Source organism: Cyclobacterium lianum (assembly GCF_900143075.1).
Lineage (GTDB): Bacteria > Bacteroidota > Bacteroidia > Cytophagales > Cyclobacteriaceae > Cyclobacterium > Cyclobacterium lianum.
In genome coordinates this window covers 1-57,671 of sequence record NZ_FRCY01000014.1, presented here as the reverse complement: position 1 = coordinate 57,671, position 57,671 = coordinate 1, and the positions used below count along the sequence as shown (strand labels likewise).

At 46.3% G+C, this 57,671-nt stretch carries 42 protein-coding genes (1 of these 42 running past the window's edge); 27 read left to right on the top strand and 15 right to left on the bottom strand.

What is annotated here, in order from left to right; all coding sequences use genetic code 11:
* A protein-coding gene (locus tag BUB19_RS18520; protein ID WP_073096601.1) for a TonB-dependent receptor crosses the window boundary here: on the top strand, positions 1-956 show its end. Its footprint begins 1,798 nt before the window's first position; the window shows 956 of its 2,754 coding nt (coding positions 1,799-2,754); the start codon falls outside the window, past its left edge; the stop codon is at positions 954-956.
* Between the two features lie 72 nt (positions 957-1,028).
* On the opposite strand, the gene BUB19_RS18515 is transcribed toward BUB19_RS18520, so the two are convergent.
* On the bottom strand, positions 1,029-2,219 hold the full coding sequence (locus BUB19_RS18515) for a hypothetical protein (protein WP_143156096.1): 1,191 nt from the start codon (positions 2,217-2,219) through the stop codon (positions 1,029-1,031).
* Positions 2,220-2,354: 135 nt separating this feature from the next.
* Here BUB19_RS18515 and BUB19_RS18510 point away from each other — a divergent pair, with 135 nt between their 5' ends.
* From BUB19_RS18510 to BUB19_RS18465, 10 genes are all read left to right on the top strand, one after another.
* The gene (locus tag BUB19_RS18510) at positions 2,355-2,924 is read left to right on the top strand and encodes a uracil-DNA glycosylase family protein (protein ID WP_073096595.1); all 570 of its coding nucleotides are present in this window, start codon (positions 2,355-2,357) and stop codon (positions 2,922-2,924) included.
* Between the two features lie 167 nt (positions 2,925-3,091).
* Positions 3,092-5,875, top strand: a complete 2,784-nt coding sequence (locus BUB19_RS18505; RefSeq protein WP_178371533.1) for a PQQ-dependent sugar dehydrogenase — start codon at positions 3,092-3,094, stop codon at positions 5,873-5,875.
* Positions 5,876-5,933: 58 nt separating this feature from the next.
* Positions 5,934-6,623, top strand: a complete 690-nt coding sequence (locus BUB19_RS18500; RefSeq protein WP_218588577.1) for a 3-keto-disaccharide hydrolase — start codon at positions 5,934-5,936, stop codon at positions 6,621-6,623.
* 1 nt (position 6,624) lies between these two features.
* Entirely contained in the window at positions 6,625-7,482 is an 858-nt protein-coding gene (locus BUB19_RS18495) for a formylglycine-generating enzyme family protein (protein ID WP_245802902.1), read from the top strand.
* Between the two features lie 65 nt (positions 7,483-7,547).
* A complete protein-coding gene (locus BUB19_RS18490) occupies positions 7,548-8,918 on the top strand; it encodes a Gfo/Idh/MocA family protein (RefSeq protein WP_073096587.1) in 1,371 nt (456 codons plus the stop codon).
* Between the two features lie 175 nt (positions 8,919-9,093).
* Positions 9,094-10,881 (top strand): hypothetical protein, encoded by a 1,788-nt coding sequence (locus BUB19_RS18485; protein ID WP_073096584.1) that lies wholly within the window; start codon positions 9,094-9,096, stop codon positions 10,879-10,881.
* Positions 10,882-10,951: 70 nt separating this feature from the next.
* On the top strand, positions 10,952-12,067 hold the full coding sequence (locus BUB19_RS18480; protein ID WP_073096581.1) for a hypothetical protein: 1,116 nt from the start codon (positions 10,952-10,954) through the stop codon (positions 12,065-12,067).
* A 113-nt stretch (positions 12,068-12,180) separates the two neighbouring features.
* Complete coding sequence (locus tag BUB19_RS18475) at positions 12,181-12,660, top strand: hemerythrin domain-containing protein (protein WP_073096578.1); 480 nt, start codon at positions 12,181-12,183, stop codon at positions 12,658-12,660.
* Between the two features lie 9 nt (positions 12,661-12,669).
* On the top strand, positions 12,670-13,110 hold the full coding sequence (locus tag BUB19_RS18470) for an RrF2 family transcriptional regulator (RefSeq protein WP_073096575.1): 441 nt from the start codon (positions 12,670-12,672) through the stop codon (positions 13,108-13,110).
* 30 nt (positions 13,111-13,140) lie between these two features.
* Positions 13,141-13,536: a group III truncated hemoglobin gene (locus BUB19_RS18465; protein ID WP_073096573.1), complete on the top strand. Its 396-nt coding sequence runs from the start codon at positions 13,141-13,143 to the stop codon at positions 13,534-13,536.
* A gap of 7 nt (positions 13,537-13,543) precedes the next feature.
* On the opposite strand, the gene BUB19_RS18460 is transcribed toward BUB19_RS18465, so the two are convergent.
* The 3 genes from BUB19_RS18460 to nirK are packed head-to-tail and all read right to left on the bottom strand — an operon-like array spanning position 13,544 to position 16,422.
* On the bottom strand, positions 13,544-14,140 hold the full coding sequence (locus tag BUB19_RS18460; RefSeq protein ID WP_073096570.1) for an SCO family protein: 597 nt from the start codon (positions 14,138-14,140) through the stop codon (positions 13,544-13,546).
* Between the two features lie 15 nt (positions 14,141-14,155).
* Positions 14,156-14,944, bottom strand: a complete 789-nt coding sequence (locus BUB19_RS18455) for a formylglycine-generating enzyme family protein (RefSeq protein ID WP_073096568.1) — start codon at positions 14,942-14,944, stop codon at positions 14,156-14,158.
* Entirely contained in the window at positions 14,941-16,422 is a 1,482-nt protein-coding gene (gene nirK, locus BUB19_RS18450; protein ID WP_073096789.1) for a copper-containing nitrite reductase, read from the bottom strand. The genes BUB19_RS18455 and nirK overlap by 4 nt, the downstream gene beginning before the upstream one ends.
* 241 nt (positions 16,423-16,663) lie before the next feature.
* Between nirK and BUB19_RS18445 the strand changes: the two genes are divergently transcribed.
* Positions 16,664-17,296: a hypothetical protein gene (locus BUB19_RS18445; RefSeq protein WP_143156095.1), complete on the top strand. Its 633-nt coding sequence runs from the start codon at positions 16,664-16,666 to the stop codon at positions 17,294-17,296.
* 5 nt (positions 17,297-17,301) lie between these two features.
* Here the strand turns inward: BUB19_RS18445 and ccsA are convergent, their stop codons facing one another.
* The 8 genes from ccsA to BUB19_RS18400 all read right to left on the bottom strand — a co-directional run bounded on the left by ccsA (position 17,302) and on the right by BUB19_RS18400 (position 28,745).
* Positions 17,302-20,427: a cytochrome c biogenesis protein CcsA gene (gene ccsA, locus BUB19_RS18440; RefSeq protein ID WP_073096563.1), complete on the bottom strand. Its 3,126-nt coding sequence runs from the start codon at positions 20,425-20,427 to the stop codon at positions 17,302-17,304.
* A 4-nt stretch (positions 20,428-20,431) separates the two neighbouring features.
* Entirely contained in the window at positions 20,432-21,751 is a 1,320-nt protein-coding gene (locus tag BUB19_RS18435; protein ID WP_073096561.1) for a hypothetical protein, read from the bottom strand.
* 89 nt (positions 21,752-21,840) lie between these two features.
* Complete coding sequence (gene nrfA, locus BUB19_RS18430; RefSeq protein WP_073096559.1) at positions 21,841-23,334, bottom strand: ammonia-forming cytochrome c nitrite reductase; 1,494 nt, start codon at positions 23,332-23,334, stop codon at positions 21,841-21,843.
* 168 nt (positions 23,335-23,502) lie between these two features.
* Complete coding sequence (gene nrfH, locus BUB19_RS18425) at positions 23,503-24,141, bottom strand: cytochrome c nitrite reductase small subunit (RefSeq protein WP_073096557.1); 639 nt, start codon at positions 24,139-24,141, stop codon at positions 23,503-23,505.
* 913 nt (positions 24,142-25,054) lie between these two features.
* A complete protein-coding gene (chrA, locus tag BUB19_RS18415; protein ID WP_073096551.1) occupies positions 25,055-26,278 on the bottom strand; it encodes a chromate efflux transporter in 1,224 nt (407 codons plus the stop codon).
* Positions 26,279-26,286: 8 nt separating this feature from the next.
* Entirely contained in the window at positions 26,287-27,267 is a 981-nt protein-coding gene (locus BUB19_RS18410) for an isopenicillin N synthase family dioxygenase (protein ID WP_073096787.1), read from the bottom strand.
* Positions 27,268-27,462: 195 nt separating this feature from the next.
* Complete coding sequence (gene recO / locus BUB19_RS18405) at positions 27,463-28,149, bottom strand: DNA repair protein RecO (protein ID WP_073096548.1); 687 nt, start codon at positions 28,147-28,149, stop codon at positions 27,463-27,465.
* An 11-nt stretch (positions 28,150-28,160) separates the two neighbouring features.
* Positions 28,161-28,745, bottom strand: coding sequence for a thymidine kinase (locus BUB19_RS18400; RefSeq protein ID WP_073096545.1), 585 nt, complete (start codon positions 28,743-28,745; stop codon positions 28,161-28,163).
* A 224-nt stretch (positions 28,746-28,969) separates the two neighbouring features.
* On the opposite strand from BUB19_RS18400, the gene BUB19_RS18395 reads away from it, so the two are divergent.
* Together BUB19_RS18395 and BUB19_RS18390 are read left to right on the top strand one after the other, a co-directional pair.
* Positions 28,970-30,028 (top strand): hypothetical protein, encoded by a 1,059-nt coding sequence (locus BUB19_RS18395; RefSeq protein ID WP_073096542.1) that lies wholly within the window; start codon positions 28,970-28,972, stop codon positions 30,026-30,028.
* Positions 30,025-30,714: a hypothetical protein gene (locus BUB19_RS18390; protein WP_073096539.1), complete on the top strand. Its 690-nt coding sequence runs from the start codon at positions 30,025-30,027 to the stop codon at positions 30,712-30,714. The genes BUB19_RS18395 and BUB19_RS18390 overlap by 4 nt, the downstream gene beginning before the upstream one ends.
* Before the next feature lie 17 nt (positions 30,715-30,731).
* Here BUB19_RS18390 and BUB19_RS18385 read toward each other — a convergent pair whose 3' ends face one another.
* Together BUB19_RS18385 and BUB19_RS18380 are read right to left on the bottom strand one after the other, a co-directional pair.
* Complete coding sequence (locus BUB19_RS18385) at positions 30,732-32,591, bottom strand: sialidase/neuraminidase family protein (protein ID WP_073096537.1); 1,860 nt, start codon at positions 32,589-32,591, stop codon at positions 30,732-30,734.
* Positions 32,592-32,595: 4 nt separating this feature from the next.
* Positions 32,596-33,693 (bottom strand): acyltransferase family protein, encoded by a 1,098-nt coding sequence (locus tag BUB19_RS18380; RefSeq protein ID WP_073096534.1) that lies wholly within the window; start codon positions 33,691-33,693, stop codon positions 32,596-32,598.
* 78 nt (positions 33,694-33,771) lie between these two features.
* Between BUB19_RS18380 and BUB19_RS18375 the strand changes: the two genes are divergently transcribed.
* A complete protein-coding gene (locus BUB19_RS18375) occupies positions 33,772-36,402 on the top strand; it encodes a family 20 glycosylhydrolase (RefSeq protein ID WP_073096531.1) in 2,631 nt (876 codons plus the stop codon).
* A 139-nt stretch (positions 36,403-36,541) separates the two neighbouring features.
* Here the strand turns inward: BUB19_RS18375 and BUB19_RS18370 are convergent, their stop codons facing one another.
* Entirely contained in the window at positions 36,542-36,904 is a 363-nt protein-coding gene (locus BUB19_RS18370; RefSeq protein WP_073096528.1) for a hypothetical protein, read from the bottom strand.
* Positions 36,905-37,667: 763 nt separating this feature from the next.
* On the opposite strand from BUB19_RS18370, the gene BUB19_RS18365 reads away from it, so the two are divergent.
* The 12 genes from BUB19_RS18365 to BUB19_RS18305 all read left to right on the top strand — a co-directional run bounded on the left by BUB19_RS18365 (position 37,668) and on the right by BUB19_RS18305 (position 57,352).
* On the top strand, positions 37,668-38,195 hold the full coding sequence (locus BUB19_RS18365; RefSeq protein ID WP_073096526.1) for an RNA polymerase sigma factor: 528 nt from the start codon (positions 37,668-37,670) through the stop codon (positions 38,193-38,195).
* Between the two features lie 155 nt (positions 38,196-38,350).
* Positions 38,351-39,628, top strand: coding sequence for a cation:proton antiporter (locus tag BUB19_RS18360; RefSeq protein WP_073096523.1), 1,278 nt, complete (start codon positions 38,351-38,353; stop codon positions 39,626-39,628).
* Positions 39,629-39,775: 147 nt separating this feature from the next.
* Positions 39,776-40,777 (top strand): hypothetical protein, encoded by a 1,002-nt coding sequence (locus BUB19_RS18355; protein WP_073096520.1) that lies wholly within the window; start codon positions 39,776-39,778, stop codon positions 40,775-40,777.
* A gap of 35 nt (positions 40,778-40,812) precedes the next feature.
* The gene (locus BUB19_RS18350; protein WP_073096517.1) at positions 40,813-42,258 is read left to right on the top strand and encodes a glycoside hydrolase family protein; all 1,446 of its coding nucleotides are present in this window, start codon (positions 40,813-40,815) and stop codon (positions 42,256-42,258) included.
* 275 nt (positions 42,259-42,533) lie between these two features.
* Entirely contained in the window at positions 42,534-44,000 is a 1,467-nt protein-coding gene (locus BUB19_RS18345; RefSeq protein WP_218588576.1) for a hypothetical protein, read from the top strand.
* A gap of 117 nt (positions 44,001-44,117) precedes the next feature.
* Positions 44,118-46,409, top strand: a complete 2,292-nt coding sequence (locus tag BUB19_RS18340; RefSeq protein WP_073096514.1) for a neutral/alkaline non-lysosomal ceramidase N-terminal domain-containing protein — start codon at positions 44,118-44,120, stop codon at positions 46,407-46,409.
* A gap of 51 nt (positions 46,410-46,460) precedes the next feature.
* Positions 46,461-49,514: a PVC-type heme-binding CxxCH protein gene (locus tag BUB19_RS18335; RefSeq protein WP_084097465.1), complete on the top strand. Its 3,054-nt coding sequence runs from the start codon at positions 46,461-46,463 to the stop codon at positions 49,512-49,514.
* Positions 49,515-49,877: 363 nt separating this feature from the next.
* On the top strand, positions 49,878-51,050 hold the full coding sequence (locus BUB19_RS18330) for a hypothetical protein (protein WP_143156094.1): 1,173 nt from the start codon (positions 49,878-49,880) through the stop codon (positions 51,048-51,050).
* Positions 51,051-51,730: 680 nt separating this feature from the next.
* Complete coding sequence (locus tag BUB19_RS18325; RefSeq protein ID WP_073096781.1) at positions 51,731-52,729, top strand: hypothetical protein; 999 nt, start codon at positions 51,731-51,733, stop codon at positions 52,727-52,729.
* A 19-nt stretch (positions 52,730-52,748) separates the two neighbouring features.
* The gene (locus BUB19_RS18320; RefSeq protein WP_084097463.1) at positions 52,749-53,867 is read left to right on the top strand and encodes a DUF4221 family protein; all 1,119 of its coding nucleotides are present in this window, start codon (positions 52,749-52,751) and stop codon (positions 53,865-53,867) included.
* Between the two features lie 428 nt (positions 53,868-54,295).
* Positions 54,296-55,480: a hypothetical protein gene (locus BUB19_RS18315; RefSeq protein WP_245802900.1), complete on the top strand. Its 1,185-nt coding sequence runs from the start codon at positions 54,296-54,298 to the stop codon at positions 55,478-55,480.
* Between the two features lie 1,065 nt (positions 55,481-56,545).
* Positions 56,546-57,352 carry a DUF4221 family protein gene (locus tag BUB19_RS18305; RefSeq protein ID WP_073096499.1) on the top strand — a complete coding sequence of 269 codons (807 nt, stop codon included), beginning with the start codon at positions 56,546-56,548 and terminating at the stop codon, positions 57,350-57,352.
* The last annotated feature ends 319 nt before the right edge of the window (positions 57,353-57,671 follow it).

Here is a 57,671-nt window from a genome sequence, read left to right as displayed (position 1 = left end):
TGCCAAGATTAGTCGTCAATTATGATTTGGGCGAGTTTAGCAATATGCGGGTGGATTACAATACGGATACTGATGCTCCCTCCATCCGGCAGTTGCAGGATGTAATCAGCAATTCCAATCCCCTGCAGATTTCCAATGGCAACCCGGACCTGGTGCAGGAGTACAGCCACCGGCTGTTTACCCGGTTCCGGAAGATCAATCCGGAAACCAACCGCTCGCTCATGTTTTTTCTTTACGGCAATATCCGGAACAATTACATCGGAAACGAAACCTTCGTTGCCGCAAAAGACACACTGATCCAGAATGATGTGCTCCTGAATCAGGGCGGTCAATATACCCGTCCGGTGAACCTGGACAATTATTATGTATTCAGACTATATGGAAGTTATGGATTCCCGTTAAAATTCATGAAAAGTAACCTGAATATCAATTCCTCCTATACCGTACGCAACCGCCCGGGCATCATCAATGGTCAGGAAAATTTCAATACCAATACTACCTTTAGTCAGGGGATCAACCTGAGCAGCAATATCAATGAACGGGTTGATTTCAACCTATCCAGCAGGGGTGGTTTCAACACAGTCCGCAGCAGTTTGCAGGAAGACCTGGACAACAACTATTACACGCACCGTACCCGTGCGGACCTGTTTTGGAATTTTCTCGGAGGGATTTTTATGGGAACTAGCGTGAATCACCAGGTGTATTCCGGTTTGGGCGAAGGCTTTGACAGAAGTATCATGCTCGTAAACCTGGATTTGGGATACCGCATTCCCCCAAGCAATAAAACTGAAATCAAGCTAACGGTATTCGACCTGCTGAACCAAAACGTGAGCATAGACCGGAATGTAACCGATGTGTATATAGAAGACGAAAGAACCCAGGTCTTGCGCCAGTTTTTTATGCTCTCCATAACCTATAACCTGAGGAGATTTGGGGGTTATGATATGGCACTGTAATCGGAGGAGCATTTAGGTACGGGTCAATACCATTGAATGAGCATCCGGATAGCTGGGGCATGCACGACGGGCTTACTCTGTTTCCGTAATTTCTACTTTATAGATTTTTACAAAATCCTCTTCTTTATCAGCATTTAGTCTGGATAGCCACCAAAGCTCCCCTTCCCGTACCAAAAATTGTACGTAATCCAGGGATTGCGGCAGGGGAAGTTGTTGGATGTTTTCCCCATGATGATCCATCAGGAACAGGGCTGGCTCATATTTTCCGGCAATGCTCTCCATGAAGCTGCTGTTTTCTTCGCGGCTGCTGATTGCTTTATACCTCTCTCTATCAGCTACATCAAATCCCCGGCTGACCGTTGCCAGCAAATGGTCCCCAAACGCTTTAAGGGTATGCGTCCTGCCAGCAGATTGATCCACAGTAATGGATTTGGGGTCGGCTTCAGCCCTTTCAGTTCCCTGTCCTATGCGGTAATTCGGGTAAGCGATGGGATTACGCTCCAGGAGCTGGTGGGGAGGATGAATATCATATACATTCAGGTGCGGATCAGTCCCGGCAATAACCAGCAGTTTGTCATCCAAAACCGTAAACGTCGGGCTCATATCCAGAATTTCAAATGCTTTTCCAGAGCTTCTGAATGGGCTTTCTGCTTCCAGATGGATGATGCGCTCTGCTGTCCTCTTTTTAGGGTCAAATTTTACCAGAAGTTGGAATTGGTCATAATATTCGTCTTGCGTTTTGTTGTATTCACCCCAGGCTACAAGGCCTTTCTGGAAAAAAATCCCTTCATGTTCGATCAATTCCGCATCTGCTGCAGCACGACCGGAAAAAAAGGGCACCTCATCCTGGAAAGCCATATGGTAGGCCAACTCGCCCCGGGCATCAAATTCGAAAAAACCTTTCTGTGAAATCAGGAAAATACGATCGTCCTCCTTTATTTTAGCGGTACTCCACAAATACAGACCATAGCTGCCCTTTTCATCCCCTTGTTTGTCCAGGCTTAGCAAGTGATTACCGTCAAAATCGGTCAGCAGGATAATGCCTCTCTGCCTGTCGTAAAGTAACACCCGCTCCCTGGATGGATCCACATCCATCAGGTCCAGTAATCCGGGATAGTCAATACGAATGCTGTCGGTTATTACCAGAGAAAGGGATGTACCCTCCGTTTGCTCCTCCTGTTTGTTTTGCTGCTGCTGACAGGACAAAGCAAGAAGGAAAATCGAAAATGTAAATAGAACGCAAGGTAAGGGGAGGAGTTTCATAACTAAATTTTTGACTAACCTAATGGTTTAATTGGTAAATCGCAAATTGCCCTTGATGTACTATTGATTTTTTGTCTTGCTGAATAAAAACAGTATGGTTATTGCTTAGTCAGATATCTTTACATTTGCGTTAACATGAAACAGCTATTGGATACCATAAGGGATTGCAGGCTTTGCGAGGCGCATCTCCCCTTGGGTCCCAGACCGGTACTGGCGGCAAGCAGGAAGAGCAAAGTACTGGTAGTCGGACAGGCTCCGGGCACCAAAGTGCATGCCACCGGAATCCCATGGAATGATGCCAGTGGGCGGGAACTAAGGCGCTGGATGGGTGTGGATGCCGAACTTTTTTACGATCCTGAGGTTTTTGGAATCGTGCCCATGGGCTTTTGCTACCCGGGCAAAGGCCAAGGCGGAGACCTGCCTCCCAGACCGGAATGTGCGCCCACCTGGCACGGAGCCATCCTGGAGCAGATGCCTGATGTTCAATTGACCCTGTTGATTGGCCAGTATGCCCAGCGGTATTACCTGGGAAAGGAAGCAAAGAAAAATCTTACCGAAACAGTACGCCATTTTACCGATTACCTGCCGGGATTTTTTCCGCTGGTACATCCCTCCCCCCGAAATATCCGCTGGCAAAGGAAAAACCCCTGGTTTGAAGAGCAGGTGGTCCCGGAATTGAAACATAGACTGGCCATGATTATTTGAAAGACAGTAATCTGACCGGGCTGATTTCCGTATTTTTCTTAGCCCTTAAAGTTCAAATTAGCTAACTTTAATACAGTAATATTCTTAGATCCCATTAGCCAATGCACCCTGCACATCTACAGAAACTCCCAATAAACTGTTCTAAATGCACCTTTGGCATCTTTATAATGGTGTTGGTTTTGCAGGCCTGTTCGGAGCAGCCTATCAATGATGTAGGCAGCGGGGAAGCACCTGACCCCACAAGGTTCACCTACGAAACAATTGCAGATGGGCTGGATGAGCCGTTGCAGCTGGAATTTGATGTGCAGGGGAATGTTTATTTTATCGAGCGGACGGGAGCGGTCAAAATGATAGCGCCAGGCGGTGGGAATGTAAGCCTCTTGGGAAAGGTTGCCCTGGCAACGGAAAAAGCCCCGGGTCTTATCGGGATCCTGCTGAATAGGGATTTTCAAGAAAACCGGCAATTATTTCTCTATTACTCGGCATTGGAAGATAAGGGAGAGTACATGCGGTTAAGCCGTTTTACCCTGGATGGATCAGGACAGATGCTGTCTGATACGGAAGTAATCCTGTTGCAAGTTCCCTGGGAGCAGCCCGATGGCGAGCACTTTGGCGGAGGGATGTGCTGGGACCTGGATGGTAATCTCCTGCTGTCCGTCGGCGGGGACTCGGCGCCCACAGCTTATGCCCCGCTGCCCTTTTCCAACGAGGGTGGCAGAGGGCAGGATTCAGGCAGGACTGCCGGCAATTCCAATGATTTACGGGGGAGTATTCTCCGGATCAGTCCCCAGCCAGACGGCAGCTATACCATCCCTGCCGGAAACCTATTTCCGAAAGATCATCCCAAAGCCCGTCCTGAAATATACGTTATGGGTAACCGCAACCCATGGCGTTTATCTATAGATTCTCAGACGGGATTTCTCCACTGGGGGGAGGTAGGCCCTGATGCCGGAGAGGATTCCGATGAGTTTGGTCCCATGGGATATGACGAATTCAATGTGGCCAGGGAAGCAGGTAACTTTGGCTGGCCATTTTTTATTGGAAAAAACCGTCCCTACAACCGTTATGATTATGCCACCAAAGCTTTTGGTGATGCCTATAACCCGCAAATACCCGTCAATACTTCTCCCAACAATACAGGTCTGGACTCCCTCCCGCCAGCCCGGCCGGCCTTGCTTGCCTATCCCTACCGGGTGTCTGAGGAATGGCCCATATTAAGGAGTGCAGCAAGATCTGCCGTGGGTGGACCGGTATTCCGGCAGTCGGATTTCCGGGAGGGCACTCCGGGTCGCTTTCCTGCCTTTTTCGAAGGAAAGTGGCTGGTTACTGACTATGTGCGTAACTGGATCATGGTCCTGGAGATGGACGAGGACCGCCGCAAAGTAACGGACATCTGGCCGCTTATGCCTGCAAACAGGCTGCAGCACAAGCAACCACTAGACATGGATTTCGGACCGGACGGTGCTTTATACCTGGTAGAATATGGCCGCGCAGGCCAGGGTAGGCTGTCCAGAATAAAATACAATGCCGGAAACAGAAAGCCGATTGCCCATGCTTCTGCAAGCCGAACTGCAGGTGGAATGCCGCTGAAGGTCCGCTTGTCATCCGCCGGATCGGTAGATCATGATGGGGACGAGCTAAGCTATCACTGGGTCATCCAGCCCCTTGGAGGAGGAGAAACGATCAATTCCGATGAGGCTCAGCCTGAAATAACCCTCGAGCGTGCCGGGCGGTACGAGGTCAGTCTTACAGTGCGTGACTCCGGGGGAGAAATGGACCAGACCTCCTTTGAGATCCTGGCAGGAAACCACAGGCCGGAAGTAAGCATCAACATCAGACAGGGCAACAAGTCTTTCTTTTTTCCCAACCAGCGCATAGCGTATGAAGTAAAAGTCGAGGATCAGGAAGATGGAAGCACCGCAGAAGGTACCTTGCCTGAAAATGAGATTTCCTTTACCGCAGAGTATATACCTTCAGGCATTCAGAAGGAAGAGTTGAATCGCATGGAAGAGAGAGGCCTAACCCGTGGCGGAACCTCCATCCGGCACCTGAAGGCGATCGCGTTGCTGCAGCAATACAACTGCATGACCTGCCACCAGATCGACAGCAAACTGGTAGGACCCTCCTACCGGGAGGTATCTCGAAAATATGCCGGGCGACGACATGCAGAAGACACGCTGTTTAGCAGCATTGTCCGAGGCGTTTCGGGAAAATGGGGCGAATCTGTAATGCCCCCGCATCCCATGTTGGGCGCAGCAGAAACCAATCAGATCATTGATTATATCCTCAGCCAGGGCCAGGATAAAGGCGTAAATCAGGAGCTGCCGCTTAAGGGTGAATTTGTCTTAACTCCCCGTGAGCTAACCGGTCCGGTGAGCAGGCTGGGCAAATTTTTTACATTCGATTCCGAACCCGGATCCTATGTGTTTCGCGCGTCTTATGAGGACCAGGGTGTTCCTGAGAGTGAGGACCTGCGCCTTAGGGGTAGCGAATTCCATTTGTTGCGCTATCCCATTTTGGCACCCGAAACTGCTGATAGCTTATCTGAAGCCGGCATTTCCTATACGCCATCCACTGATGATCCGGGTTTTATGATCACAGGTAAGGGCGGATTTCTTGGATTCGAAGCAATTGACCTGACAGGGGTGGCTTCAGTAAATATTGGGGCTGTCACCCGCTTCTGGTATTGGTCCCATTACATAGGAGGCACGGTAGCCCTGCGCCTGGGATCTCCGGATGGCAAATTGATGGGGACTCCATTTAAAATTATCCCACCCGCAGATGAAGACGATAAGGGACCTTTCTTTGGAGAGGCGGCAGGAAAGCCAGTTTCGGTAGACCTTTCCGATGTGGAAGGCGTTCACGATATATACATCGTAATCTCCAATGAAGACGCCCGCGAAAGTGACGCACTGATGATCATGACCGGAATAGAATTTATCCCTGAATAATGCCATGCCGATAAGACCTTTCCAATACAGGCGCAGCAATCCGAGTCCATGCAGGCTGGTGATTTTTTGTTTGCTGATTTTCTTTGTTTGCGGATGTAAACTGAACCAAACATCTGGGAATATTCCCGGGGGATTTTCCTCACTGGTAATCGGATCATCGCTTGAGGGCTGGCACAAAAGCCTTACTACTCACCACGGTGTGTCCGGAAATTTTTTTACAGAGGATGGGACTATCGTATTAAAACAGAGTCCTTTTGGGCAAGGGGGTATTTTATTGACCAATGAAAAATACGAGGATTTTGAATTGCATTTTGAATTCAAAGCAGATCCCGGCACCAATGGGGGACTGCTTTTCCGGTCCACCGAAAGTGGTTCGGCCTACCAGTTGGAATTGGCAGGGGATGGAGGCAAAGGCACCGCAGCCCTTTTTGGCGAAATGTTACGTGTGGAAAAGACGGTCCCGGCACCAGACCTGTCCGGGATTTGGAAAAAGGGAGACTGGAATCTATTTCGTATGCGTGTGAGCGGGGAAGTGCCTGAAATCAGCCTGTGGATAAACGGGAAGCCGATTTGGCAGGTTCAGATGGAACAAAACGACCTGCACGCGGGAAGCACCACAGGTTTTGTTGGTTTGCAGCTTCACTGGAGTTCCACGCTTGTGCCCATTCCCGGAGGCAGCTGTTGTGGCTATTCCTGGCGGCCGGATGCTGCCCACAGATACCGGAATGTGTACATCAAAGAACTTTAGTATGAAAGGGGTAATTTGGATCATGTTATCAATGGCAATATCATCGCCAGCATCAAAGGCGCATACCTGGCAAGTTTCGGACAAGCCCTTACCAAAGACCAAAACCAATGTGATAGGGATGCAGTTTGAGAAAATTCCTGCCGGAAGCATGATTGCAGGCAGGCTGGTATTGCAATGTCCCGAACCTCCCGACGACAGGAGAGTCCCGGTGGAAGAACGCTGGACGGAGGAGGATTACCAGCGCTGTCAAACCCTCGCCGCCAGAGATTCCAGACCTGGATTCCGGGTGGCCATCGACCGTGATTTTTACATCGGGAAATTTGAAGTGACGCAATCTCAATGGCAGCAGGTGATGGGCGTAAATCCGGCTTTTTTTCAGCGCGAAAACATCGGAGAAGACACTGGCAATTATCCTGTAGAAAATGTTACCTGGGAGGATGTACAGGTTTTCATTTCCCGGTTAAACAAGCTGGACGGGACCGCGACTTATCGGCTGCCGACGGAGTTTGAGTGGGAATATGCCGCCAGGGCAGGAGCAGAGTCACCCTTGTCCTGGCAGGAGACGAGGCTTCAGGCCTGGATTCAGGATAGCGATCAGGGCAGCACCCGGGCAGTCGGAGAGATGAAGCCCAATGCCTGGGGGCTTTATGACATGCTTGGGAATGTATGGGAGTGGGTAGCAGATTTTCACAACGGAAAAACCTTACCTGATTCCAGACCACCTAAACGTGGTCTGGTGCATGTGCTTAAGGGAGGAAGCTTTACCTCAGATGTGGTCAATGCTACCTGGTATTTTCACGGTGGCGGTCCCGGTAACGGATTTGACGTTGGCTTTAGACTGGTGATGGAACCGATCTGATGAAGATCTCTTTTTCACCGAATAATATTTTTTGCCTGTTGAAATAAAAAAATGTATTTTGAGGCATGGAAAGAAAAAACAGGCGTTCATTTTTGAAAAAAGCAGGTTTGGCCGCTTCATCAATGCTGGTGGCACCGACCCTTATACCGGGCTCTGCCCTGGGAAAAAACGGATTCACTGCCCCTTCCGACCGCATTACCCTGGCCTTTATCGGTGCAGGAAATCAGGCGGGTAATGATGTGCGGGGTTTTTTGCCGGACGACCGGGTACAGGTGACAGCTATTTGTGATGTAAATAAAATCGGTCCGGGGTATTGGAATGGAAAAATAGCCGGGCGGGAGTATATCCGGAAGCTGGTCGATGATTTTTATTCGGAAAAGCACGGTAAGAATTACCGCTCAGCCGAAGGCTACACCGATTTCAGAGATGTTTTGGAAAGAAAGGACATAGATGCAGTGGAGGTGGTCACGCCTGATCATTGGCATGCCATCCCCGTGATGATGGCTGCCGCTGCCGGCAAGCACATTTATTGTCAGAAACCCCTCTCTCTGACAGTGGAGGAAGGGCGGGCCATGAGCGATGCGGTTCGTAAATATGGTGTTCGCTTTCAGACAGGCAGCCAGCAACGTTCCAGTCATCATTTCAGGAGGGTATGCGAGCTGGCCAGAAACGGCCGGTTGGGGACACTTCATACGGTCACTTGCGGGTTACCGGGAGGCACACCGGATTTTGGAAAGACCGGGCACCTGACGGAGACCATCCCTGTGCCGAAAGATTTTGATTACGACATGTGGCTGGGGCCGGCACCAGAAGCGCCCTACAGCCCCTGCAGAACCCATGTGAATTACCGATGGATCATGGACTATTCCGGCGGCAATGTGACCGACTGGGGTGGTCACCATCCCGATATTGCCCAATGGGGGATGGGTACCGACCACACCGGGCCGGTAAAAATCCAAAATGCCCAGGCAGTCTGGTCCGACCATCCGGTATGGAATACGGCAGTCAGGTTTTATTTTGAATGCATTTATGAAAATGGAGTGAAACTGATCGTCCAGAGTGACAAGGACTTTGGAGTTACTTTTGAAGGAACGGAAGGTAGCGCATGGGCTATCCGGGGCGAACATAAGATCAATCCGGAAAAACTCGCTGATACAGCAATTGGGCCAAACGAATCCGTTTTGTATGTGAGCGAAAACCACTACAGCAATTTCATCGATTGTATCCAATCCGGAAAGGAGACCATCGCTCCGGCAGAGGTAGGCCATCGCTCCATTACCCTTGCTCATCTGGGTAATATCGCCATGATGCTGCAGCAAGATCTGGATTGGGATCCTGCAAGTGAACGCTTTACAGGGAATTTTGCCGCCAATCAACTGCTTTCCAGAGAGATGCGGGAACCCTGGGGAACCTTATTCAGGAAATATAAGGTTTGATTGCCTACCCCATGCTTTACCATTAATTTTTGATGCCTTTTTTCATACTGACAAGGGGTCATTAACATGACAAAAGTCATTTAATGCCCTGATGGTACTTAGCATTTTCGCTCTGCATGGAGGATAACTTTGTGAGACAATTATAGTCAGCATCATTATCTTTTAAAATTTGCTTATGCCATCTGTTCATCATTTTCATATTCCGGTAATGGGCCTGGGTTTTACCGTAGATTCGCCGATCAAAGTTGCCCGGTTTGGTATTTCCTCAGTGGTCTCGATCATGGATGACCAGTTGCTGGAAGACATGAGGCGCCGCTACAGCCGCGAGCTTACCATCCCGTACATCCCCATCCATGAAGGTGAAGACGATAGTCGGGCAAAGCGCATTGAAGCCTATCTTAATTTGTTGCATTTTCTCATTCAACGGCAGATGAGGACACTCAATGGGCAGGATTTTGGCCTGGATAAAGAAATCAATAAATATTTTGACCTGCTCCCTGCAACGCATCCTGCTGCCAGGCTGTATCTGAAGATGAAGAATGCTCCCGGATTTGAAAAGCTTGATCTTCAGGAAAAGCTCAGAACCTTTCTGGTGCCGGGACGGACCGATGTAAATATCATGACCAAGGTGGATAAGATCAACTACGCCAAGACAGGGGAAGCCCTGGGAAGAACCTTTTCAGATGCGCTTTCTGCGCTGAGAGGATTTGCCAAAAGCAAGCTTGAGGGCGGGGTGGTATTTTCCGCCGGAATGAATCCCGCGCTCTATAGTTATATGGAGGAGTTTGATGCTTTTTTTCCCGACAGCAATGGGCACATCAGAAAACCCGTAATATTGAAGGTCTCTGATTTTCGTTCCGCATTGATTCAAGGGAAGTTTTTGGCCAAAAAGGGCATTTGGGTATCTGAGTTCCGCGTTGAGTCCGGCCTGAATTGCGGTGGACATGCCTTTGCCACAGATGGACTGCTGGCAGGACCGATACTCGATACTTTTAAGGAAAACAGGAAGGAACTATCGGAGGAACTTTTTCTCATCTGCCAGGAGGCCCTCGAAAGAAAGGGTACACATTTGTTACCCCAGGGCATTCATCCCAGGGTTACCTATCAGGGAGGTATCGGGAATGCTTGCGAAAACAGCTTCCTGATGGATTATTATCAACTGGATGGAACCGGATGGGGGAGTCCCTTCCTAATGGTTCCTGAAGCCAGCAGTGTGGATGAAGACACACTTCAAAGGCTTTTGAAAGCAAAAAAATCTGATTTTTACCTGAGTCACGCTTCGCCGCTGGGTATACCCTTCAATAACCTCAGGAATAGCAGTGCGGAAGAACAGCGAAAAGCACGCATCGAAAAAGGGCGTCCTGGCAGTCCATGCTACAAAAAGTTTCTTTCATCCAATAAGGATTTCACTGAAAAGCCCATTTGCACAGCCTCGAGACAATACCAGGATCTAAAAGTCAAGCAACATTCCGCAGGGGAAATCAGCGATGAAGAGATCAATGCGGTACTCGAAAAAGATTGCCTTTGTGAGGGATTGAGTGCGCCTGCTATATTGAGTGGAGGCGAAGTGCCGAGAAGAAACCTGAAGGCAGTGACCATTTGTCCCGGGCCAAACCTGGCGTATTTTAAGGGGACCTTCAGCTTGAAGGAAATGGTGGACCATATCTATGGAAAGGCCAGTCTTAGTCTGGATGCCGAAAGGCCACACCTGTTTATCAAAGAATTGCAATTGTACATGCAATATCTAAAAACAGAGGTAAGTAAGTCATTTGCCGGAAACAACAGCAAACATGAGGCATACCTGGATAAATTCCGGAAAAATCTCTCAGAAGGAATCCAATATTACCAGGAATTGGTCAAAGTTTTTGCTGTAGACGCGTCTTCCAATATGGAAAAATTTAAATTCCAATTGGAAAACCTGAAAACCGAGCTGGGAGAGCTGACTCCGGGCCTGGTACCATAAGAAACCGTTTTTCCTAAACACCTGTATATAGTATGCACAGGAAGCATTGAGAAGGTAAAGTAGCTTGTAAATGAAAAGCATAAAATTGATCCATCCGGCCTGGCTGCTGCCAGTGATCCTGGGCTGCCTGATCATGGGAATCGTGGGAGGTTGGATTCGACTGGGGTATCTGGCATTCCCAATACCTGAAGCGGCTGCGCACCATGGATTACTGATGGTGGGCGGGTTTCTGGGTGCATTGATTTCTCTGGAAAGGGCCATGGTGATGAAGCACAGGGCCTGGCTGCTAGTACCTCTATTGGCTGTTTTATCCCTGCCTTTATTGCTTGGAGGCTGGCCCATGGCCGGATCCGCTTTGTTGCTTGCCGCCAGCACCTGTCTGGTTGTTCTCATGTATATCCAGACATTGCGCCTATCAGAAATCCACACCTACATCATCGCTTTGGGCGCTGCGGCTTGGATGTTGGGTAATTTCGCATGGATATACAGTGGCTTTGTACCGATGGCCACAGGATGGTGGATGGCCTTCCTGCTATTCACCATTTTGGGAGAAAGGGTGGAACTGAACAGGTTTTTGCCTACCCCTGAATGGGCGAAAGGGATCTTTATTGCCGGAATGGTATTATTTGGTCTGGGATTGTTGCTTCCTTTTCATCAATGGGGGAACAGTACGCTGGGTTTTGCGTCTGTATTGCTGGCTTTTTGGCTGCTGCGCTTCGATATGGCCAGAAAGGCTGCAGGAAAACCAGGACAATTTCGTTATACTGGTATTGGATTGCTGACCGGCTACTTATGGCTGGCGTTACACGGCTTGATCCTGGCTTGGATGGAAAACCATCCCTATTATTACGACCTGTACCTGCACACCTTCTTTCTTGGTTTTACCTTTTCCATGATATGGGCACACGCCCCGATCATTATCCCGGCTGTGTTTAAAGTCCATGCCAATATTTTTCACCCTGTCCTGTGGCTGGGTTGGTCCCTGTTTCAGCTTAGCCTGGCAGGAAGAATGATTGCAGCCTGGCAGGAAGATACCTATTGGAGAAAATTATTTGGTATTTTAAACGGATGGACAATCCTTCTGATGTTTATGATGATGGCTACTGTGTTGCTAGTAAGGGTAACCGGAGGCAAGTCCGGCAAAGCAGCAGCTCTTCCTGGTACTTCCAAAACGGTGGCAGGATGAAGACCCTGTTTCGGCAAACGGCAGCTAATAAAAGATAAAATAGTATTTTATTTTAATCAAATTCTGATTACCTTTGAACGCAAATCAGGAATAGTGAAAAGATCGACTGGCGTATGGGCAAACCTCTAAAAAGACATCCGGCATTGGTACCCCTGTCAAAGGACCACCATTTTGGGCTGTTGTTGGTATGGAAAATAAGAATGGGGTTGAAGCGCAACACAGAGACCAGACGGATACTCAGATACCTGGAATATTTTTATCAGCATCATCTGGAACCTCACTTTCAGTTGGAGGAGCAATATGTGTTCTCCTTTCTGGCCAAAAACGATCTGATGCGCAAGGAAGTGGAAAAACAACATGCCGATTTAAGGTTGCTTGTGGGTAAATTGCTGGCGCAGGAGGATGATGCAAGGGAGCTATTGGAGGAGTTTGCGGGGGTGCTGGAAGCTCATATTCGTTTTGAAGAGCGGAAACTTTTCCAACACATGCAACTGGAGCTTACGGAGGATGAACTTCTGGAAATGAAGGACCGGGTAGACCAAATACATGAGGGTACAGATGAAAATTGGCAGGATCAATTTTGGGTAAAATAAAAAGAATATATGTTTTCAAAAGCGTGTGAATATGGTATCAGGGCGGTAATTTATATATGGTCGCAAAGCAAAAAGGGTAATAAACTAGGCGTTAAAGATATCTGCAAGGAAATAGATGCCCCGGAATATTTTACCGCCAAGATCCTGCAGTCCCTGGCCAGGCAAAATATTGTCAGCTCTACCAAGGGTCCCAATGGGGGCTTTTACATTGACATTGCACAGGAAAACCTGCGCCTGATGGATCTGGTGAGAGCGATCGACGGAGATAAGCTCTTTACCGGTTGTGGCCTGGGCTTAAAACAATGTTCTGCTAGCAATCCCTGCCCCATCCACCATGAATACAAGGCCATTAGAGAAGGTCTGGCTGAATTGCTCAAAACCAAAACACTACGCGAACTCGCGGACGAGGTATTGAGCGGCAAGGCCAGCCTGCATTCCATTGTTTCATAACCATCCATTCATCAATTAAACGGATCAGTTGTGCAGAAAAAGGAAAAAATAGAAGGAATAGATCAGGTCCGAATCCTCGTGGATACATTTTATGGAAAAGTAAAATCGGATCCACTGCTGGCACCCATTTTCGAGGAGCGTATCAAGGGAGAATGGGACAAGCACCTGGATAAGATGTATCGGTTTTGGCAGACCATTTTGCTGGAGGAACATACCTACTATGGTAGCCCTTTTACACCGCATGCCAGCTTGCCGGTAAATGAGGAGCATTTCGAACGCTGGCTCGAGCTTTTTAAGGCAACAATCCGGGAACAGTTTGACGGAGAAAAAGCCAAAGAGGCAATCTGGCGGGCAGAAAAAATGGCCTTGATGTTTCAGGCCAAATTAAATTACTACAGGAAAAATGAAATATACCCCTTGAAATAGACAGGCGTCATGTACCGCTTATTTCCACAATTTTTGAAATGATTTCATCATTTTCCATTCCTAACCCTTCCTTTTGATATTGCAAAACGCCCTTCTGATCAAATACACTGATAATATTGGAATGCGAGAAGTCTATGGGATCTATCCTTTTGTATTTTACAGCCAGCACGTTGGCAAATTCTCGTACTCCCGCAGTTGTTCCTTGTAAAAAGAGCCATTGGTCTCCTTCCATCTGATTGGCGTTGGCAAATTGTTTTAACCTTTCCGGCGTATCGTTTAGTGGATCAATACTGACCAAAATATACCGCGGCTGCCGTGCACCGGCCAAAGCGGATTTTTCTTCGATCTGCCGCATATCCGCCACCAGTCTGGGGCAGGCGGTTTTACAAGCAGTATAGATCATCACCACTACCAGTGGCTGACCTTTCAGGTCTGAAAAGGCGATCTGTTCGCCTTCATGGGTTTTCCAATCTGAGGGCAGGTGATAAATAGACATTGCGTGCAGTTCCTCCTGATCTTCAATTGACCTCTCTTCGGAAGCACTGTTGTTGCTGCAGGCAGACAGCAACGCAGCCAGCCAGCAGATAAGCATTAAATTTTTCATGGCTTTCAATGTTTTTTATTTTTCAATTGCTATTTGACCCTGTTCGGCATGCATGTCTCTGGCGCATCTGAAACCCAGTGTTGCCAGATTACTTCGGGCTTTAAGGCTGGACCGCATGGCGTAACGCATAAAGGCAGCGTAATTCATCAGGTCATTGGCACCAAGTGCCCCACTTGCACAAAATAGGCCGCGGTCCGTATTGCCGTAATTGCGGGATTCGCCGGTAAGGATAATGGCATTAAAATCCAGCGTCCATTCCCAAACCATGCCGTGCAAATCGTATATTCCCCATACGTTACTACTCTGAGTCCCTACCTTCATGAGGTAGGTTTTGGGCTTTTCATAGCTATGGAGGATGGCGAGGTTAAACAAGCTGTCCCTGCGGGCATCTTTCTGGTTTTCGCTGGCCATGGCTGCAAACTCCCATTCATCTACGGTAGGCAGGCGCTTGCCCTGGCATTCGCAGTAGGCTTGCGCCGCAAACCAGGACACATGATTTACCGGGCTTTGCGCGAGGGATTCAGGAAAGCTGAAATCTGCGTCCCAGAAATCCAGGTACCGTTCGTCCGCAAAGATCCTTTTTACCTCGGATTTACGCCATTCCGGATTTTTCTTTACGAAGTCAAGATAGGCCGCGTGGCTGACCGGGAAGGCATCCAGGAAAAAATCAGCCACCTGAACCTGCTCTTTCGAGGTACCGTAAAGCGGAGTATATACTCCGCCTGTTACAGGTACCATTTCCTGATGCTGCCCATGTATGGACAGAGGTAGTATCAGGGCCAATATCAAGATGACGGCTTTCATTTTCTTCGGTTTTTAACCATTTCAGGACTTACGAGATTGCCGTTATTATTCCAGCTATTGTAGACATAGGTCAGAACGTTGGCTACCTCTTCATTGCTTAGCTGTTGTGCGGGCATGATACTATTGTATTTCTTGCCATTTACCTCGATCTCACCGGAGAGTCCGTATAGCAGGGCGTCTATACTTCGGTTGACGTCTGCATTCAGGTAATCAGACTGGGCAAGTGGGGGAAAGGCGTTGGGGACCCCTTCTCCATTGGATTGGTGACAGGCAAAGCAAGCCTGCATGTACAACTTCTTGCCTGCTTCGATCCTGTCTGCTTTGCTCAGGTCTGTTGGCGCTTCAATTTCCAACTCTGATTTTGGCATATTCTGGATCACGCTTCCTTCGGGCAGGTAGATGCCTTCCATGATCTCTCCCGCAAAGACCTGGGGATTTTCTTCGCCGCTCACTGCGAGCACCCCTAATGCACCCTTATTGAAAGCCCGGAATATAGAGTGGTCTACGAGTACCAGGTTGGAAGGGACATCTGCTACAAATTCCAGTATCGCAGCACCTCCTGCCGGTACAAGAGTGGTTTGCACATTGGCATTGATCTGGCTGCCACCTTCTACATATACCTTGTCAAAAATCTCCCCAATGACGTGGAAGGAGGATGCGAGGTTAGGTCCGCCATTGCCAAAAAATATCCGGATGCTCTCGCCGGTATTGGCCGCCAATGCATTTTCTCCATTAAGCCCATTTACGCTTCCGTTGAAAACCACATAATCAGGGTTCTCATCGATTGCTTTTTGCATGTTGAAAGGCTGCAGGCCTGGCTGACCAAACTTGCCATCGGTATAGAAATCACCCTGCATGACATAAAACTCTTTGTCTACAGGCGGTAAACCGCCCTCCGGTTCCACCAGGATGAGACCATACATACCGTTGGCTATGTGCATCCCTACAGGTGCGGTGGCACAGTGGTAAACATACAATCCGGGGTTGATCACTTTGAAAGAAAAGGTTTTTTCCTGCCCCGGGGCCACAAATGAAGCCTCTGCGCCGCCACCCTGTCCGGTGACCGCATGCAGGTCGATGTTATGTGGCAATTTATTGTCCGGGTGGTTTTTGATTTTAAACTCTACCAAATCTCCTACCCGGGTTCTAACAAAGGATCCAGGCACGGTTCCGCCGAATGTCCAATACAGGTAGCTTACCCCGTCGGCCATTTCCGCTTCCTTTTCGATGATTTCCATTTCCATGTAAAGTTTTTTTGCGGGTCGGTTGCCAACAGGAGGAGGTACCAGAGGAGGGCTTGTCAATACGGCTTGTTCCTCGCCGAATATTTTTATGTTGGCATATTTATCCGCACTTGAGGAAAAATAGTTTTGGTGTTCCAGTTTGCCTCCGTTACAGGAAAGTAAGATGCTGCCCATTAAAAGGATAAAAAGATATTTTAATCCGTTTTTTGAATAAATTTTTATTTCCGTTTCCATGTGTATAGGTTTTTTTGAACAAGAGGCCATATTTTGGCACCCTTTTTTCGTTTGATACTGATGTAAAAGTAGAACTGAAAAAATATCCGTAAGCCAACGTTTATTAGCCCGGAAGATGATTTTTGTCATTAAAACGCACCATCTTTTTCCGGAAAATTAAATTTCTATGAATTATTGTTTCATTCATTTTGACCCATTAGAAATTCGGGCTTTATTTAAAGGAATTTACAAATCCGAAACCATGATCCATTCAAGATTTCTTATCTCCGGGCTTTTGCCTGTTCTTATGTCCGTCTCAGCTCCATTAGCCTGGGGGCAATCGGGGGCTTCACTGCTTTTCCGGGAGGATTTTAAAGAGATTCCTGCCGCTACGCCCGTAACCGAGGATCATCTGGTAAATGAGGAGCTGGAGTTACACCTGTATGGAGATGCAAAAAATCAATTAAAAAAGAGCAACCATCCGGAGATTCCAAATGATCCTTTTTACCTTTGGTCTGGTACCTGTGAGGGCACTTGGGCCATGGCACTTTCCTGGAAAAAAGGGGGGATTGATCTGCGCAATGGAGGAAAGATACGCTTTAGAAGTCGCCAGTCAGGATTTCATCGGCTCCGGATGATATTGGAGTTGGATGCAGGGAACTGGGTCATCAGTGAGGATGAGGTGGGCGAAACCCCCGACTGGGTCGTTTCTGAGTTTGAAATCGGTGAAATGACCTGGCGAGAATTGAATATAGGCCGTATTGTTGAAGGGAAACCTGTAGCTAACCCAGATTTTTCGAAGGTATCAAAAATCGGTTTTACCGACCTCATGGCAGGTGGAGGTACACCGGCGAGTTCCCGGCTGGATTGGGTAGCGGTGTACAAGGGAGACTAAAAATTTCAGACAAGGATCTTTCTGCGCTCCTTCTGGTTCCACCGCTTAAAGGCCATAGTGGCCAGAAGAGAAATAAGCAGCAATACTCCTACTACCACATAGACCCATTTTGGGACCGGGACAGGATCGCCTGCAGCATAGGAATGTAAACCAGAGAGGTAGTAGTTTACTCCGAAAGAGGTCATGACAATGCTGCCAAAAGCCCACAGGCTCGCCAGGTGATAGACCAACGCATTTTTTGCAGCCGGCACCAGGCGCAGGTGAAGGACAAAGGCATATACCAGTACTGAAATCAGTGCCCAGGTTTCCTTGGGATCCCAGGCCCAGTAGCGTCCCCAGCTTTCATTGGCCCAAACTCCACCCAAAAACGTTCCGACGGCCAGCAAAAACAAGCCAGATGTCAGGGCAAGCTCGCTGACAATGGTCAATTCCACCATGCTTTTCCACCACCTTTCGTTAGGATGTAAGGGTTTAAAAATCATTAAAATAAGCGCCAAAAGAGCCATGATGGCAGCCAGGGCCAGCGGGGCATAGCTGCTGACAATTATGGCTACATGTATCTTGAGCCAGTATGAATGCAACACCGGCATCAGGTTGGTGATTTCGGGATTGAGCCAGTCCAGGAAAGCTACAAATAATAACGTTCCCGAAAATAGTAATCCCAGCGGTATGGTAAATTTTGATTTGCCGGAAAAAATCAGGCTAAAGAGAAGAATTCCCCAGGCCACGAACACCAGCATCTCAAAGCCATCCGTCCAGGGAGGGTGCCGGGCAATGTACCATCTTAGTGTCAGGTGGAAAGTAAACAATATCCAGCCCGCCCAGGCGAAGATTTGGCCGACCTTCCAGAGCGAGGGCATTTTGGGGTGCTGCCAAAACAATTGCGTGATGCCCAGTATCAACATCAGGATTCCGAGTATCCAGAAGGCGCCGAAGAGATGGGTGCCCAGGTTTAACCGGTTATAGAACAATTCTGCCTGAATGATACGGGAAGATGGATATACTTCCTTACCGGCTTCTTTCTGGTACAGTGCCATGTAATCCAACGCCTCGTCGGCTTCCTGCCAGTCGCCGGTTTGCAGGCCTTTTTGTAAACCTGACAAATAAAGCCGTCCTATATTCTCTACAAACCGCGCATCTTCGGCGGTAAACCCCTGCTCAAATTCACTGCTCGTAAACCAGGTTTGGTTTTCGTCCAGCTTGTTGGGGTACAGCCGGAGGAAATCCCCCGTCAGCAACCCATAGAAAATATTGAAACGCTCGTCGGTTTTGAGCAGTTCCTTGTCTGATTCGTTTCTCTCAGCCGGTTTCAGGCGGTTTGCCTTTTCTACCATCTCCTGAAGCAGGTAAGCACCATCGGTGCCAATGAAATCTCTGAAGCTCACTTTTTCCTTTGCCGGAATACCCAATACTTCAAACATCTGTCTGGAGGATTTTGGATCGGTTTTGATTACCGGCAGTGTACTCACCAGCTCCGGATCAAGTTGTACGGCCAGCAAAAACTGTTCAGGACTGATTTTTAAGTCGTTTCGCCGCCCTGCCATTTCGAAATAGCTCCGGCCGGTCAACTTTCTGGTAATTTCACGGGCCAGGGTGTTCAGGGGTTTCATCCGGCCGTCAATATCCTGCACAATTAGTTTTCCGTAAGCGGCGGCTTTTTCAAGGGGTACCAGAGCTGGTTCCAGCGGCTGACTTTGCCTGGCATGAACGGGTTGTGAAAAAGCCACAATTAGTAGCACAAGGGAGAGCCGGCGGTTTTTCAGGCTGGAAAGCTTTTTGTTGAGCAAGCGGAACCTACTCCCGGGTGCAAAAAGGGTAAGGAACATGCCAAGGGCAAGCAACCCATAGCCCAGGTAGGTGATAATTGTGCCCGGGCGGTCTTGGTTTACCGACAGTATCGTTCCCCTTTCGTCTGCATCATAGGAGGATTGGTAAAACCGGTAACCCTTATAATCCAATACATTGTTCATGTAAATCCGGTAGGGAAATTCCTGTCCTTCGTCCATGACCATTACCTCGGATGCATAGCTGGAGGGACTTTGGCTACCCGGATACCGGTCAAGTTCGAAGGCATTCAGGTAGAGCCGGAAGGGCAGGTCGATCGCTTTGGGTCCATAGGTCAACTGGTAATCTACACCCTGAGTGCTGAACGGAATCCAGGTGGGCTCCATGCTGACCAGCTTGATAAAGCCCGACTCAATAGGCTCCCTATTCTGATCGTATACGCTGAAGGCAATATAGTCGGGCAGGTTTTTGGCCAGGTCGGGGTTGGATTCTGGTACATAATTCAGACTGACTTTCTCCTCAATTCCTTTGATCATGAATGCGCCACCTTCCCATTGGTACAAGCTGCGCATCTGTAAAGGGGCTTTCTCCCCGGCATGCAGCACCCCCATCTGCTGGCTGCTCATTTCCAGGACCTGAAGGTGTACACTGGTTTGGATGTACCATCCGTCCTGATTTTTTCGGATGCATATGGAGCTTTCACATTTTTCTTTGCTTGATAGGATGATTTCGCCCAAAAGAATTTCGGTTCCTTTTTTAAGTTTAATATCTTTTCTACCCTCACCCACCGCCACAGCCATATCGATGTAGGTATCTTCTCCTTCCTCAAAAGTCTCCCTCGCTCCAGCTATATACCGATCCAGACCCACATACAATTCCGGTCCTGATGGAAATCTAACGGCGAAGGTTTCGGGATCGAAATTCTGCGCAATGTATTGGAGGGGTTTCTCAAAGGTCTTTCCGCTTTTTAGCTGTCTTACCTGAAGGTAATGTGAACTGGTATACAAGGTGCCGGATTCCTCTCCTTCCCGAATGTGCATGGTTCCTTCCAGCGCAAAATACCTGGTGACCCCTGCACCGATAATGATGAGAACAAATGCCAGGTGAAAAAGACCCACCGGCCAGCGCGATCGATGAAAAAGGCGGTACTTTTTGATATGATTGACAAAACACACGGCCAGCCAAAGCATCAGCAATTCAAACCACCAGGCCTCGTATACCAGGCCGCGGGCTACTTTGGTGCCATGATCGTTTTCGATAAAGGTGGCCAGCCCCATGGATCCTGCGAAAATCACCAGCAACAGCAAGGTTGTTTTAGTTGAAAAAAGAAGAGAAAAATATTTCATAGGCTCAAAACAGTATACCTATAAACTTATTCGGCATGGTAGGACGGACGATCAACATCAGATAGGCCCAGTTTTGAAGGTTTTTGAGTTGTCCGTTGGCGTGGATATGCTCCATGGTATCACTGTGGAAAAATTGACTGTACCCACCCTGCAGCGATATGGCCTGATTGAAGACCAAACCAAAGGAAAGGTCTATCTCGGTACCCAATCGTTTATCCATCAATTCTCCGGAAACGAAATTCGTATACACATCCGCCTGGCTGGAAAAAAAATGTGCGTCGGTCTGGATAAAAAAGGAGGGGTTGAAGTCGTGCCGACCTTTCAGGTAAATATCTGTTAAGCCTACGTTGTTTTCATGGGTTCCTCCTACATAAAATAGATCCATGTATCCATTATAAAGGTGATTGGTACCGTATAAGGGGGAAAAGGATTTGTTTTCCGATAAATCGTTGGTCGGAGTGCCACTGAGAATTTCTATTCCCGCAGCAAATTTCAATTTTTTACCCTGACTTTTCAGCGGGATTTGCTGGCTGGCCTGCACATTGATATCGTACCCACTACTCTTTCGCCCCATTGGGTCTTTCCCGAATTGTTGGTAATAGAATCCGGTCAATAGCGTCTGGCCAAACTGGTATTTCACCGTGGGCAAGCCGATGGTTTGCCTGTGGTAAACTTCATCCTGTATGATAGTTCCGGTATTGTCTCTTTCAATGTACTGTCTTCCATCATTCCAGAAAAGCATGGAAAGCTGCAGCTTTTCCCATTTGTTCTCATAGCGAAACAGTTGCGCATATTTGTATTGATTGGTAGTTTCGAACAGGTTTCCCGAAAGGTGCATGGCATCCTGATTATACCCGGCGCCAAAATGAATTTTTCTGTTCCCCTGTTCCTGCTTGATGAGCGCAAAATCGTGTGCCCTGGCCTGCAGTGCCCAATCCAGGTTGCCCAGAAACCTGAAATTGTCATAATTGAGTTCTTGTCTACCCAGCTTAATTTTCCAGCTGTCACCGATGGGTAATTCAGCATAGGCTTCGTGTACCGAAAGAAAAGTATCGGTAAGTTTCACTTGTGGGGTGTTGCCCCAAACCCTGATATCCTGTATACTCATGTAGAAGTTGACCGGTTCAGACTGGTAACTGGCCTGAAGCCTGGCGCGTTGTGCAATGAAGCCTGCCGGGGACTGGTTTTCCGGGATCAATTTGCTAAAACCATTTCTGAATTCAGCCCGCTGTATCAATTGCCCATCCAATTTGAATTGACCGAACACCGATTGGGAAAACAACAAAGAGCTGATTGCTGATAAAAAAAGTAAGGGTTTGTTCATGGGCTATAGGATTTTGATTTAACCGGAAACAGGCTTTCATATTTCATGCGCCAGGTTCCGGAAGGTGAAAACTCTACCAATTACTTGTTTTACCTGGAACTGACTGTCTCCACTTCCATTTTGGCTTCCCTCGCTTTACCTTCTTTCAGCCACTGGGGCACTACCTGGTCCAAAAATGTTTCCTTGGCGGATTTTTCAGCAGGTATGTCCAGTCCGATGTATTCCTGCAAGGCGATCTTATCGGAAAAATCCGGCATTTCCACAGATTGTGTGAAGCCCAGGTCTGCCAAAAGCCTGGCTAGATTTATCCGGGTTTCCTGAATGATGCCGGTGGCTGAGGTGACGATGGTACTGGTTTCCAGGGGTGCATGAAAGGCTGCACCGTGTGAGGCTACTGCGTAATCCCAGCGCCATTGTGCATGCCGGATGCCTTTCAGAATATCTTCCATATCAGAGGCATCGGCCCCCAGCTCCCAGGCCTTCGCCGCCTCAATATGTGCCATTGCGATGAGTCGTTGCAGTTTTGCGGTGCCGGTTTTGATTTTTCTTTGTCGTTCGTACACATCGCTCACCAGGTCCGATTGTTTTTCTCTGTGGCATACAAAGCAGGAATTTTCCACGTTGCTTAAAGGTGAACCTATATGGTGATCCGTAAATTTTTGCCCTCCTTCGGATTTATAAGGCATATGGCAATCGGCACAGGAGACCCCTCTTTTTGCATGTACGCTAAGGGAATACAATTCATAATCGGGATGCTGTGCCTTGATCATTCTGGCTTTGCTGAGCGGGTGAACCCAGTCCGCAAAATCAATATTGTCGTAATACTGCTCTACGGAAGATACGTCCATTCCATCCTTCCAGGGAAAGGTCAGGTACTGCGCATCCTCTTTACCGGGTATAGACTTGTCAAAATAGTATTCTACATGGCATTGCGCACAGACCAGGGATCGCATTTCCTGATGGGAGGCCTGGTTGACATCTTTTCCCATGGCCTCAAACGCTTCGATAAGTGCCGGGCGGGTAATGGTCAGGTTCATGGTTTCCGGATTGTGGCAGTCTGCACAGCCAATAGGATTGACTACCTCACTGCCTAAATCCGACCATTTTTTACTGTAGTATTCGCTGACCCCGACTTCGTTCATCAGCCTGGGTACATCAGGGCTTTTGCAGGTCCAGCAGGTGCTGGGCATGGGACCTTCTCCGGCTTCCATGGGGGCTCCCGTTCGCAGTGTCTCTCTGATATCCTCTACCGCATAAGCATGACCCCGGGGATGGGTATAGTCTTTGCTAAAAGCATAGCCTGCCCACAGGATTACCATCTCCGGATTATCTGCCAATACGTCTTTTTTTCCACTGGTATTGTACAGACTGCTAAATGTGGTGTCTGCCGTTTTTTGGTAGGATTGGTATTGCCTGGGATAATTTAATCCCCAGACAGAATCCCGGGGCTCAATGCCCTTAAGGCTGACTTTTGGCTGATACGCAAAACGGGCTTCTGTTTTTCGGTCCATGATGGTATAGGCAAGCATGGCCAAAAGAAAAACGATTATCGCTGTGATTCCAAAAAGCATCCAATTTTTCATCTCTTTATCATTTGATTTTTAATGGCCGGAAGCCCGCCCGGATACCGCCAGTCGGACGGGCCCGCCGGGATGACGCCAGGTAGGCGGAGAATTTTTGACGATTAAAATAATCGTTGCTTCCTTTGATTGATGATGATTTTAATCCTGTCAATTTCATAACCTGAGCATTTAATTTTGTTCACTTTTCTGTTGCATAGAAGCTTTTAACCATTTTGGGATGATCTCCAGGTCTTCGGGGGAATGGGCGCGAATGGGTTCGATCTGGTGCCCGGTAGCAGAAAGGCTTTTCACCCGTCCATGGGGTACCTCCCTATGGCACTCCCAGCAGGTCCGGTCAGTCCGTTTCTCTTTGTGGCTTTCTACAAAACCCAATAATTTGGCATCAGTGACCTGGTCTTCATGGCAACGGATACAATTGTTTTGTATGACCCGTACAGAGGGACCCCGCGCCTTTATTACTTCCGGTTCGGCCCGCATGGTAAAGACCGAAGCGTGGTAAAGCCCATCTTTGGCTTTAAAGAAATATTTGTTGATGATGTTGTCGTGCGGTACATGGCAGTCGTTGCAATGGGCCACTTCTCTGTGGGAACTGTGGTTCCAGGTGATGTATTGGGGAGTCATGATATGGCAATTCACACAGGCTTGTGGATCATCGGACAAATAGGAGGCAGCGTTACTCAATTTTAAAAGATAAATTCCCAAACCAAAAATGGCTGCCACCAGAACCGTTGCCGCGGGTCTCCAATTGTGCGGTGGAACCAGGCTGTACCGGAAAAGAAATCTTTTAAATTGATTGCCAAAAGCCATATCGGTGCCTTCGTTAAAATATCAAGTTATCAGATGTGAGATGACAGGCCATAAAATTATTGGGATACCCTGGTTTGTCATCTGAATGATGCCGTCATTCGTAATTTACACAAATTTTACACGGAGAAAAAGAATACTACCGTATTTTTTCATTTGTCCGGACTGGTAGGCTATTGTCTTGTTTGGCCACCTGTCAGATGGCAGGGACTCATTCTGCAACTCATTAAGATCAGTCCTGCTACAATTGGGCAGACGCGGAAGGGTGCCGGGGTGCTCCGCTTTGTATTACAAAAATCAGCACCTTTGATGCCCGGTCCGGGCTTGCTTATACCTCTGGTGACTTTACCGGTTAAAAACTATTTCAAAATTTTTAATCCGTTTTTATTGCTATGTGACACATTATTATTAGGTTTAAGAGAATTTGGAAGTTGATAAAGTTCAAAATAATCCATTTTCCAAAATATTATAGCTGTTAGTCAGTTTAAAATAAGCCCAACCTGAAGGATCTGAACAAGATCCTTCTTTTTTTTGGTTAAAAAATGAACTAGTTTTTATAAAAATTTTGCAAGTATTGAAAAAATAGGTTTATAATTAAACTAAAATTCATAAAAACTACAATATCAGATTCAGGTATGGCTAATATTCTATTGATTTTGCAGGAAAACCGGCCTTTAAAGGGTTTAGAAGCTTATTTTTAAAGTAATAAAAGATTAATACCAGGGTAAACGTAAAAATTTGGTAGTTCAGCGTTTCTGATTACCGGAACGGCGACATTGAGATTTGTCTAAGGGAATCAAATCATATTTTGGATTGATTTTTTTCAGGTAAAAATTCCTTGGTGCTTTACCGACTGGAAAGCAGGATTGACCCGGGGACTGAAACCGGCCGCTCAAATTACCCTATCTAATGTTAGTCATGCAAAAGGCCATATGGTCGAATTCATCAGCCACTGGTAGCTGATGCCGGCAAGAACTCCCATGACAATGATCAGGGGCGAAGGTATTTTGCTGAATTGTAACAAGGCAAAGGTTCCGATGATAGCGGCGATGTTAAACAGGTTGTTATCCAAAGGTTCAAAAAGCAGATAGGCAGCGGCTATCAGCATGCCACAGCTTACCGCATTGACCCCTTCCAGGGCAGCTCGTACGGGGCGGTATTTTTTTAGTTCGTCCCAGAACCTGATGATAAAGAAAATCAGAAATGTACCAGGTAAAAATATGCCGGCGGCAGAAATCAGGCCTCCTGTGATCATACCGGTAGCCCCCATATCCCGGAGAGAGAGCGCGCCGATGTAGGAGCTGATGCTAAAGGTGGGTCCGGGCACACTCTGGGAGATCGCATAACCGGTCAAAAATTCTTCCGAACTCAGGTAGTTTTTAAATTCTACGAATTCGGTATACAGATAGGGGACCAATACCTGCCCTCCACCAAAAATCAGACTTCCGTTTCGATAGAAATTTTCAAAAAGCCTGACCGGTAATAGCCGGGTGTAATGTCCCAGAAGAGCGGCTGCAATCAGCACTCCGGCCCACAAAATAAAGTTGCTCCACGAAATACTTATTTTTGATTTTTCTTCGATGACCGGTTGTTTGTTATAATTATGTGTGGTGATCAGGCCGCCAATGACCAGCATAATCGGAAAGATAAAGGGGGAGTTGTAAAAAAATGCCACAAATGCTGCAATCATCATCAGCAGGGCAGCTTCGACGGTGTGGATCATCTTTTTGATGGTGATCTGAGACGCGTAGATGATGTAGCCTATGGCCATAGGTTGGATAAATTTGGCAAATCCCAGGGCTCCTTCTGTGTTGGCTTGCAGGTGCTCAATCAAAAATGCGGTAGCTATCATCAGGCTGGTCGCCGGAAATATCCAAACCAGCAGCGAAAGGTAAGCAAGTGCAGGACCTCCGATGCGGAAACCTATGGCAGAAATCGTCTGTGTGGAAGTGGGTCCGGGGAGGACCAAACAGAGGGCGTTTAATTCCAGCAGGTCTTTTTCGGTAATATAGCCCCGCCTTTTCACCATCAGGTCGATGACCATAGCCAGAAATACCTGGGGACCACCAAAGGCGGTAAGGGAAAGCACGAGCACATCTTTCAGATAAATGTAATACCGTACCCTCCTTATGATTGTCATGTGCCCGTTTATTTTTTCAAGCCCAGCTCTTTTAATCGCTCTTCGAGAAATTCGCCCGCAGTGCAGTCTTCAAAGGCTTTGGGATGCTCTGCACCGATGCAATTGTCCAGACAGCTCAAATCCATCTCAGACCTGGGGTGCAAAAAAAACGGAATGGAGTACCTGCTGCTATTCATCTTTTCTCTTGGAGGATTGACTACTCTGTGGATGGTAGATTTGAGCTTTTTATTGGTGAGCCTTTCGAGCATATCACCCACGTTTACCACCAGTTGGTCCGGTAAGGCCGTGATCGGGATCCACTTCCCATCTTTTCTCAGCACCTGCAAGCCGTCTGCACTGGCCCCCATCAATAAGGTGATGAGGTTGATGTCTCCATGCTCGGCCGCCCGCACCGCATCCGGCGGTACCGCCGCCGGGTTTTCTATGGGGAAGTAGTGGATCGATCGTAAAATGGAGTTGCCATACCTGACCTTGTCGTCAAAATAGGTTTCCTCCAGATCAAGATTCAGGGCGATCGCACGGAGCATTTGTATACCGGCTTCCTCTATGGTCTGGTATACTTTCAGCGAAATTTCCCGAAATCCGGGTACTTCTTCCGGCCATACATTTTGGGGATAATCTTCGATAACCGTATCGTCATTCGGAATGAGATCCATGGGTTGGCCTACATGGTAAAACTCCTTAAGGTCGCCCGTGTTTCTTCCTTTGGCATGTTCCTTTCCTTTGCCAGTATAGCCTCGCTGGAATCCGATTTCAGGTTTCTCATATTTGGCTTTTACCTCGTCGGGCAATGAAAAGAACTTTTGGATGGCCGCATACAATTCATCCTGCATGGCCTGCTTCAGCCCATGGTTCCTGATGGCTACAAAGCCAATATTTTCATAGGCATCTCCCAGATCCCTGACGAATGCTGCTTTCCTCTCCCGATCTCCGGAAAGGAAGTCAGCCAGGTCAAGCGATGGGATCTCGTCAAATAAAATTTCGCTCATCTGCTGTTTTGTTTGCTGCAAGGTAAATTTTTTAAATGTAAAATTAAACATCCCTTATGGTTTTCATTTTTCGCATTACTGGCTGTTGATTGTTTTTTTTTTACTGGCAGTAAAATTGGTATAATACCCCGACCAGAATTCCGGATAACGGTACCGGACGAGTGGTATCAAAACCAGTGCGGTTCATGCCTGAGATTATTGGGTCATGGCTCTAAGCACAGCAAGTGATCTGATCTCTCCGAAATTCTCCATGTGAATTTTATAAAAGAGCAGCCAGTCATCGATTAATGCGCTTCTCATTTTTCGGGGCATAGCCATAGGAAGCGCTTCTGTTGTAACCATGAGCCTGTCCAGATTCATCCTTTTATCCTCATAGGCTTTGCCTGACTGGTCCAACGGTAGTTGCAAATAAAAGTCTGCTGCATCGGCTGGTTCAAAACCCAGGAAACGGGAGGTTTTCATCAAAAACAGCAGGAGGTACACTGTGGGCTGAAACGCTTCACTGTCCAGTGCCACAATTTCCTCGAACAGGTGGTCAAACAGTTGCTCATTTTGGTAATTGTCAAAGATAATTTTACCAAGAAACTCCCCCATAAACATGCCTATTCCTGAGCGGTAGAAATCGAAAGGTATGCGGTGAAAGGCCCTGGACAGCTTTACCTCGGAGATACGGTTGATATTGGCATTTTCTTTTTCATACACCACCAGGTCTAAAAGCGTCAGGGTTTGAAAATGGGCCATTTTTGTTTTCGACTTGTGGCTCCTTACACCATTTACCAGGTAGGATTTCAGGCCCAGGTTCCGGGTAAATATCCTGGCAATGATGGAGGTTTCGCGGAATTTGGTATAGCTGATTACTATCCCTGAGGTTTTCTTAAGCATGGATTTGTAGTTTATGCATGCTCTCCGTAAAAACAACGCCGGCACCGGGCCTCATAACTTTCCTTCTCGCCGAGCATCACTTTGGATTTTTCGGCGGAAAGCCTGTAGCTGAAGGAGGCCAGGTCGCCACACTTCATGCAAATGGCATGTACTTTTGTCACATATTCTGCAACGGCCAGGAGTTGTGGCATGGGTTCGAAGGGCTTACCCTCAAAATCCATATCCAGGCCAGCCAGGATCACCCTGACACCGGAACGCGCCAGCCTTTCTGCTACTGTTACGATCTGTTCATCAAAAAACTGGGTTTCGTCTATCCCTACCACGTCACAGTTGCCTGCCAATAAGAGTATGTCATTGGCAAATTGCACGGGAGTCGAGCGGATGATGCTTTCATTGTGGGAAACCACATTTCGTTCATCATAGCGGATGTCTACGGAGGGCTTAAAAATTTCTACTTTCTGCCGGGCGATAATGGCCCGGTTTAGCCGCCTGATCAGCTCCTCGGTTTTTCCGGAAAACATAGACCCACAAATAACTTCGATCTGACCTTTCCGGCCGGACTGAATTTGATTTCCTAATGGAGGTTCTAAAAACATCGTTTCGCTAAATGATCATCATGTGATTTTGCCAATACCCCTATACGGGAAACGCAGCCGGACAGGATACAACTAACCACTGCAATTGGTGAAATTAAAGGATTTCTTCCTATTTATAAAAATAGGCCGGATAGATCGGTCGCAGTTCATCCTGATCAGGCCTTTTATTTGTACGTATAAAATGCCTAACTTTACTTTTACTTTTAACGGAAAAAACAAGTCAGATGGCAGTTTACAAGATTTTAGACCAGGCATATATTGACCGGTATTCGGGAGATTTTTCCAGGAAAATATGTGACGAATATTTTACCGACAGACAATACATCGGCGGACAGGAAATCATACAGCTTACAGCATGCAGTCAACTGAATTTGATGGTTATCAAAATTCTCTTCGAAAGCTGGCAGGAACAAATGGATACCATGGCCAGGAATCCCTATTTCGACTATGGAGACCATGCGGTAAAAGAAGCCCTTGTCCGTTTTATGAATACCCTGTCCAGGGCCATAAAAATTAGGAGAGAAGATTTCGAGCCGTTGCTGGAAAAGGCCCTTAGCTTAACATTGCACCTGGGCGCCGACCCGGTCGGCTTTTTTCTTCAGGACTGGGATGAGCCCGAAGGCAAACCAGGCGGATATTTCAAGGAACAGAAAAAATACATCAAATGGCATGTGCCCGTCTGGCAGTCCGTAGCATCAGCTCTGGCCGAAAACCCCGAAACACCGCGATGGGAAGAGGAGTTGCAGGACAGTTTTGAGAAGAACTCATCAACACTGTCCTCTGCCCATAGTCTCTTCGAACCCCTGAATGAAAAGGTGCCGATTGATCCCAATAAAATGTGGACCGATAAAAAAGTGGCTCCATGGGAGGAAAATGCTCATGAGCCGGCTGCTGATCCGGTAGCGGAACCGACAGATGCCGAGCAGCCGGAGGTTGATGAACCGGATAAAGGTGAAGGTACAGTGGCCACTGAAATTGACCCGGCACTGGCCTGGGCAAAATTTGAATCGGAGGAATATACCTACATGAAAGGAAGTGTCCGTAACCTTAGAGAAAGCCTGGGCATTAACCAACGCATCATGTTTACCAAAAGGCTTTTTCAGGGAAACCAGGATCTTTTGGACCAGGCGATGGACGAGTTGGACCAAGCCGACAGTTTTTTCGATGCAGTGAACCTGATGAACCAGAGCTTTGTCCAGCCTCTGAAATGGGATGCCAGCTCAGACGAAGTACAGGAGCTGTTGCAACTGCTTTTTCGCAAATTTGACGGTGAAGAAGATTGACGGTATTACAGGCACACTACAGCCAATTGCATGAGGAAGCCCTCAGGCAAATTGCCCGGGAAGGGTTTAGTTACGACTCCGCCCTGAAGGATTCGATGGATAGCAGAAGGGGTTTAACGCTATTGTTACGGCCTGATGAAGAAGTAACCACAAATATTGGTAGATTTATTGCGGCGGTAAAAACTATAGATCCGGATCAATATTACTATCCTCCCACCGATATCCATGTGACCGTTATGCCAATAATTTCCTGTTACCCCGGGTTCAGCACCGAGTCCCTCGATCTGCCCCGCTACATTTCACTGATCCGGCGGGCCCTGGATCCTGTCAGGAAGATACCGATCAGGTTTCAGGGGGTCATGGCTTCGCCCTCCTGTCTGCTGATATGCGGTTTTCCTATTAACGGTGAACTGGAACACTGCCGGAATAATCTGAGAGCGGCTTTTTCGAGTTCCCGATTGGAACAATCACTGGATAAAAGGTATACCCTGATCACGGCGCACAGCACCGTGGTCAGGTTTCAGCAGGAGGTAAATCGACCTGAAAGAATTTTAGCTCTGCTGGACAAATATAAAGATCACTTTTTTGGAGAGCAGGTGTTTGATCAGGTGGAATTTGTATATAACGATTGGTATCAGCGGAATAAAATGGTAAAAACCTTGCAATTCTTTCCCTTAAAACCCTGAATCTATTGCAGGGAGGGTTATTTTGAAACTTTTACATCGTCGATATAAAACAATCCCAACGCTTCCTTTTCATCTGCACCGGGTAATGGTGGGACAGGGTCCTCATTGGGTGTTTTTCTGCCAGGCAGGTTTCGGTAAGGACCAGTTCGAAAGGAAAGCCTTTCCACAGATTTAACGGCCTCGGTCAGGGCTATATTTTCTGCGACCGGTTTTTCATTCAGGTACAGATTATAGGAGCCAAAAGGCCGGGCATCAATTTCAAGCCTGATTTTCTGCCATTGGCCGGCTTGCAGGCTTCCCATTTCTTTTTCAATATGCCCGTCCATATAGGTGAATTGACATTCGGGGCTGATTTTTATTCGGATGGGCCGGTTGCCAAATTGGTCCACCACGTCCATTTCCAGCAATCCCTCATTATCAGGAGAGACCATTACAGCCCATTCTACCTGGACTTCCTCTTCGGTTTCAAAAATCCTTATGGCCCGGGCATAATCGTATGGATCCTCATCCTTCAGCTCGAGTGCCAGTCCGGGGCGTACAGGGTCATTCACCAGGTTTACCGGTGCCCACAATGGGGCATAAATGTTCCATTCGGGTACAACACCGGATGGTTTTAGTTGGTCAAAATCATCGTTTACAGGTCCGCTAACCACATGGCGAATCGGCGTGGGTACACGGCTTACCCACATGTCTTCTTTGTTCATACTGTAGGTAAGCCACATGGCGTCACCGGGTGGCAATCCATTTCCCGGGACAATTCCCCGCACATAGCAGGGACCAAAATCTTTCCATCTACCATAATACCTCCGTGGAGGCACTTCTCCCTGTACCAGTACCATATCATCAAAAATGATCCCATCATCCGAGCTGATGACAATTAATGGGTATCTGTATTCGTCAATATCTATAGGATTATATACCATGGCGAAGCGGCCATCTGAGGTCTTCTGGCCCCAAACTTTGCCGCCAGCCATGGTAAGGGTAGGTACTTTCACGGCGGGAGTAAAATTCTTTCCCTCATCATCTGACAGGGCAGCCCTGGACCGTTTCCACAATCCGACAATTTTTCCGTCTTTCCTGGTAAAATAGGAGAAAGCTGAACCGCCTCTTTCTCCATTATAAAATCCGTCCATTCCATTGTCTTCGTCCCTCCACTGAAGGGTCACCAGGGTATTGGCCAGCAATTCATCGCAGGCCTCGATGAATGCGGCATCGGGAGAGGATTGGTAAAAGGAGAAAGCGGTATTGTGCGCATTCCAATCGGTATGGCTACTGTATCGGATAAAATAAATAGGACCAAGGCTGCCGTCTTTCCTGATCTCTCTGACCACGCGGCCAATTCCACCTTCTTCGAAAGGATCCTCAGTATGCCCGTAAAAAGCCAAAGTAAGCAATTTGCCGTTTTTGCTGGTATAAAAACCCATTCGCTGGTGCATCATGTACCCATCGTAACCCTCAGGTATTTTTGTGCCTTCAGGTGCCGGGTATGGCGGGAATATCACTTCTGGTTTTGACCATTCCCTGCCGTCCTCAGAACTGACCAGCAGGGTCTGGCCCGGCGCAATATGTTCATCCACTGGATTGCTCAGGTATTGCTGGTAAAATTTGCCTTCCCAGTATGCCAGGTTGGAGGCATGGTTGTATGTCCAGCCGTAACCGTCAGCGTATTCCGGATGGGACCTGTTTACCCGCAGGGTTTGCCGGCTTTCCACGCCTACTGCATAGCGCAATCGTCCCTCGTGTCGGTCAGGATCTATGCTATTGCCGCCTATGTATCGGACAGGCTCATGCTGACTACCTGTTTGTGCCAATAGTGGGATTGAAAAGGAGCCATAGAAGGCAACAAGTAGGGCCAGGGATGCTGCAAATTTGTACATGGCTTTAAAGTTTGATAAAGATTTTTCTTTTATACAACAGATAGGCAGGAATAAAATTGATACCGACAAATAGTAAGGCGTACAGCAGGCTGGCCAACTTTGCGGGCAGTCCGCTGCTGGTAAGCCCATTCAGAAAGTGCATGTTCAATGAAGTTCCGGCAAATTCAGCCCGGTAAAATAGCAAGGAAAGTATATCGGCAAGTACATATACCGTAATGGCATTGGCGCCAAAAATTATCCCCGCTCGGGTTCCTTTTTGCTTTCCCAATACATCCACCAGGAAATAGCAGGCTCCAAGTGCAATGAAGGCAGTACCACCGGTCACCAGCGTAAATGAGCTGGTCCAGAGATGCTTGTTGATGGGAAAGACCTGGGCCCAAAGCAGGCCGAGCAATACCAGGGGCACGCCTAAGGCCATCAGGTAATTGGCTTTGAGCTGTTGGTTGTTATCGGCAAGCAGGATTTTACCTGCCAGCAAGCCCAGGATCCCGGTAACAATTGCCGGAAGCGTACTGAACAAGCCTTCGGGATCCCAGTTTCCTTCCCACATCCTGCCAGGAAGCAGGATACGGTCTATCCATGCTGCCAGGTTTCTACCCGGTTCCAGCATGACCTTTCCTTCATCAGGTGTGGGTATCAGCGTCATGGCAAGCCAGTAGGAGAGCAGGATCCCCCCTGCCAGGTACACCTGCTTTTTCCAGTCGGTATGTAAGAACAGGAAGGCACAAACCAGGAATACGATAGCAATGCGCTGCAACACACCGGTAATACGCATTTCTGAAAAATTAAAGTCAGGGATAAGATTTAAAAAAACACCAACAAGGAAGATTTTTAGGGACCGGACCAGGATTTTTTTATACATTTCCTCTTTGGGGAACCCGCCCTGTAGTCTTTTGGTGTAGGCAAAGGCGACGGAAACTCCTACAATAAAAAGGAAAAATGGATAGATAAAATCTGTCATGGTGAGGCCATTCCACGATGCATGCAATAAGGGCGGAAAAACATGGTTCCAGGAACCTGGATAATTGACCAGAATCATTGCAGCGATAGTAAAACCCCTTAAAGCATCCAGCGAGATCAATCGGGTAGTGGTGGGCGTCATAGAATAAAATTATGTGTTTTTGATAGTCAATTTAATACCAGATTGGGTAATAATAAGGCTATTTAAATCTTTTGAATTATGAATAAAAGCAAATACTACTTTCTGTTTCTGGGTCTTTTTATTTTTATATGTAGCTGTCAACAAAGTACCTCCTGGCAGAGTACCGTTGATGAGCTGTATCTGGAATGGGAACTGGTTAGCAATTTTACCGCTGAAGAAGGACAATTTGAAGCCCGTTTTATTCTTGAGAACAAGGGATCAGATGCATTGGATGATGAAGGCTGGGCCTTGTTTTTCAACATGTCGCCACGACGCATCGTGAGCAGCACGAAAGCAGATATTACCCATATTAACGGTGACTGGTACCGGTTGAGCCCCAGGGAAGGATTTTACCTGGCTTCAGGAGAACAGGTGGAAATCAACTATACAGGAGTCGAGGGTGTCATCAAACAGAGCGATGCTCCAATGGGCTTGTATTTCGTTTTTTACGGACAAGACCAGGAGGAGCTGGCGCAGATTCCGGTCAGCCACTGGACCGTACGCCCATTCGAAAGGGAGGAACAGTTGCTTCGGGGTACGATGGATGAGGAAGCAGCCTACAATCCGGAAAGCCAGTACGATGTCAATTCGAATATGAGCCCGGTTTCTTCGGGTGAACTCCTGCCGGTAATTCCATCTCCCTACCATCTGGAAAAAGGCGCAGGTGTGTTCGAAATCAAGGAGGGAATGACTATTGGCTTCGAGGAGGGGCTTGAAAATGAATCCACTTACCTGGTCGACAAATTAAAGACCCATACCGGCCTGAGCCTGAATAGCAATACGGGAAATGAAGCCCAGACCGATATTTACCTCTCCCTGGCAGATATAAGGGTGAATGGCAAAGAAAGGGAAGCCTATCAAATGCAGGTAAACAAAGACGGTGTTTTTATTACTGGTAGTGATGCTGCCGGAGTTTTTTATGGCGTGCAGAGCCTGCTGGCACTCCTGGGGCCGGATGTTTATCTGGACAATTCCCCGCCTGTAGCACTGCCATTTGTTTCAATTGAAGATGTTCCGCGATTTGGTTTTAGAAGCCTGCATGTAGATGTTGCCAGAAATTTTCAATCGAAAGAAACCATCAAAAAGGCTTTGGACATGATGTCTCATTATAAATTGAATCATTTTCTGTTTTATACTTCGGAAGACGAGGGCTGGAGGCTCGAAATTCCAGGCTTGCCGGAATTGACAGAGGTGGGAGGGCAACGTCAGCATGTAAGTGGAAAGGATGCCCCGGCTTTGCATCCGGCCTATGGATCAGGACCTAAGGCTTATGCAGAAAATAGCCATGGTAGCGGCTTTTACACCCGGGAAGAATTTATCGATATCCTTCGATATGCCAGGCAGAGGCACATTACAATCATACCGGAATTGAATTTTCCGGGTCATGCCCGGGCAGCCATTAAGTCTATGGAGGCCAGATACCAGAAATACATGGAAGCCGGCGATGAGGCAGCCGCCGAGGAATACCGTCTCATAGATCCGGAGGACCAGTCGGAGTACCTTTCTGCCCAGGCATATAAAGACAATGTGGTCAGTGTGGTGCGGGAATCTACCTACCATTTTTACGAAAAAGTGGTAGACGAACTGGCTGCAATGTACGCCGAGGCAGGGTTGAAATTGGAAAAAATACATGCAGGAGGTGATGAAGTGCCGGTAGGCTCCTGGACACAGTCTCCCATGGTGGAGGAATTGCTCGAGGAGTCGCCGGGAGAATCTCCAAATGCTGCATTGATGCTGGAGGACCTGCCGGATATTGGTGAAATGGATAACCTGCAGGCCTTCTTTTTTCGGGAATTGCTGAAGCGGCTGGAAGAGCGCAACCTTGAAGTTCATGTGTGGGAAGAAATGGCTTTGAGACGGGATGAGAAAGGAGAGCTGAAACCCAATCCTGAATTTGCCGGCCGAAATGTGGTGCCTTATATATGGAACAACATGTTTGACTACCCTGATCTGGGCTACCAGTTGGCCAACCAGGGCTATGACATAGTACTTTGCAATGTATCCAATTTTTACTTTGACCTGGCCTATTCCAATGATCCTGCAGAACCCGGATTGTACTGGGCAGGCTTTGTGAATACAAAAAATGCCTGGGCTTTTGCGCCCTTTAACTGGTTTAAGACGACCTACAAATCCAGTATGGGCAGACCCTTGGACAGGGAGACAATATCGAGAACTATGGTAGAGATAGATGACAGTGCAAAAGACAATATCCTTGGTATTGAGGCACAGCTATGGGGGGAAACCGTAAAAGGAGGCGAAATGGCAGAATATTATCTTTTCCCTAAACTACTGGGCTTTGCTGAAAGTGCCTGGGCCAGAGAAAGGGACTGGGAACAGGAGGATGACCTGATCCGGATGGATGCGAGGATTGAATCCGGTTGGAACCGGTTTGCAGCTACCATCGCTGGAAGGGAGTATCCCAAACTTGCCCGTTGGAATGGAGGATTTGCTTACCGGATCGCTCCACCGGGGGTAAAACAGGAAGATGGTAAAATTTACGCCAATGCTAATTTTCCGGGACTAGAGCTGAGATATACTACAGATGGCAATGAGCCCAGTTCCAGTTCCAGAAAGTACGAAATGCCAATACCCCTGGACGGAGAGGTCAAAATAAGGGCCTTTGACAGAACGGGAAAAGGAAGCAGAACTGTTACCGTAAATACACAGTAATAGGAGAGCCCTTTGGACCGGGGTTCATTAGCTCGTATTGTAGGATGTAGGACCTTGTAGCAAATCTCAGGATTGGCAACTGGGAAGCAGAGAGGATTTTATCCGGAAGTCAGGAGAGACAGTTTAAATGGCAATGCCCCTACTTTTCCAGACTTCCGGTTTCCGGCCTGCGGCCAAGCTGATTGGCCACAAGAGCCTGGTACCCATCCGGATCCTCAAGCTGTATCAATTCTACAGCTTCATGCAACATTACATTCAATTCTTCAGCATACAAATCGTCTTCTTCTATCGCTTCCTCCAAAATCTGGCGCCATTGTTCCTGAACTTCTGGATCTGAGGGGTTGTAGCGGAGCTGCTGTATTTGCTCATGATCAGCGATACGTGAAAGTTTATAGTTGAGCCATTCAAATGTTTTCTCCAGGCTTTGCTTCAAATGTTCATTACCGGATTTCAGGTTCAGGTAATGAAGTATAATGGGCAATTGTGCGGGAATATTTTTCATAGCAGAAAATTGTTTTTTGTATAATGAACTCAAAAAAGTAGAATTCAGTATATTTTATATTATAGTTGGTTTTATTCAGTTCAGATCAAAAAGCGAACCAAAATTCCATAAAACGCTCTGAATCGCTCAAAATAACAGTCTTCAGAATTCCGATTTGCAGGCCGCAGCTTAGCACACATCGAAGATACTTAAAAATTTACTTTCGCTTTCAGCTTCGGTGCGGATCCGGTGCCTTTCTTAGTTAACAGGTCCCGGCACCCCTGGTACACGGAATCATGGGCGTGAAACAATGGTGCAGAAAAAAGTATAAAATTGCTATTTTTTTGAGATAAAGACCCGCTTAGGAATATTGTGGAGATCATTAAAAAATAAAAGCAATAATTAGAAATAGTATTTTGGTTTTTATGGATTTGCAAAATTTTCTTTGAAAAATCAATCTTCGTGAATCAAAGAGAATTTTGTGAAATAGGTTTTTTTTACAAAAATCAAGAATAGTCTTTACAATTAACACAATTTTAAAAAGAACCGGTTTTTTCCACGGTATTATTAACCTTTGGGTTATTTTTTTGTCATGTATTTGTTAAATCGTTCATTTCCAATCCATAAGAGTTCCACTAATTTCGCAAAATGAAGATTAATATACGTGATTTGCGCAGAAAAAGTGATTTTAAACCTTGATATTGATAAAAAATTAAGCCGGGCCATTCCAAATAAAATGTTTTGGGAGGCAAAATAATTTTAATCTAACTAAATTACTTGGGATATGGAACAACCAGACAAAAAATTACTGGATGGTTTTCGAAACGGGGACCGAAAGGCCTTCGAAAAGATTTACCAATATTACAGGATACCTGTGATCCGTTTCAGTGTTTCCATTATCAAGGACGAGCAGGAAGCGGAAAACATTTACCATGAAGTATTCATGAAGATCCTCAAGCGCAGGAGAAATATTAAGCCTGAATTGAATTTCAATTCCTATGTTTTTACTGCCGTCAAAAACGAGATTTTTGATTACCTGAAGGCTTTAAATAAAAACAATAGTTTAAAGGAGCAATTTTGGGAAAGGATCCATCAGCAGGAAGATGAATGCAGTAAGGTAAAGGAGGAGCAGCTTTCCAGGATGGAGGGCATCATTCAGAACCTTTCCCCCAAGCGAAGGCAGATTCTGGAGATGAATTATTTCGAAAAGAAATCCTACAACGAGATAGCTGATATTTTGATGATTTCGAAAAATACCGTCAAAAATCAGTTGGTAAAAGCCAAGTATATTCTGAGAAAAGAGATGGAATAAACAGCGAGCGGGGTTTTTATTGCCGACAAGTATTTTCGGTTTTTTTTTCGGATAACTATGTCCGGAGTTTTTAAGAACAGTTATTTCGGTTATCTTGCTGTAAAAAAACATCTGTCATTCGCCTTATGTTTTTTTGCAATAGGTAATAAACTGTTATGCTGGAGGGAAAACATGCATTTTTTTTCAATGCGGACGAATATTTTGTCTACCTGGCTGTTTTTGGATTTTTTGTTCTGATCGCCAGTTTGTTGCCAAAAATCCTTGACAAACGGTTGATTACGGCACCAATAATTTTCCTGATATTGGGAGTAGCATTGTTTTCGTTGCCCTTTGATCTACCCGTTCATCACTGGGCTGACTCGCCGTATTGGCCCAAAAGACTGACGGAGTTAGGCGTTATTATTTCGCTTACAGGTGTAGGATTAAAAATAAACCGGCCGTTTGCGAAGGAAACGTGGAATCTATCCAAATGGCTATTGTTGATTACCATGCCTGTGTCCATGCTGGCAATAGCCCTTCTGGCCCACTATTTCCTTGGATTTCTCCCTGCTGCAGCAATACTGGCAGCGGCAGTCCTGGCTCCCACTGATCCGGTGCTGGCAGCAGACATACAGACCGGTCCGCCGGGGAGCAAGGACCATTCTGAAACCAGATTGGCGCTCACTACTGAAGCCGGGTTGAATGATGGTCTGGCTTTTCCGTTCACCCACCTGGCTCTTGCCGTTGTACTGGCTGGCATTGCTCCCGGAAAGTGGCTAATGGATTGGTTGCTGATGGATGTAGTATACAGGATTGTTGTCGGCTTCCTTGTGGGCGTATTGGCGGGTAAATTGATGGCCTGGCTGATATTTACCTATTCCTTTACCAAAGCCCGGATTTCTCAATCGCCGGCCAGTGGGATCCTGGCGATCAGTCTTACGCTTATTCCATATGGACTGGCAGAATTGGTGGAGGGATATGGTTTCATTTCCGTTTTTGTAGCCGCCTGCTTTTTCCGTCAGCAGGAAAGTACCCATCGGTTTGTAAACTATGTTCATGATCTTTCTGAAGAACTGGAGCGGATCTTTATCATGGTATTATTTGTCGGGCTGGGCTATTATCTGGTCCATTTTTTTCCGTCGGATATGGATATAGATCTTTTTTGGGTTGCACTACTATTTGTATTTTTAATCCGCCCAATTTCCGGAATGCTCGGGATCGGCCATCAAAACCTGTCATTTAAAGAAAAATGGGTGATTTCTTTTTTTGGTATACGTGGTATAGGTTCGCTGTTTTATCTATTTTTTGCTTTGTATCAGGAGGACTTTCCGGACGGTCGCCGATTACTTGCTCTGGTGGTGGCCACCATCATCCTATCGGTCCTGGTCCATGGCATGCTGGCCAAATTTGCGATCGGCTGGATAGTTGCTTCCGAAAGAAAATCAGACGGTTAAAGTCCTGATATTCGCGAATTTGTGCCTTTTCAAAATGCTTATTGTTCTGCCGTAATATCGTATTGTAAATTAAAAAAAAAGTAGCTAGAAGGGATACTTTTTTCGTTTTTCATAGTATAATATACATACAAACTGTATTTTCTAACTATGAAGCATCTTGTACTTACATTGATCTCTTTTTTATCTATTAGCACGGCCCTTTTTAGTCAAAAAGAGCCTGAACCAGAGGTAATTAAAATTTGGGATGAAGCTCCTCATAACGCCTTTCCAGACTTGATCCGGTTTTCAGATACCTTCTACGTAGCACTCCGCGAAGGAAATAAACACATGCCAGACAAAAGTGGCAGGATACGGATTATTCGGTCTGTAGACGGGGAGAAATGGGAAACGGTTGGCCTGCTTGAAAAGCATGGTATGGATGTCAGGGAGGCCCGACTATCCATCACTCCAGAGGGTAAGATTATGGTGCTTACAGCGGTAGGAATATACGATGAAGGGTACCAAAAGCTTTACCCAATGGTAGCGTTTTCAAATGAAAAAGGAGACAGTTTTACTTCGTTGAAAAACGTAGTAATATCCAGAAAACCAGGACTCGACTGGGTTTGGTGCCTGACATGGCATAAAGGTATAGGATATGGGGTTGTATATTCCACCAGGGATGGAAAACGGGAAGCTCATCTCTTAAGTACGGTTGATGGGGTGCAATATGATGTGGTGTCTGAATTGACAGTCGGGGGTAATCCGAATGAAGCTACCCTCAGGTTTGATCATGACGACCGGCTCTATGCAGTAATAAGGCGAGAAGCAGGGGATATGATGGGAGTTATAGCATCAAGCGAAAGTCCGTACACGAAATGGACCTACACGAAGCTTCCTGTTCGACTAGGGGGGCCTAACTTTCTGTTTTATGGAGAAGACCAGATGTTGATTGGTACGCGGCAATATGGGAGCCTGGGTACCAAGACTGTTGTTCACCTCAGCGATAAGGAGGGCAACATTGAAAAAACTGTGGAATTGCCCAGTGGAGGCGATACCAGCTATCCCGGGATGCTCTTTCACCAAAACAAGCTTTGGATAGCGTATTATTCCAGTCACGAAGAAAAAACCAGTATCTATCTGGCAAAGATTTCCGAGAAGTCATTCAAGTGATTAAATACTTAGTAGTTAACTCAAGTCTCTATCAAATGCGTGCGCTGATCTTCTCCTTTCGTTTTTTACCCTTGTATTTTATCTTTTTTGGTAGCATGGCCCAGGAGGCAATATACCTGGATGACAGAAGGGAACTCTTCGTAGACCAATACCTGATAGCAAACCTGAACAAGGCAACGATCAGGATGCACCAGCCGGTGGATATGGGCAAAGTTCTGGAGTTTGATCGCCCCTGGGAGGGAGCTTTTTCGGCTTACGTGACCATTATCGAAGAGGACGGTTTATTCAGGACCTACTACCGCGGTGTTCCCACGGCTGGAAAAGATGGAAACAGTGCAGAAGTGACCTGCTATGCAGAATCCAGGGATGGGGTCCATTGGAGAAAACCAGACCTTGGCATCTATGAAGTAAATGGGAGTAAAGAAAACAACGTCATACTTGCAAATGCTGCACCCGTTACCCATAATTTCAGCCCTTTTCTGGACAGCAATCCGACAGCCAAACCGGCTGAAAAATTCAAAGCCCTGGGCGGCACTTCAGAAAGTGGCCTGGTGGCCTTTACCTCTGCGGATGGTATAAACTGGACCAGGCTTCAGGAAGAACCGGTTTTCTCCCAAGGGGTTTTCGATTCTCAGAATGTGGCCTTTTGGTCAGAAAGTGAAAGTCAATATGTCTGTTATTTTCGCTCCTGGACCGGCAAAGGATATAAAGGCTTCCGCTCGGTAAGCCGAACCACATCCAAAGACTTTGTCCACTGGACCGAGCCCGAACCGATGGGGTTTGGCGATACCCCATACGAGCATTTGTACACGCAGCAGACCAGTCCCTATTTTCGGGCGCCTCACATCTACCTGGCAATAGGTGCCCGTTTTATGCCAGATAGACAGGTGGTATCAGATGCAGAAGCAGAAAAATTGGGTGTAAACCCGAAATACTACAATGACTGCTCGGACGTGTTTCTGATGTCATCAAGGGGTGGGAACCAATATGTCAGACAGTTTATGGAATCTTTTATCCGACCGGGTATCGGTTTACAAAACTGGGTTTCCCGGTCCAATTACCCGGCCTTGAATGTCGTCCAAACCGGAGAGACGGAAATGTCCATATATGTCAATCAGGATTATGCCCAACCTTCGGCTCACCTGAGGAGGTACGCGCTACGCTTGGACGGTTTTGCATCCCTTTCGGCCGGCTACGAAGGTGGCGAAATGATTTCGAAACCCTTTATTTTTGAAGGGGAACAGCTGGAAGTCAATTACTCCACCTCCGCTGCCGGGGAAATCCGCATAGAATTGTTGGATGGTTTTGGCAATAAGTTACCCGGTTATTCCATGGAGGAAGCACAGCCGGTAATTGGTAATGAAATTTCAAGGTTTGTGTTTTGGAATAACAGTTCTGATGTTTCGGATTTGGCGGGTAATCCGGTCAGGATGAGGGTCTACCTGAAAGATGCCGATTTGTATTCTTTTAGGTTTAAGTAACCATATTCTCCGGAATTTTAACTATTTTGACCTTTGCTAAAAGCTGTTTATGCTGCCTGGAAGTTTTCATGATTGATACATTTTCCATGCACAGTTAAATTCGGGAAGATAAGACGAAATCAATGGGGACGCTGGTAGCCCGGGAAGTGATGCCGGGATTGCTATATCAGCAAGCTTTATGGATTTCCCCTCTATTGAAAGGCCGGCATAGGGCCACAAAGATACAACCATAAACAAATGAAGATGACTTGGATTTGGATCAAATCTCAGGCAGGATGGTAGTCGCAAAAACCGTTCTTTTACCGCTGATTTTGATTATCAGCCTATCAATAAGGGTTCATCCGCTGTACGCACAGGAAAACCGTGAAGCAGTTCGTTTTTTCCGGGCTGGTGCAGCCAAAAGTAATATCACACCTCCTCTTGGTGAGCCGATTGTCGGAAACTGGGAGGAGCCTCCTGCTGATTATGTACACGATGAACTTTATGCACGCTGTCTGGTACTGGATGATGGTACAACCCGCCTGGCGGTGGTTTTGGTAGACAATGTAGGAGCGAAACAAGAAGTTTTTGATGCGGCTAAAGCCATTATTCAGAAGCGCACAGGTTTGCCCCCGGCACAGGTATTGATCGCATCCACACACACGCATTCGTCTATCAGTGCGGGAGGTGCCGGCGAAAAAAGGAGGGATTGGACAGCAGGAGAGGCTCTGGATGCTTATCAATCTTTTATGGCGTCCAGAATAGCCGACGGAATTCAAAACGCGCTATATAATCTGGAACCTGCCCGGATCGGCTGGGGGAGCGGCAATGTGCCACAACATGTTTTTAACAGAAGGTGGAAAATGAAACCCGGAACGCCGATGCCAAACCCCTTAGGAACTAATGATTTAGCTGTAATGAATCCAGGGGTGGGAAACCCCGATCTTCTGCATCCGGCAGGGCCAACCGACCCTGAGGTGGCCTTTCTTTCCGTCCAGGCCATTGACGGAAGGCCTCTGGCCCTGCTCGCCAATTACTCTTTACATTATGTTGGCGGAGTTCCTGAGGGCCATCTATCTGCAGATTATTTTGGCATGTTTGCTGACAGGTTGCAGGAACTTCTTCAGTTAGACGTTGACCACCCTCCATTCATCGCCATGATGTCCAATGGTACTTCAGGCGATGTCAACAATATCGATTTCAGAGGCCCAAGAGTAAAGCACCCCCCGTATGGGAAAATGAAGGTGGTGGCAGAGGATTTAGCCAGGGAAGTGCTGAAAAGTTATCACGATATTGTGTACAGAGATTGGGTAGAATTGGCTGCCAGACAGGTCTATTTGCCTTTGAAAGTCAGAAGGCCAGACCCTGATTTGTCAGAATTCGTACGTGAAGTTCTGGAGAGACCGGAAGGTGAAACCGGTCGGCACAGACTAGAAAAAACCTATGCGAAGAGAGTGCTTCAAATGGAGACCTGGCCGGATGAAGTCCATGTAATTATTCAGGCGTTTAAAATTGGTGATTTGGGCATAGGAGCTATTCCTTTCGAGACTTTTGCTGAAACAGGTTTGGAAATAAAAGACAGAAGTCCTTTTGATCAAACCTTTACCATTTCACTTGCCAATGGAAGCTATGGTTATCTTCCCACTCCGGAACAACACAGATTGGGAGGTTATGAAACCTGGCTTTCTACAAATAGGGTAGAGAAGGAGGCTTCGGAGAAAATTGTTGATCAATTGTTAACGCTGTTTTCTGCTTTGGATTGATGCCGGTAAACCATGTCAATAAATGCGGATTCGATATCCGGTCTTATGGAGTGCGCCGTAAAATTGATCCTTATAGGGGCGGGAATACTTATGGTAAAAAAACTTTAATAAAAAATAATGAGGCTGAATCGTAAACCGCAAACCAAAGAAACCCTGTGTACCCCGATAGTTTATCATCCTATTGTCCTTACCAGGCCAGTTCTGATTTTTTTGATCGCCGTACTTTTGGCTATATCCAGTCAGAATGCACATGCCCGTCAGGCGGATGGAGATAAAACTACTCCTATAAAGGTTTTTCGTGCCGGGGCAGCGACCAGTGTAATTACGCCAAAAATCGGTACTTCGATTAATGGCGGCATGCAGAATAGGACTGTTCTCCATATTCATGACGATACTCACGCCAGGAGTCTGGTTTTAGACGATGGGGCCACAAAATTAGCTTTCGTCACCCTAGATCTTTGTATGGCTTATCGGGAGACCATCGACAGGGCCAAACTGAGGGCGCAAAAGATTACCTCCATTCCGGTCGAAAACATGCTCATCTCTGCCACCCATACCCATTCGGCAGGAACCGCCTGTTCTGTATTTCAAAGTGATCCTGATTCGGCCTACCTGAGCTTTTTAGAGGAAAGGACAGCTGATGCAATTATCCGTGCCTATAACAATCTTGAACCAGCAAAAATCGGTTGGGGATTTGGTCAGGAATCCAGCCAGGTTTTTAACCGCCGTTGGAAAATGAAGCCGGGAGCCGTGCTGAGCAACCCCTTTGGTGGCGAGGATCAGGTGAAGATGAATCCGGGAATAGCCAACCCCGATTTGCTGGAACCTGCAGGACCAATTGACCCTGAACTTCCCGTTGTGGCTGTTCAATCCATTGACGGGAGACCCATTGCCTTGATGGCCAACTACTCCCTTCATTATGTAGGTGGTACCGGAAGCGGAGAGATTTCCGCCGACTATTTCGGGATGTTTGCCCGAAAAATCAAACAAATGATCGGAGCTGATCAGCAAAAAGTGCCCTTTGTGGCGATGATGTCAAACGGGAGTAGTGGAGATATCAATAATATTAATTTTGCCGGTCCGGTCCCTGATCCTCAACCTCCCTATGCCCAAATGGAAATGGTGGCCAATACTTTGGCGGCGGAAGCTTTTAAGGTTTATCAACAGATCGAGTTCAAAGATTGGGTACCTCTCGGTGTTGTTCAGACGGAAATATCTCTGGGAGTACGAAAACCTGGTGCGAATGAACTGCAGCGCGCTGAATTGATCATGTCGGAAGCCGCGGGTCCCAATATGGTTTCCATGGAAGAAATTTATGCCAGGGAAACGGTACTGATTTCCGATTACCCCGACCAGGAAAATATTCTCCTTCAGGCGATTCGGTTGGGCGATTTGGCCATTACGGCCATCCCATGTGAGGTCTTTGTGGAGATAGGTTTAGGTATTAAAAAGGAAAGTCCCTTCGATCATACTTTCAGCGTTTCTCTGTCCAACGGCTACTATGGCTACCTGCCAACACCGGAGCATCATGCCCTTGGAGGCTATGAAACCTGGAGGGCCAGGTCCAGCTATCTGGAAGAAGGGGCATCGGTAAAGATCAGCGATACCCTTCTGGAATTGCTGGGTCAATTGAAATCATCCCCTGCTACATCCAGGTATTCCCAACCTTTGAATGCCGATGAACTGGATTTGGGTAAAACAGTAAAATTATTCAATGGCCAAAACCTGGCTGGCTGGTATACCTTTCTAAAAGATAGAGGGAAGAACAATGACCCGAAAAATGTATTTACCGTTAAGGATGGCCTCATTCACATATCCGGAGAAGAATGGGGCTGCATCACCACTGAAGAAGAATATGAAGACTATAAATTGCTCGTTGAATTTAAATGGGCAGGAGGAACCCACGAGCCCCGACTGGAGAAAGCAAGGGACAGTGGGGTTTTGCTACATTCCCGGGGGAAGGACGGAAGTTATTCGGGTACCTGGATGAATTCCATCGAATGCCAGATCATAGAAGGTGGTACCGGCGATTTTATCGTGGTCGGAGACGGGACCGATCGGTTTGCGATTACCAGCCCGGTGGCCCCTGAAAAGGTAGCTGGTGCTTATGTTTACCAACCCAATGGAGACCCGGTAACTGTTCATGGCGGAAGGGTGAACTGGTTTGGCAGGGATCCGGATTGGAAGGATGAAATTGACTTTAGAGGAGTCAATGATGTGGAAAATCCGGTAGGCGAGTGGAATACATTGGAATGCCATGTATTTGACGGAGAAATCACGGTTTACCTGAATGGTATTTTGGTGAACAGGGCATTGAACGTTAAACCCCGTAGCGGAAAGATTCAGATTCAATCTGAAGCTGCAGAATTAATCCTGAGTAGGGTCGAAATCAGTCCTATTTTAAATTGAATAAGCAAAATTAAGAGGGCCAGCTTTGCCGGAAATTTGGAATACGATACCATGACATCAATATTCAGCTTTCATTTTGCGCGTCGGTATATATGGCTTTTTTCGGTCTCATTGGCGGGATTTTTGGCTTGTGAAACAAGGTCTGGTAGGGAAAGCACCCTCCAGGAGGCGCCATTTGAAGTGCAGGATGCGCCTGTAAATTCTCCCTTGTACACCTATTCCGATTCTGTTGATCTTAAAAATGCCATGGCCAGTTTTCGCCTGGAGCCAGGCTTGCAAATTGAGTTAATTGCGGCAGAACCCCTGGTAATTGATCCGGTGGCTTTTGCATTTGACGAGCAAGGATTTATGTACGTAGCAGAAAACCGCGGCTATCCGGACCCTGCTGAAGGTGGGGCACCCACAAAAAAGGGTAGGATTGCCAGATTGGAAGATAGAGATGGTGATGGCAGATACGATCACAGGACCGAATTTGCGACGGGGCTTACTTATCCCAACGGGATCATGGTTTGGCGTGGTGGAGTTGTCGTGACCTGCGCACCTGATATTTATTACTTTAAAGACACGAATGGTGATGGTATTGCCGATGTGAAAAAGGTGCTGCTTTCCGGTTTCAATGCAGATAAAACCGCCCAGATCAGAATCAGCCACCCCACTCTGGGCATGGATGGCTGGATCTACCTTACCAGCGGTTTGAATGGTGGAAAGGTATGTTCTCCTGAACATCCGGAACGGGACCCCGTTGCCTTTTCGCCCTCAGATGGCCGTTTTCATCCGGAAACCCTGGAGTACCAGACCACAGGAGGAAGAAGTCAGTTTGGATTGACTTTTGACGCTTTCGGCCGGCGCTTCGGGACATCCAACAGGCATCCCCTGCAGCACGTGGTGATCGAACCCTGGTACCTGGAGAGAAACCCCCACCTTCTATTCAACCGGACAGTTAAAGATGTAGCCCCTGCAGAGTCGGAGGGAACAGTATATCCCATCAGTCAGGCGGTCACTACTGCCGATTTCATTCCCAGATTAATGGGGCTTTCCCATAAAGGTACCTTCACCTCTGCCTGTGGACCGGTAATATTTAACGGCACTGCTTTGGACGAGCAGCATGTCGGGAATGCTTTCATTTGCGAACCGGCACAAAACCTGGTCCAGAGGCAGATTCTTGTTCCAGAAAGCGTATCCTTTAGGTCTGCACCTGCATATGAGAATAGGGAATTTTTGTCTGCGACAGACAGTTGGTTCAACCCGGTATTTCTTGCCAATGGGCCCGGCGGAGCACTTTATCTGGCAGATATGCACAGAAAGGTGATAGACCACCCCTCTTATGTGCCCGGAGACGCCAGAAAGGATTTGGATTTTGAAAGTGGTAAGGATAAAGGAAGAATATACAGGATTACAAGAAAAGAATTTATCGATAGTAGCAGCCTTCAATCAAACCCATTTACCTCCCTGACAGCCAAACAGGATCTGGTTAACTTGCTGGCCTCTCCAAATGAATGGGAAAGATCTACCGCTCACCGTTTGCTTCTCGAAAAAATGGATCAAAGTACAATTCCCTTCTTGTGGGATATGGCTACCAGTGGAATGCGGCCTGAAGGCAGGGCAAGAGCGTTGTGGCTTCTTTATGACCTGAAGGCTTTGGACGGGCGGTTGCTTCAGGAAGCCATCAGGGATAGGGAAGTAGGTGTAAGGGAGCAGGCGGTATTGCTATCAGGAAAGCTACTGGGAAAATTTCCGGAATTGATCCAGCCATTGATGGCTGCTATCCTGGATGAGGAGATCAGGGCCAGGTACCTTTCCGTTTTGGAATTGGGTTCGATGAGCGGCCAGGAGGTCATAGGTAATCTGGCCAGGGTGGCTGCAAAAGATGCTGATGACCCCTGGTTTCGGGCTGCTGTTTTGAGTGGTATTGGCGACGAATTACCGGCTTTCCTGGATTCATTCCGTAAACAGTCTGGAGCTTCCGGGCCTGCTTTTTCACTAATGATGCAGGACCTTGGAGAATTGTTCGGTCATGCAGCACAGATGGCTGACTGCCAGTTACTGCTTGAAGAGATGCTTGACTCAGGAGGAGAACTGCGTTGGAGAATGGCCACAGTACTCGGACTCTTAAAGGGTCTGGAAGCGGGTGATGTGTCCACAGTGGATGGAGGACTCGTTGACGCCTTGCTATCAGATTCTTCTTCAAGGTTAAAAGTCGCCAAAGTGAGGGCCTTTATCGAACAGGTAGCCCGCCTGGCTACAGATACAGAAGAGCCCTTAGCCGAGAGAGAGGTAGCCACCGCAGTCCTCGGATTTGTTCCCTTCCACTGGGTAAGTAAGGATTTGCAAAGCCTGTTGCAAGCCCGGCAGCCGGTTGACATCCAGCTCGAGGCAGTGAAATCTCTTGGTCGGATGGAAAATCCTGAAGCCGGCCGCTTGTTGCTGGCTGCGGAGACATGGCCTGCCTACACGCCCCGTATGAAATCTGCTGTCATATCGGCAATGGTATCAAGAACGCCTACAGTGCTCCAGTTATTTACAGCCATTGAAGAATCAGTAGTAGCTCCGGCAGAAATTCCTTCCGTGATCCGGCAAAGGTTGATGAACGAAGACGATGATTCGGTAAATAGACAGGCAAGGCGTCTCTTTAACGGGCTGGAAGCAGGAGGCAGGATGGCGGTATATCAGGAATTTCTTGAAATACTGGACAAACCGGCTGATCCGGCTTTAGGTAAGGCTGTATTTAATAATAGCTGTTCCTCTTGTCATTCTTATGCCGGAACAGGTGGTGATGTGGGTCCCGACCTTTCCGGTGTCAAAAATCAGCCTCCTGATGCGCTGCTGCTTCACATCCTGGTTCCTAATTACGAAGTGTTGCCCGCTTATCAGGCCACTGCTGTGCGCACAGCAGATGGAAGATCATTCTCAGGATGGATAGCTGCGGAGTCTGAAAACAGTATTACGCTGAGAACGGCTTTTGGCACCGATGAATCTATACTCAGATCGAATATTGAGACCATTCACCATTCGGGACTTTCTTTGATGCCCGATGGATTGGAACAAACCATGAAGGGAGATGACTTGGCCAATCTGATCGCTTTTCTTAAATCAGGCGGGCTATAACTTTTCTAAACTGGAAACGGCAGTAAAAGATTAAATCGTCGAAAGTTCCATTACTAATCCCTTCAATCTTGTTCAACTCCGTACCTGTGGTGCCTGAGCCTGTCGAAGGCCAATCTCCTTCAACTCCGTACCTGTGGTGCCTGAGCCTGTCGAAGGCCAATCTTAATCAATCTCTTTCCGCCTTCCATTTTTTTTAAGAAAGAAGACATCCTTAAAAAAGTGGCGATATTTAGAAAAAATCGAACTTCATAAAAATAGAATAAAAAATTAGTAAAATAACTGTAAAAACAATTAAATACCTGATGAACAAGGTGTATATTTACTGACCCGATGCAAGGTCTTATCTGTAACACCCGACTAGAAATGAATCATATCGTAGAATCGCTACACCATGCAGGACAATCCCGCATTTGGGTTATCCTGATTCTTTCGTTTTTTATGTCCTGTGACCCATCCAAGAAATCCGGAGCTGAATTAAAACAGGGGAAGAGCTATTTCCTGCAAAAAATTGATTCTATTAGGATAAACCGGGACAATGCCATAAGGCTGCTAGACTTTCATCCATCAAAAAATCACTTTCTGGCATATGACCTGATCACAGAGGAGTTTTTGATAGTAGATGGAAATGGTCGGGTATTGGAAGCCTCTAACCTGGTAGGCGAGGGGCCGAACGAGTACAACAGCAGTCTGCTTGCGGCTTCCTTCAATCAGGAAGGTGGAGGATATTTTCTTCAGAGTTCAAATGAATTTTTGTGGTATAACCCGGATTGGGAGCTGGAAGACAGGCTGCGGTTTGCCTCCTCCATATTTATCCGTTTTTATTCGGGCCCCAGGTTAGAAGTCCCCTATTTCCGGTATGAGGACGACTCATCGCCCCATTTTTTCACCAATTTTTTTTCGGGAGTCAATAACGGTATACGGGGAATTGATGAGGGCAGTGAGTCAGATTACCTGATCGAGTTTTACAATCCCGGTAGAGAAAGCCTGGAATGGGGCCTCGCCAATAAGAAGGAGTTGTTGCCAGGGTTAATGGAAGCATCCGGACCCGAACCGACCAAACCTACACAGGTTTTTGCCCTGGACAGAAAGACCAATAAGCTTTACCTTACCTTTGAGCAGTCTGGCGAGATTGGGGTTTACGATATCGCCGGGAATTTTGAATTGGAAGAAAGACTCACATTTATTCACAACGATTTTTCGGTCATGAAAAATGCAAGAAATAGGAGCGTTTTTCAATTTGACGAGGATCTCCTGGGAATACTTTATTTTGAGGGTCTTTCTGAGGCTGCCACCGAATCCAGAAAGGCGGATGACCCTGACTATTTTCCTTACGGGGATCCAGGCCTGTACCAGCTGATTATCCTGCAGGATGGGGTGCAACAGGAGGAGGAGATTGCCTTCCCGGCGGGCTGCGAACCCCATGCTGAGATCGTTGTCTTGCCGGGCAGGCGATTGCTAATCAGGGACAGGTACAGGGGAGAGGATGAACCTACCTACTCCACCTATTCGATTTTTGAATTAAAGTCGGATAGGTAATCCGGATGATGCATTGTAAATGTACCTACAGCTATCAGGCAATTGATCCAAAAGAATGCTGTTTTCAAATTAAGGCCCAGAAATCAAGGGACAATCCCCCACAATAGGAATGCGGCTTTAGCCCATTCCAGAAAAAATAGCAACCAAATGTTCCGGGCTTTAGCCCAATTTTTGGATCGGGCAAGTGTAGGGTAATCCAGGTTTGGCTAAAGCCAGGGAAGGTGTCAAAATCCCATATTGCCTCCAGCTGAAGCAGGAGGCAATTGAAAAAAAGTAATCAATAGGAATGCGGCTTTAGCCCATTCCTTATAAATGATATTCAAAAATAGCGGGCTTTAGCCCAATTATGGAATAGATCTGATGAGGAAAGTAGGATTTAAAAATAATATTTATTAAGTTAATAGTTGTAATTCAATCCCTGGAACAAGCCTTCAGTGGGAGAACAGGGTTTTCCATTTCTTAGGTCTGAATCTGCACCATATATGCATCCTTTTTGGTATTTCTCCCTGATTTTCTTGCTATTATTTTCCTGTAATTCTGCAAATAGGGACCAGCCTGAAGGAGATAATGGAAATAGGGCTGTATCCATTTGCTTAGAAAAACTGGACAGTGTTAAGATTGATTACCTGGGGAGTCCAACAGTACATGATTTGGATCCCATAACAAGAACCGTCCTTTTTTTGGAACACAAAGAAACCTCCCAGGAAATCACAGTAGCTGATTTTGATGGCACCGTATTGGCTTCATATTCGAAATGGGGAGACTTTCCCGACACCTATGGAAACCTGAAGGCATCCCTAAAAATCATAGGAAATGAAGGTTTTATGGCCTATGGGTCAAGAGGTTTTTTGTTCTATGATTTTGAAGGAGTTTTGCAATCTTTGGAGAAACACGTTGACAGTCAATACCAGGGGGTTACGCGGATCGGATTGGGCATTGGAATGGAAGGCCTGGAAGATGGATACCTGTACAGGAATACAGTTGGTGGCGACAAGTTGCCGAATGGGGCAGAAGATTATGCTGCACTTCGTCCATTAGTCTTTCTGAACCCTCAAACAGGGGAAACCAAGCCCTTACTACATTTCCCGGAATCTAGTATTTTTTTGAGGGGGAGGTATTTTTTCAGAAATGCCTGGGACCCTGCTTTTACGATTGCTGACCATTTGATTTATGTTGCCTTTGGATTGGAGCCAGTGATATACAGCTATGAAGCCACTCCTCCCTATTCCTTTGTCTCTAGTATTCCACTTGATTTGCCAGATTACAATCCCGCAGAAGGGGAGAAGGAGTACACTCCAAATGTACGGTTTTTTGGGCAGGCAAGGACTTCCGGAAAAATACTCAATATCAAGATGGTGAATGACTTTTTCATTATTGCTTACTTTCCCGGATTTAATGCTGCGGATAGGGAAGCTTCTTTTTCCAATAAATCACCGGAAGGAGCATCAAATTTCTGGAATGGGATGCGGGAAAAATACCCTCATCGAATGGCTATTTTCGATGCTTCCGGAAATAGGCTAAGCGATTTTGAATCTAAGAGGCTAATAGGCAGCTCCATGGTGCTTCGGAACGGCGAACTCTGGATGCAGGAAAAACCGGACGAAGAGGTAGAGCGGGATTATTTCCGGCTTTTTCGGGTGGGGTTGAAGGTTAATGAATTAAAAAATAACGAAGACTAGTTTAACGAAAAAAACCAATATGCGCTATTCATTCTACTTAATGCTTATCCTCTTGATTTCCTGTAAAGGAAATACCGAAAAAGCCGACCCGGATTTTTTTAGCAATTTCCAACTTTCCCTGGATACTATAATCATTGACCCCGGAGATGAAATTCTCTTTGTGAAGCACCAACTATTGAATGCGGACATGGGCTCGGACGGAAAGTACTTTTATAATTTCAATGGTGATGACCATACCCTGGAAAAAATTAACCTGGATGAGTTGCGCCTGGAGGAAAAACTCCCTTTTGAAAAAGAAGGGCCCAATGGGACCGGGCCTGGTATAGGAGTGATGAGAATTGTCGATGAAAGCCATGTTTCCATAACGGCTATGTACCAGATCTCCTTATTCTCTATGGAAGGAGAAAAGTATATGACCGTTTATTATGAAAATTTCTCGTTGGCGAATTGGCATAACGGTGGAGATTTGTTATCGGGAACTAAGGTGGTACTGGACCCCGATACCAAGCAATTATATGGATTGATTCAAGGGTACGAGGATAAAAGGTTTGTTTTGGGACTGCTCCATTTGGAGGAATATGAAACTTCCAGAGTTGAGCTAAAAAGCTTTGAGAGATTACCTGATTATAGTTTTGAATATACGATCTCCGGTAAGGCTACAGTTCATATGAGCGAATCACCGAAAGTAGGGATAGAAAAGTTTGGTAAGAAAGTGGTTTTGTCTAATGAGATCACTAGTGCCCTGGCGTGGTACGATACCGAGATGGATTCCTTGTTTATGAAAACATACGATAGCCAGCTTACTGCCAACCAAAAAGAGAAAGAATATAAAAAAGTACATGAAACTCCCGAGGAATTTAAGGTTGAATATGCAAGGTATCTACAAGAGATTAATTTCATGCCGCCGTTTTGGGATCAGGACGGTCAAATGTTTCTCCGGTTTTCCTATATTGAAAATGAAAGCAGAGCAGATGTATATTTAACGGCTTATGACGAGGACCTTAAAATGCTGGGTGAAACTTTAGTCCCCCAATTGACCAAAAAACCTGCAAGACATTTTGCCAAGGATGGGAAGATATGGCTTTATGAAAATATAAATGACGAAATGGGTTTTATCCGTTTGGAGATGAGGGAATAAGATTGTGACTTTAGGCTGTTTCAATTCCTCAAAGGAAATGGAGCATTTATTGTGAAATTTGGATTAAAGCCTTCATTGATAAAAGGTTTGGCTAAAGCCAATGAGTTTGTCAAAACCCATATTGCCTCCAGCTAAAGCAGGAGGCAATTGAGCAAAAAAGACCGATGACCCCAGATTATGACCCAAATAAATAGGCGATCTCTCTTCAATAGGATTGGGCTTCAGCCCATTCAAAAGAATGCCAATTAAAGGTCCTGGGCTTTAGCCCAAATTGCGGATCGGGCAAATCTTAAATCAAATGGGAATCCTAACAAAAGTTTGATTTTTAAATTTTAATTAATAAATTAATAGTTAAAAATAATTTTTAAACCATATTCCAGGCATTGTCAATGAGCTTTCCCTTTTCTATGCTGAAAAATTTACCAGCCATGCCTCCTATGTTTTTTTCCTGTTGGATCTTCTTGCTGCTCTTTTCCTGTAATTCCGGAAATAAGGGGCAGGATAGAGAAGGCACCGGAGATAAGGCAGTATCCATTTCCTTTGAAAAACTGGATAGTATTCAAATAGACTTCCTTGGGATTCCTGTTGTTCACGATATAGATCCCAGTTCAAGGAAAGTACTTTTTATGGATAATAAGGAGTTTTCGCCAGAAATACATGTTGCGGATTTTGAGGGAAAAATTTTAGCCTCCTTTTTGAAAAGCGGCGATAGTCCGGATAGTTATGGAGGCCTAATGTCAACCCTTCGGATTCGGGATGAAAATACATTTTTAGTATATGGCTATAACGGCTTTATGGTCTACGATTTTGAAGGTACGCTGAAATCTCAAGTGATGCTGGATGATTTTGAGGTTCCAAGTACCAATTGGATTAATATGGGGTTTGGAATGGAAAAGTTAGGAAACCGGTATGTTTATATAAATCTAGAAAAGCCTCCTTTCACATCACAAGAATTTAAAGAATTCCAATTACTAAGTTGGTTGAATCCTGAAAATGGGGAGAAGGAGCCGTTTATTCAGTTTCCTGAAAGCAGTGTATTTAGAAATGGCAACTATTTTTTTCCGAAATCATGGTTTCCTGTCTACACACTGGAAGAAGGCCGGATCCATATTGTATTTGGATCTGATCCGGTTATATATGAGTTTGAAAAACAACCTCCTTATTCATTAATTTCAACCATTCCCCTAAACCTACCCGACTATAGCCAATTTAAAGGTTCAGACCATCCGAAGGATGGACGGCTTTTTGGAATGGGTATGATTTCCGGAAGGATTGAAAATATTAAAAAGATCGGCGGGTTCTTTATAGTTGCCTATTTTCCAGGATACAATAGTTTGGATACAGAAGCGCATTTTGAAAACAAATCCCTAGCTGAATCAACGTTATTCCGGGAAAGGATGCAGAAAAAATACCCTGCTAGAATTGGCATTTTAGATTCGCTAGGGAATTTGATCAATGATTTTGTCCCAGAAGGGTTGGTGGCGAATAGCATGTTGATCCGAAATGGCGAGCTCTGGATGCAGGAAAAGCCGGACGAAGAAGTGGAGCGGGATTATTTCCGGCTTTTTCGGGTGGGGTTGAAGGTTAATGAGCCATATAATAATGACGACTAATTATCTAAAAATTTAAATTCGTTCAATAGGAACGCGGCTTCAGCCCATTCCTGATTATAGATTTTTAATCCCCTGGCTTTAGCCAGGATTGCCGGGGGGAACGCCAGCAAATCAATAGTGGCCTCAATAGGAAAATGCCCAATCCACAGGTTGGCCTGTAAATTTGTTTTTAAGGTTTTGGGGATAAAGTTTTGGCTAAAGCCAATGATGCTGTCAAACCCCAAATTGCCTCCAGCTAAAGCAGGAGGCAATTGATCCAAAAGAATGCTGTTTTCAAATTAAGGCCCAGAATTCAATGGACAATCCCCCCTCAATAGGAATGCGGCTTTAGCCCATTCCAAGTTAATTGCAATCCGATATAAGGGCTTTAGCCCAAATTGCCTCCAGCTAAAGCAGGAGGCAATTGAACCAAAAGAATCCTGGTTCCAAATTATGGCCCAGAAATCAATAGGCGATCCCTCTTCAATAGGATTGGGCTTCAGCCCATTCCAAATTAATTGTATTTCAATATAAGGGCTTTAGCCCAAATTGCTGCAGAGAACATCAGAAAATCCTTCGCCGCCTCTATCAGTAATTGGCCAATTCACAGGTTGGCCTGTAAATTTGTTTTTAAGGTTTTGGGGATAAAGTTTTGGCTAAAGCCAATGATGCTGTCAAACCCCAAATTGCCTCCAGCTAAAGCAGGAGGCAATTGATCCAAAAGAATGCTGTTTTCAAATTAAGGCCCAGAATTCAATGGACAATCCCCCCTCAATAGGAATGCGGCTTTAGCCCATTCTAAAAAAAGCAATCGAATTCCCCGGGCTTTAGCCCAAATTTGAGGTAGGACAAATGTAGAGCAGTCCAGATTTGGCCACAGCCAGAGATTTTGGGGCATTCCCTGGTACCTACTGCTATTAGACAATTGATATAAAAATTCAATAGGAAATCGCCTATTCCAATTAATCTGTCCATGATTTGGGGTTAAAAATGGTTAAACTAAATCATTTTACTTCCATTATGTGCTTAAAATGAATAGGATTAGGGAATATTGCTTTACTTTTATTATATACACCTTTAAATCCAATGATCAACAGAACTTTCCTTGCCATTATACTTATTATAAGTTTTTCCTGTGGAAAATCGCAAGACTCTGCCAGCGTAGAATCAATTGTTTACAGTGTTGATACTGTCATCATTGATTCCAAGGATCGGCTTTTGGATTTGAAAAGAGGTATATGGAACTCAGATTTGAATGATGACGAAAGTGCCATCTTTTTATATAATGGGTTTGATCATTCAATTGATGAGGTAAAGCTTGATCATTTTAAAATTACAAATAATTACCCTTTGGAAACCGAGGGACCAAATGGAACAGGTGAGCACGTTAATTATATCAATTTTTTAAATGACAGTTTGATTTTTATTAAATCCTTTGGTAGATCCGGCGTATTCGCAAAGAATGGAGACCTTGTGGAAAGAATTGACTGGGGGAATGCCATTGATTCTAGTGGAATGGATTATTCGGGAACGCCTCAAAATGAGATTGCCTCTAATTTCAGAGACTTGAAAGTATTTGGGTTATACTATGACCGAAAAAACAAGAATGTCTTTCTTGATGTATTGTCGGTTGGTGAAAATTCTATTAAGCGATACGATATAGACTCCGAAAAGTCCTATCACCATTTCGTCTTAACGGTGGACGATCCGAAAGACTACACCTATCTGGATCCTATTGTATACATGAGTTTTGAAAATGATTTTGTCCTGGTAAGCCATCAATTTTCAAATGAACTATACCTGTTTAATTTGATAGGAGAATTTATTAAAATGGTTAATTATAAGCCTGAAATGACTCCTGAGCGGGCCAGAGATCTTAGCCAATGCTATTAAGTTAAGCTTTTTGGTTTGTTATTTTGGTTTCAAAATGGAATAATTTTGATTTTTCCCTGCCGGTTTCGGTATCTTGGCGAGCTTTTTATCAGGTTTCGGGCATAGGCTTCCTTACTCCTGAAGCAGGTGTCAATTTTTGGTGCGATATGTTGTATTTTCTTCTCTTTCCTTCCCTTTTTTGCTATTTATAGTATTGGTTGGTCCTTGCCGATTTTCCCAGACCCTTTCTAGAAAATTTCCTTCCCTTCTTTACCGCTACCTGCTTTCGGGCTATCTTGTTGACCAGGATTTCCAGTATTTTTTCCACACTTTCCCGGCT

Excerpts from the sequence above, each read along its gene's own strand:
- BUB19_RS18515 (WP_143156096.1), bottom strand. The coding sequence starts at position 2,219 with ATGAAACTCCTCCCCTTACCTTGCGTTCTATTTACATTTTCGATTTTC.
- BUB19_RS18510 (WP_073096595.1), top strand. The coding sequence starts at position 2,355 with ATGAAACAGCTATTGGATACCATAAGGGATTGCAGGCTTTGCGAGGCG.
- BUB19_RS18505 (WP_178371533.1), top strand. The coding sequence starts at position 3,092 with ATGGTGTTGGTTTTGCAGGCCTGTTCGGAGCAGCCTATCAATGATGTA.
- BUB19_RS18495 (WP_245802902.1), top strand. The coding sequence starts at position 6,625 with ATGAAAGGGGTAATTTGGATCATGTTATCAATGGCAATATCATCGCCA.
- BUB19_RS18490 (WP_073096587.1), top strand. The coding sequence starts at position 7,548 with ATGGAAAGAAAAAACAGGCGTTCATTTTTGAAAAAAGCAGGTTTGGCC.
- BUB19_RS18485 (WP_073096584.1), top strand. The coding sequence starts at position 9,094 with ATGCCATCTGTTCATCATTTTCATATTCCGGTAATGGGCCTGGGTTTT.
- BUB19_RS18480 (WP_073096581.1), top strand. The coding sequence starts at position 10,952 with ATGAAAAGCATAAAATTGATCCATCCGGCCTGGCTGCTGCCAGTGATC.
- BUB19_RS18475 (WP_073096578.1), top strand. The coding sequence starts at position 12,181 with ATGGGCAAACCTCTAAAAAGACATCCGGCATTGGTACCCCTGTCAAAG.
- BUB19_RS18470 (WP_073096575.1), top strand. The coding sequence starts at position 12,670 with ATGTTTTCAAAAGCGTGTGAATATGGTATCAGGGCGGTAATTTATATA.
- BUB19_RS18460 (WP_073096570.1), bottom strand. The coding sequence starts at position 14,140 with ATGAAAAATTTAATGCTTATCTGCTGGCTGGCTGCGTTGCTGTCTGCC.
- BUB19_RS18455 (WP_073096568.1), bottom strand. The coding sequence starts at position 14,944 with ATGAAAGCCGTCATCTTGATATTGGCCCTGATACTACCTCTGTCCATA.
- nirK (WP_073096789.1), bottom strand. The coding sequence starts at position 16,422 with ATGGAAACGGAAATAAAAATTTATTCAAAAAACGGATTAAAATATCTT.
- BUB19_RS18445 (WP_143156095.1), top strand. The coding sequence starts at position 16,664 with ATGATCCATTCAAGATTTCTTATCTCCGGGCTTTTGCCTGTTCTTATG.
- ccsA (WP_073096563.1), bottom strand. The coding sequence starts at position 20,427 with ATGAAATATTTTTCTCTTCTTTTTTCAACTAAAACAACCTTGCTGTTG.
- BUB19_RS18435 (WP_073096561.1), bottom strand. The coding sequence starts at position 21,751 with ATGAACAAACCCTTACTTTTTTTATCAGCAATCAGCTCTTTGTTGTTT.
- nrfA (WP_073096559.1), bottom strand. The coding sequence starts at position 23,334 with ATGAAAAATTGGATGCTTTTTGGAATCACAGCGATAATCGTTTTTCTT.
- nrfH (WP_073096557.1), bottom strand. The coding sequence starts at position 24,141 with ATGGCTTTTGGCAATCAATTTAAAAGATTTCTTTTCCGGTACAGCCTG.
- chrA (WP_073096551.1), bottom strand. The coding sequence starts at position 26,278 with ATGACAATCATAAGGAGGGTACGGTATTACATTTATCTGAAAGATGTG.
- BUB19_RS18410 (WP_073096787.1), bottom strand. The coding sequence starts at position 27,267 with ATGAGCGAAATTTTATTTGACGAGATCCCATCGCTTGACCTGGCTGAC.
- recO (WP_073096548.1), bottom strand. The coding sequence starts at position 28,149 with ATGCTTAAGAAAACCTCAGGGATAGTAATCAGCTATACCAAATTCCGC.
- BUB19_RS18400 (WP_073096545.1), bottom strand. The coding sequence starts at position 28,745 with ATGTTTTTAGAACCTCCATTAGGAAATCAAATTCAGTCCGGCCGGAAA.
- BUB19_RS18395 (WP_073096542.1), top strand. The coding sequence starts at position 28,970 with ATGGCAGTTTACAAGATTTTAGACCAGGCATATATTGACCGGTATTCG.
- BUB19_RS18385 (WP_073096537.1), bottom strand. The coding sequence starts at position 32,591 with ATGTACAAATTTGCAGCATCCCTGGCCCTACTTGTTGCCTTCTATGGC.
- BUB19_RS18380 (WP_073096534.1), bottom strand. The coding sequence starts at position 33,693 with ATGACGCCCACCACTACCCGATTGATCTCGCTGGATGCTTTAAGGGGT.
- BUB19_RS18375 (WP_073096531.1), top strand. The coding sequence starts at position 33,772 with ATGAATAAAAGCAAATACTACTTTCTGTTTCTGGGTCTTTTTATTTTT.
- BUB19_RS18370 (WP_073096528.1), bottom strand. The coding sequence starts at position 36,904 with ATGAAAAATATTCCCGCACAATTGCCCATTATACTTCATTACCTGAAC.
- BUB19_RS18365 (WP_073096526.1), top strand. The coding sequence starts at position 37,668 with ATGGAACAACCAGACAAAAAATTACTGGATGGTTTTCGAAACGGGGAC.
- BUB19_RS18360 (WP_073096523.1), top strand. The coding sequence starts at position 38,351 with ATGCTGGAGGGAAAACATGCATTTTTTTTCAATGCGGACGAATATTTT.
- BUB19_RS18355 (WP_073096520.1), top strand. The coding sequence starts at position 39,776 with ATGAAGCATCTTGTACTTACATTGATCTCTTTTTTATCTATTAGCACG.
- BUB19_RS18350 (WP_073096517.1), top strand. The coding sequence starts at position 40,813 with ATGCGTGCGCTGATCTTCTCCTTTCGTTTTTTACCCTTGTATTTTATC.
- BUB19_RS18345 (WP_218588576.1), top strand. The coding sequence starts at position 42,534 with ATGGTAGTCGCAAAAACCGTTCTTTTACCGCTGATTTTGATTATCAGC.
- BUB19_RS18340 (WP_073096514.1), top strand. The coding sequence starts at position 44,118 with ATGAGGCTGAATCGTAAACCGCAAACCAAAGAAACCCTGTGTACCCCG.
- BUB19_RS18335 (WP_084097465.1), top strand. The coding sequence starts at position 46,461 with ATGACATCAATATTCAGCTTTCATTTTGCGCGTCGGTATATATGGCTT.
- BUB19_RS18330 (WP_143156094.1), top strand. The coding sequence starts at position 49,878 with ATGAATCATATCGTAGAATCGCTACACCATGCAGGACAATCCCGCATT.
- BUB19_RS18320 (WP_084097463.1), top strand. The coding sequence starts at position 52,749 with ATGCGCTATTCATTCTACTTAATGCTTATCCTCTTGATTTCCTGTAAA.
- BUB19_RS18315 (WP_245802900.1), top strand. The coding sequence starts at position 54,296 with ATGCCTCCTATGTTTTTTTCCTGTTGGATCTTCTTGCTGCTCTTTTCC.
- BUB19_RS18305 (WP_073096499.1), top strand. The coding sequence starts at position 56,546 with ATGATCAACAGAACTTTCCTTGCCATTATACTTATTATAAGTTTTTCC.